The 57,248-nt window shown below is 71.8% G+C and carries 48 protein-coding genes, 4 tRNA genes and 1 pseudogene (1 of these 53 running past the window's edge); 28 read left to right on the plus strand and 25 right to left on the minus strand.

Annotation, left to right across the window (positions count from 1 at the left end):
* Positions 1-50: 50 nt before the first annotated feature.
* A complete protein-coding gene (locus ACFC0D_RS03980) occupies positions 51-1,670 on the minus strand; it encodes a beta-N-acetylhexosaminidase (protein WP_376430885.1) in 1,620 nt (539 codons plus the stop codon).
* A 187-nt stretch (positions 1,671-1,857) separates the two neighbouring features.
* Between ACFC0D_RS03980 and ACFC0D_RS03985 the strand changes: the two genes are divergently transcribed.
* Positions 1,858-2,133: a hypothetical protein gene (locus ACFC0D_RS03985; RefSeq protein WP_041662420.1), complete on the plus strand. Its 276-nt coding sequence runs from the start codon at positions 1,858-1,860 to the stop codon at positions 2,131-2,133.
* Positions 2,134-2,166: 33 nt separating this feature from the next.
* Positions 2,167-3,984 (plus strand): glutamine--fructose-6-phosphate transaminase (isomerizing), encoded by a 1,818-nt coding sequence (gene glmS, locus ACFC0D_RS03990; RefSeq protein ID WP_376430886.1) that lies wholly within the window; start codon positions 2,167-2,169, stop codon positions 3,982-3,984.
* A gap of 274 nt (positions 3,985-4,258) precedes the next feature.
* On the opposite strand, the gene ACFC0D_RS03995 is transcribed toward glmS, so the two are convergent.
* Both ACFC0D_RS03995 and ACFC0D_RS04000 read right to left on the minus strand, forming a co-directional pair.
* Positions 4,259-4,825, minus strand: coding sequence for a GPR1/FUN34/YaaH family transporter (locus ACFC0D_RS03995; protein WP_376430887.1), 567 nt, complete (start codon positions 4,823-4,825; stop codon positions 4,259-4,261).
* A 199-nt stretch (positions 4,826-5,024) separates the two neighbouring features.
* Positions 5,025-5,546 (minus strand): universal stress protein, encoded by a 522-nt coding sequence (locus tag ACFC0D_RS04000; protein ID WP_329120266.1) that lies wholly within the window; start codon positions 5,544-5,546, stop codon positions 5,025-5,027.
* A gap of 331 nt (positions 5,547-5,877) precedes the next feature.
* On the opposite strand from ACFC0D_RS04000, the gene ACFC0D_RS04005 reads away from it, so the two are divergent.
* From ACFC0D_RS04005 to ACFC0D_RS04030, 6 genes and pseudogenes are all read left to right on the plus strand, one after another.
* Positions 5,878-6,324 (plus strand): hypothetical protein, encoded by a 447-nt coding sequence (locus ACFC0D_RS04005; RefSeq protein WP_376430888.1) that lies wholly within the window; start codon positions 5,878-5,880, stop codon positions 6,322-6,324.
* A gap of 396 nt (positions 6,325-6,720) precedes the next feature.
* Positions 6,721-7,890 carry a helix-turn-helix domain-containing protein gene (locus ACFC0D_RS04010; protein ID WP_376430889.1) on the plus strand — a complete coding sequence of 390 codons (1,170 nt, stop codon included), beginning with the start codon at positions 6,721-6,723 and terminating at the stop codon, positions 7,888-7,890.
* A 128-nt stretch (positions 7,891-8,018) separates the two neighbouring features.
* Positions 8,019-8,621 (plus strand): oligoribonuclease, encoded by a 603-nt coding sequence (gene orn / locus ACFC0D_RS04015; protein ID WP_376430890.1) that lies wholly within the window; start codon positions 8,019-8,021, stop codon positions 8,619-8,621.
* Positions 8,622-8,776: 155 nt separating this feature from the next.
* Positions 8,777-8,849 (plus strand) — tRNA-His (locus ACFC0D_RS04020).
* 117 nt (positions 8,850-8,966) lie between these two features.
* Positions 8,967-10,822, plus strand: a pseudogene (locus tag ACFC0D_RS04025) (rhamnogalacturonan lyase).
* A gap of 106 nt (positions 10,823-10,928) precedes the next feature.
* Entirely contained in the window at positions 10,929-11,684 is a 756-nt protein-coding gene (locus ACFC0D_RS04030) for an alpha/beta fold hydrolase (protein ID WP_376430891.1), read from the plus strand.
* 85 nt (positions 11,685-11,769) lie between these two features.
* Here ACFC0D_RS04030 and ACFC0D_RS04035 read toward each other — a convergent pair whose 3' ends face one another.
* The 3 genes from ACFC0D_RS04035 to ACFC0D_RS04045 all read right to left on the minus strand — a co-directional run bounded on the left by ACFC0D_RS04035 (position 11,770) and on the right by ACFC0D_RS04045 (position 15,520).
* The gene (locus ACFC0D_RS04035) at positions 11,770-13,266 is read right to left on the minus strand and encodes a cellulose binding domain-containing protein (RefSeq protein ID WP_376430892.1); all 1,497 of its coding nucleotides are present in this window, start codon (positions 13,264-13,266) and stop codon (positions 11,770-11,772) included.
* Between the two features lie 143 nt (positions 13,267-13,409).
* A complete protein-coding gene (locus ACFC0D_RS04040; RefSeq protein ID WP_376430893.1) occupies positions 13,410-14,822 on the minus strand; it encodes a sensor histidine kinase in 1,413 nt (470 codons plus the stop codon).
* Complete coding sequence (locus tag ACFC0D_RS04045) at positions 14,819-15,520, minus strand: response regulator transcription factor (protein ID WP_329120252.1); 702 nt, start codon at positions 15,518-15,520, stop codon at positions 14,819-14,821. Before ACFC0D_RS04045 ends, ACFC0D_RS04040 begins: the two co-directional genes overlap by 4 nt.
* 78 nt (positions 15,521-15,598) lie before the next feature.
* On the opposite strand from ACFC0D_RS04045, the gene ACFC0D_RS04050 reads away from it, so the two are divergent.
* On the plus strand, positions 15,599-16,147 hold the full coding sequence (locus tag ACFC0D_RS04050; RefSeq protein ID WP_376430894.1) for a hypothetical protein: 549 nt from the start codon (positions 15,599-15,601) through the stop codon (positions 16,145-16,147).
* An 18-nt stretch (positions 16,148-16,165) separates the two neighbouring features.
* On the opposite strand, the gene ACFC0D_RS04055 is transcribed toward ACFC0D_RS04050, so the two are convergent.
* Positions 16,166-17,032: a spermidine synthase gene (locus ACFC0D_RS04055; RefSeq protein WP_376430895.1), complete on the minus strand. Its 867-nt coding sequence runs from the start codon at positions 17,030-17,032 to the stop codon at positions 16,166-16,168.
* 39 nt (positions 17,033-17,071) lie between these two features.
* Positions 17,072-17,509 carry a hypothetical protein gene (locus ACFC0D_RS04060; RefSeq protein ID WP_376430896.1) on the minus strand — a complete coding sequence of 146 codons (438 nt, stop codon included), beginning with the start codon at positions 17,507-17,509 and terminating at the stop codon, positions 17,072-17,074.
* Between the two features lie 224 nt (positions 17,510-17,733).
* Between ACFC0D_RS04060 and ACFC0D_RS04065 the strand changes: the two genes are divergently transcribed.
* Positions 17,734-19,023: a tetratricopeptide repeat protein gene (locus ACFC0D_RS04065; protein ID WP_376430897.1), complete on the plus strand. Its 1,290-nt coding sequence runs from the start codon at positions 17,734-17,736 to the stop codon at positions 19,021-19,023.
* A 35-nt stretch (positions 19,024-19,058) separates the two neighbouring features.
* Here ACFC0D_RS04065 and ACFC0D_RS04070 read toward each other — a convergent pair whose 3' ends face one another.
* Entirely contained in the window at positions 19,059-19,652 is a 594-nt protein-coding gene (locus tag ACFC0D_RS04070; RefSeq protein WP_376430898.1) for a histidine phosphatase family protein, read from the minus strand.
* A gap of 142 nt (positions 19,653-19,794) precedes the next feature.
* Between ACFC0D_RS04070 and ACFC0D_RS04075 the strand changes: the two genes are divergently transcribed.
* From ACFC0D_RS04075 to ACFC0D_RS04090, 4 genes are read left to right on the plus strand one after another with little or no spacing between them, the layout of a single operon-like run.
* A complete protein-coding gene (locus ACFC0D_RS04075) occupies positions 19,795-20,652 on the plus strand; it encodes a phosphatase PAP2 family protein (protein ID WP_376430899.1) in 858 nt (285 codons plus the stop codon).
* Positions 20,585-21,736 carry a hypothetical protein gene (locus ACFC0D_RS04080; protein ID WP_376430900.1) on the plus strand — a complete coding sequence of 384 codons (1,152 nt, stop codon included), beginning with the start codon at positions 20,585-20,587 and terminating at the stop codon, positions 21,734-21,736. Before ACFC0D_RS04075 ends, ACFC0D_RS04080 begins: the two co-directional genes overlap by 68 nt.
* Positions 21,737-21,773: 37 nt before the next feature.
* Complete coding sequence (locus tag ACFC0D_RS04085) at positions 21,774-23,363, plus strand: hypothetical protein (RefSeq protein WP_376430901.1); 1,590 nt, start codon at positions 21,774-21,776, stop codon at positions 23,361-23,363.
* Positions 23,360-24,697 (plus strand): AAA domain-containing protein, encoded by a 1,338-nt coding sequence (locus tag ACFC0D_RS04090; RefSeq protein WP_376430902.1) that lies wholly within the window; start codon positions 23,360-23,362, stop codon positions 24,695-24,697. Before ACFC0D_RS04085 ends, ACFC0D_RS04090 begins: the two co-directional genes overlap by 4 nt.
* Positions 24,698-24,788: 91 nt before the next feature.
* Here the strand turns inward: ACFC0D_RS04090 and ACFC0D_RS04095 are convergent, their stop codons facing one another.
* Positions 24,789-25,388 carry a peroxiredoxin-like family protein gene (locus ACFC0D_RS04095; protein WP_376430903.1) on the minus strand — a complete coding sequence of 200 codons (600 nt, stop codon included), beginning with the start codon at positions 25,386-25,388 and terminating at the stop codon, positions 24,789-24,791.
* 69 nt (positions 25,389-25,457) lie between these two features.
* Here ACFC0D_RS04095 and ACFC0D_RS04100 point away from each other — a divergent pair, with 69 nt between their 5' ends.
* The 4 genes from ACFC0D_RS04100 (at position 25,458) to ACFC0D_RS04115 (ending at position 27,440) form a co-directional block, all read left to right on the plus strand.
* Positions 25,458-26,072, plus strand: coding sequence for a TetR/AcrR family transcriptional regulator (locus ACFC0D_RS04100; protein ID WP_376430904.1), 615 nt, complete (start codon positions 25,458-25,460; stop codon positions 26,070-26,072).
* 99 nt (positions 26,073-26,171) lie between these two features.
* A complete protein-coding gene (locus tag ACFC0D_RS04105) occupies positions 26,172-26,528 on the plus strand; it encodes a hypothetical protein (protein ID WP_376430905.1) in 357 nt (118 codons plus the stop codon).
* Positions 26,529-26,704: 176 nt separating this feature from the next.
* Positions 26,705-27,376, plus strand: a complete 672-nt coding sequence (locus tag ACFC0D_RS04110; RefSeq protein WP_376430906.1) for a bifunctional DNA primase/polymerase — start codon at positions 26,705-26,707, stop codon at positions 27,374-27,376.
* Positions 27,367-27,440, plus strand: a tRNA-Lys gene (locus ACFC0D_RS04115). Before ACFC0D_RS04110 ends, ACFC0D_RS04115 begins: the two co-directional genes overlap by 10 nt.
* Before the next feature lie 59 nt (positions 27,441-27,499).
* Here the strand turns inward: ACFC0D_RS04115 and ACFC0D_RS04120 are convergent.
* Positions 27,500-28,750, minus strand: a complete 1,251-nt coding sequence (locus ACFC0D_RS04120; protein ID WP_376430907.1) for a M6 family metalloprotease domain-containing protein — start codon at positions 28,748-28,750, stop codon at positions 27,500-27,502.
* A gap of 356 nt (positions 28,751-29,106) precedes the next feature.
* On the opposite strand from ACFC0D_RS04120, the gene ACFC0D_RS04125 reads away from it, so the two are divergent.
* Complete coding sequence (locus tag ACFC0D_RS04125) at positions 29,107-30,981, plus strand: putative bifunctional diguanylate cyclase/phosphodiesterase (protein ID WP_376430908.1); 1,875 nt, start codon at positions 29,107-29,109, stop codon at positions 30,979-30,981.
* A gap of 134 nt (positions 30,982-31,115) precedes the next feature.
* Here the strand turns inward: ACFC0D_RS04125 and ACFC0D_RS04130 are convergent, their stop codons facing one another.
* Positions 31,116-32,813: a glycosyl hydrolase family 18 protein gene (locus ACFC0D_RS04130; RefSeq protein WP_376430909.1), complete on the minus strand. Its 1,698-nt coding sequence runs from the start codon at positions 32,811-32,813 to the stop codon at positions 31,116-31,118.
* Positions 32,814-33,050: 237 nt separating this feature from the next.
* Positions 33,051-34,118, minus strand: coding sequence for an LLM class flavin-dependent oxidoreductase (locus ACFC0D_RS04135; RefSeq protein ID WP_376430910.1), 1,068 nt, complete (start codon positions 34,116-34,118; stop codon positions 33,051-33,053).
* A gap of 112 nt (positions 34,119-34,230) precedes the next feature.
* On the opposite strand from ACFC0D_RS04135, the gene ehuB reads away from it, so the two are divergent.
* The 6 genes from ehuB to ACFC0D_RS04165 all read left to right on the plus strand — a co-directional run bounded on the left by ehuB (position 34,231) and on the right by ACFC0D_RS04165 (position 38,216).
* Complete coding sequence (gene ehuB, locus ACFC0D_RS04140) at positions 34,231-35,097, plus strand: ectoine/hydroxyectoine ABC transporter substrate-binding protein EhuB (RefSeq protein ID WP_376430911.1); 867 nt, start codon at positions 34,231-34,233, stop codon at positions 35,095-35,097.
* Entirely contained in the window at positions 35,094-35,753 is a 660-nt protein-coding gene (gene ehuC, locus ACFC0D_RS04145; protein WP_376430912.1) for an ectoine/hydroxyectoine ABC transporter permease subunit EhuC, read from the plus strand. The genes ehuB and ehuC overlap by 4 nt, the downstream gene beginning before the upstream one ends.
* Positions 35,750-36,400 (plus strand): ectoine/hydroxyectoine ABC transporter permease subunit EhuD, encoded by a 651-nt coding sequence (ehuD, locus tag ACFC0D_RS04150; RefSeq protein ID WP_376430913.1) that lies wholly within the window; start codon positions 35,750-35,752, stop codon positions 36,398-36,400. The genes ehuC and ehuD overlap by 4 nt, the downstream gene beginning before the upstream one ends.
* Positions 36,390-37,142, plus strand: a complete 753-nt coding sequence (ehuA, locus tag ACFC0D_RS04155; protein WP_376430914.1) for an ectoine/hydroxyectoine ABC transporter ATP-binding protein EhuA — start codon at positions 36,390-36,392, stop codon at positions 37,140-37,142. Before ehuD ends, ehuA begins: the two co-directional genes overlap by 11 nt.
* Positions 37,143-37,309: 167 nt before the next feature.
* Positions 37,310-38,068, plus strand: a complete 759-nt coding sequence (locus ACFC0D_RS04160; RefSeq protein ID WP_260229692.1) for an IclR family transcriptional regulator — start codon at positions 37,310-37,312, stop codon at positions 38,066-38,068.
* A 74-nt stretch (positions 38,069-38,142) separates the two neighbouring features.
* Positions 38,143-38,216, plus strand: a tRNA-Lys gene (locus ACFC0D_RS04165).
* A 53-nt stretch (positions 38,217-38,269) separates the two neighbouring features.
* On the opposite strand, the gene ACFC0D_RS04170 is transcribed toward ACFC0D_RS04165, so the two are convergent.
* From ACFC0D_RS04170 to ACFC0D_RS04195, 6 genes are all read right to left on the minus strand, one after another.
* Positions 38,270-38,932 carry a response regulator gene (locus tag ACFC0D_RS04170; RefSeq protein WP_376430915.1) on the minus strand — a complete coding sequence of 221 codons (663 nt, stop codon included), beginning with the start codon at positions 38,930-38,932 and terminating at the stop codon, positions 38,270-38,272.
* Entirely contained in the window at positions 38,863-40,164 is a 1,302-nt protein-coding gene (locus ACFC0D_RS04175) for a sensor histidine kinase (RefSeq protein WP_376430916.1), read from the minus strand. Before ACFC0D_RS04175 ends, ACFC0D_RS04170 begins: the two co-directional genes overlap by 70 nt.
* Positions 40,165-40,235: 71 nt before the next feature.
* Positions 40,236-41,897, minus strand: a complete 1,662-nt coding sequence (locus ACFC0D_RS04180) for an AMP-binding protein (protein ID WP_376430917.1) — start codon at positions 41,895-41,897, stop codon at positions 40,236-40,238.
* 25 nt (positions 41,898-41,922) lie between these two features.
* Positions 41,923-42,513 (minus strand): lytic polysaccharide monooxygenase, encoded by a 591-nt coding sequence (locus ACFC0D_RS04185; RefSeq protein ID WP_376430918.1) that lies wholly within the window; start codon positions 42,511-42,513, stop codon positions 41,923-41,925.
* 181 nt (positions 42,514-42,694) lie between these two features.
* Complete coding sequence (locus ACFC0D_RS04190) at positions 42,695-44,056, minus strand: SPFH domain-containing protein (RefSeq protein ID WP_376430919.1); 1,362 nt, start codon at positions 44,054-44,056, stop codon at positions 42,695-42,697.
* Between the two features lie 1,953 nt (positions 44,057-46,009).
* Positions 46,010-47,464 (minus strand): peptidoglycan-binding protein, encoded by a 1,455-nt coding sequence (locus tag ACFC0D_RS04195; protein WP_376430920.1) that lies wholly within the window; start codon positions 47,462-47,464, stop codon positions 46,010-46,012.
* 184 nt (positions 47,465-47,648) lie between these two features.
* On the opposite strand from ACFC0D_RS04195, the gene ACFC0D_RS04200 reads away from it, so the two are divergent.
* From ACFC0D_RS04200 to ACFC0D_RS04210, 3 genes are all read left to right on the plus strand, one after another.
* Positions 47,649-47,722: transfer RNA gene (locus ACFC0D_RS04200), tRNA-Lys, on the plus strand.
* A gap of 247 nt (positions 47,723-47,969) precedes the next feature.
* On the plus strand, positions 47,970-49,814 hold the full coding sequence (locus ACFC0D_RS04205; protein ID WP_376430921.1) for a glycosyltransferase family 2 protein: 1,845 nt from the start codon (positions 47,970-47,972) through the stop codon (positions 49,812-49,814).
* The gene (locus tag ACFC0D_RS04210) at positions 49,811-51,751 is read left to right on the plus strand and encodes a galactose oxidase-like domain-containing protein (protein WP_376430922.1); all 1,941 of its coding nucleotides are present in this window, start codon (positions 49,811-49,813) and stop codon (positions 51,749-51,751) included. Before ACFC0D_RS04205 ends, ACFC0D_RS04210 begins: the two co-directional genes overlap by 4 nt.
* A 25-nt stretch (positions 51,752-51,776) precedes the next feature.
* On the opposite strand, the gene ACFC0D_RS04215 is transcribed toward ACFC0D_RS04210, so the two are convergent.
* The 6 genes from ACFC0D_RS04215 to ACFC0D_RS04240 form a co-directional block, all read right to left on the minus strand.
* Positions 51,777-52,808 (minus strand): glycoside hydrolase family 6 protein, encoded by a 1,032-nt coding sequence (locus ACFC0D_RS04215; protein WP_376430923.1) that lies wholly within the window; start codon positions 52,806-52,808, stop codon positions 51,777-51,779.
* A gap of 285 nt (positions 52,809-53,093) precedes the next feature.
* The gene (locus ACFC0D_RS04220; RefSeq protein WP_376431011.1) at positions 53,094-53,726 is read right to left on the minus strand and encodes a class F sortase; all 633 of its coding nucleotides are present in this window, start codon (positions 53,724-53,726) and stop codon (positions 53,094-53,096) included.
* Between the two features lie 38 nt (positions 53,727-53,764).
* The gene (locus ACFC0D_RS04225) at positions 53,765-54,391 is read right to left on the minus strand and encodes a hypothetical protein (protein ID WP_376430924.1); all 627 of its coding nucleotides are present in this window, start codon (positions 54,389-54,391) and stop codon (positions 53,765-53,767) included.
* Positions 54,392-54,483: 92 nt separating this feature from the next.
* Positions 54,484-55,263 (minus strand): HAD-IIA family hydrolase, encoded by a 780-nt coding sequence (locus ACFC0D_RS04230; RefSeq protein ID WP_376430925.1) that lies wholly within the window; start codon positions 55,261-55,263, stop codon positions 54,484-54,486.
* Positions 55,264-55,344: 81 nt separating this feature from the next.
* The gene (locus ACFC0D_RS04235) at positions 55,345-56,904 is read right to left on the minus strand and encodes an alkaline phosphatase family protein (protein ID WP_376430926.1); all 1,560 of its coding nucleotides are present in this window, start codon (positions 56,902-56,904) and stop codon (positions 55,345-55,347) included.
* Between the two features lie 147 nt (positions 56,905-57,051).
* Positions 57,052-57,248 carry the 3' portion of a 2-aminoethylphosphonate ABC transporter substrate-binding protein gene (locus tag ACFC0D_RS04240; protein WP_376430927.1) on the minus strand. It continues 871 nt past the right edge of the window, so only the last 197 of its 1,068 coding nucleotides appear in the window; the start codon falls outside the window, past its right edge — the gene reads right to left on this strand; its stop codon occupies positions 57,052-57,054.

The following is a 57,248-nucleotide window of genomic DNA, read 5'->3' on the forward strand; positions in this document are numbered from 1 at the left end:
GTATAAGAGACAGGGGGGAGTACGGTCCTCCGCCGGGCCCGCGCTTCGTCCTACTCGGCCGCGGGCCAGGGAACCTGCGGCGAGCGGTAGTAGTCGATCCCGAGCGCCTCGAACCGCGGACCCTGCTCCGCGAGCCGCGCCTTGTACTGCTCCCAGTCGTGCGTCGCCGCCGGGGACCAGCCCAGCTCCGCCACGCCCGGCAGGCGCGGGAACGCCATCTGGTCGATGTGGGCGTCGGTGGAGATGGTCTCCGTCCACAGCGGCGCCTCGACGCCCTTCACGGCCGCCTCCGGCGCGCCCGGCAGATAGGCCGCCGGGTTCCAGTCGTAGGACCGCTGCACCTCGACGTAGCCGGCCCAGGCCAGGCCCAGCTTGGTGTCCTTCGTGTACTTCATGTCGAGGTAGACCCGGTCGGCGGGCGAGAGGATCAGCCCGGTGCCGTTCCGCGCCGCCGCCGCGACCTGCTCCTTCTCGGCGGCACTGGTGCGGTCGAGTCCCCAGTACTGCGCGAGCGCGCCCTCGGCCGGTGTGGCGCCGGTCAGCTGGTGCCAGCCGATGACGGTCTTGCCGTACGTGGCGACGACCGGCTGGACCCTGTCCATGAAGGCGACGTAGTCCGCGTGGGGCGTGGAGTGCGCCTCGTCGCCCCCGATGTGGAGGTACTTCCCCGGGGTCAGCGCGGCGAGCTCGCGGATCACGTCGTCCACGAAGTCGTAGGTGACCTCCTTCGGCACGCACAGGGAGCTGAAGCCCACGTTGGTGCCGGTGTAGAGCGGCGGGGCGACGCCGTTGCAGTTCAGCTCGGCGTACGAGGCGAGTGCGGCGTTGGTGTGTCCGGGCAGGTCGATCTCGGGGACGACCTCCTGGTGGCGGGAGGCCGCGTAGCGGACGATCTCCTTGTAGTCGTCCTTGGTGTAGTAGCCGCCGGGGCCGCCCCCGACCTGGGTGGAGCCGCCGTAGGTGGCGAGCCGGGGCCAGGATTCGATGGCGATGCGCCAGCCCTGGTCGTCGGAGAGATGCAGATGCAGCTTGTTGATCTTGTAGAGGGCGAGCTGGTCGATGTAGCGCTTGACCTGTTCGACCGTGAAGAAGTGACGGGAGACGTCGAGCATCGCGCCCCGGTAGGCGTAGCGCGGGGTGTCGGTGATGGTGCCGCCCGCGACCCGCCAGGGCCCGGGCTGCACCGTGCGCTTCTCCACGGCCGCCGGGAGCTGCTGGCGCAGGGTCTGGACGCCCCGGAAGAGGCCGGTGGGGCGGTGGGCCGTGAGAGTGATGCCGCTGCGGCCCGACTGCAGCCGGTAGCCCTCGTCGCCGAGCGCGGCGTCCTTGGTGAGGCGGAGCCGGATGCCGCCCGCCGCCGCGTTCTCGTCGACGACGGGCAGCGCGTGACCGGTCGAGGGGCGGAGGAGCCCGGCGAGGTAGTCGGCGACGGCGCGGGACTCGCGGGAGCCCTTGTCGACGCGGATACGGGTGGCGGCGTTGATCGTGTACGGCTGTCCGCCGGGCGCCACGGAGGCGGGGGCCGGGACGACCCTGCCGAGCGGCCGCAGCACGGAATCGGCGGCGGAGTGGGCGGTGGGGGCGGCTCCGACGCAGGAGATGCCGGCCGCCGCAAGGAGCAGCAGGGCGCCGAGCACGCGGGGAAGCGTTCTGCGCTGTCTCACAGACATGGTCCCTTTCGATGGACTTCGAGGCTGTGGATATGCGTATCCGAACAGTCACCATGCGTACCGTGGACCACTTGCGCGGTCAAGGTGTAGACCAATTTGGCCACTCAAGGCTGCGATCATGGAGGGGTCTGCCCGATTTCGGGCAGGATTCTTGCTAAGTCGCCCGGGTACCCCTCAGTATTCACGGGTGCTCGAACGCCGCCCGTCGCATGACGACCTCATCGACCACCTGGTGCGCAGCACCGCGCTGCAGCGCGGTGAGGCCGCCCGGGTGGTTCTCGACGTGCTGGCGTACTTCGACGAGTCGACCGAGGACTTCGTCCGCCGCCGCCACCGCGAACTGCAGTCCGGTGGCGCCGTGAACGCCGAGATCTTCGAGCGCATCGCGGCCGAGCTGCCGCACCGCGCCGTGGCGCCGCCGGAGCTCTCGCTCCGGCAACTGCGCCGCATCGTCTACGGCTGAGCACGCCCACTACCTTGGAGGGGTTACACCTTTATGTGCGGAATTGTCGGTTACATCGGAAAGCGTGACGTGGCCCCGCTGCTGCTGGAAGGCCTGCAGCGGCTGGAGTACCGGGGGTACGACTCCGCCGGCATCGTGATCACCAGCCCGAAGGCCTCCGGCCTGAAGATGGTGAAGGCCAAGGGTCGGGTCCGTGACCTCGAGGCCCGCGTCCCCAAGCGCTTCACCGGCACCACCGGCATCGCCCACACCCGCTGGGCCACCCACGGCGCGCCGAGCGACATCAACTCGCACCCGCACCTGGACCCCGAGAACAAGGTCGCGGTCGTCCACAACGGCATCGTCGACAACGCGCAGGAGCTGCGCGCCAAGCTCGAGGCGGACGGCGTCGTCTTCGCCTCCGAGACCGACACCGAGGTCATCACCCACCTGATCGCCCGCTCCCAGGCCACCACCCTGGAGGAGAAGGTCCGCGAGGCGCTCAAGGTCATCGAGGGCACCTACGGCATCGCCGTCATGCACGCCGACTTCAACGACCGCATCGTGGTGGCCCGCAACGGCTCCCCGGTCGTCCTCGGCATCGGCGAGAAGGAGATGTTCGTCGCCTCCGACGTCGCCGCCCTGATCGCCCACACCCGCCAGGTCGTCACCCTCGACGACGGCGAGATGGCCACCCTCAAGGCCGACGACTTCCGCACGTACACGACCTCGGGCGCCTCCACGACGGCCACCCCGGAGACCGTGGAGTGGGAGGCCGCCTCCTACGACATGGGCGGCCACGACACGTACATGCACAAGGAGATCTCCGAGCAGCCCGACGCGGTCGACCGCGTGCTGCGCGGCCGGATCGACGACCGCTTCTCCACGGTCCACCTGGGCGGCCTGAACCTCGACGCCCGCGAGGCCCGCTCCATCCGCCGTATCAAGATCCTCGGCTGCGGCACCTCGTACCACGCCGGCCTCATCGGCGCCGGGCTCATCGAGTCCATGGCCCGCATCCCCGCCGACGCCGAGCCGGCCTCGGAGTTCCGCTACCGCAACCCGGTCGTGGACCCCGACACCCTCTACATCGCCGTCTCCCAGTCCGGTGAGACGTACGACGTGCTGGCCGCCGTCCAGGAGCTGAAGCGCAAGGGCGCCCGCGTCCTCGGCGTCGTCAACGTCGTCGGCTCGGCGATCGCCCGCGAGGCCGACGGCGGCGTGTACGTGCACGCCGGCCCCGAGGTCTGCGTCGTCTCCACCAAGTGCTTCACCAACACGGTCACGGCCTTCGCGCTGCTCGCCCTGCACCTCGGCCGCATCCGCGACCTTTCGGTGACCGACGGCAAGCGGATCATCGAGGGCCTGCGCAAGCTGCCCGCGCAGATCAGCGAGATCCTCGAGACCGAGGACGAGATCAAGAAGATCGCCGCGGAGTACGCGGGCGCCCAGTCGATGATGTTCATCGGCCGCGTGCGGGGCTACCCGGTCGCCCTGGAGGCCTCCCTGAAGCTCAAGGAGATCTCCTACATCCACGCCGAGGCGTACCCGGCCTCCGAGCTGAAGCACGGCCCGCTCGCCCTGATCGAGCCGGCCCTGCCGACGGTCGCGATCGTCCCCGACGACGACCTGCTGGAGAAGAACCGCGCCGCCCTGGAGGAGATCAAGGCCCGCAGCGGCCGCATCCTCGCGGTCGCGCACCAGCCGCAGGCGAAGGCCGACCACACCATCGTCGTCCCGAAGAACGAGGACGAGCTGGACCCGATCCTGATGGGCATCCCGCTCCAGCTCCTCGCGTACCACACGGCGCTCGCCATGGGCCGCGACATCGACAAGCCGCGCAACCTGGCCAAGTCCGTCACGGTCGAGTAGCAGGTTCCGGGCCTGTCACCCGGAGCTCTCGACCACGGCCGGGAAAGCCCGTCCGCCCGCATTCCGGACCTGTCCCCGGAGGGCCGGACGCCCGGCCGGACACGCAGCGGTCCCTGCGCACGCCACCTGTGCACAGGGACCGCTGCTTTCATCGAGGGCTCGATCCGCCTTGAGGGCGCTTGCGCGTCTGTCGACAGCCGCGCCGCCCCTTCGGCTCTCTCGCCCCCTGGCCCGCGCCCCACCCCGAGCGGGGCGCGGACCCCTCGTGGCCACGTCAGCCGGCGGCCGCCACACCCCGGCCCGCGGCACTCTTCAGTGAGGTCGGCCAGTTGGCCACCGCCGCCGTCGCGCCGTACCAGGCCGCGAGTCCGGCGACCGCGGCGACCCAGCCGCCCGCCTTGCCCAGCCCGCCGTTGTCGGCGAGGGCGCCGATGCCGAGCAGCAGCAGCGCGACGAACAGCAGCCCGTACACGCCCTGTCCGAACAGCCCGCTGCCCGAGGACGCCATGGTCAGCGTGAGCGCGAGCAGCGCCCACAGCAGGAGGAAGAGCCCGGTCGCCTCGGCCGAGGCGTCGCCGCCCACTCCGGTCCCCCAGGTGAACCAGAAGGCGCCGAGCGCCGAATAGGCCGTGCCCGTACCGCCGTTGCCTGCGCGCAGGGCGAGCAGACCGACGAGGAAGAGCGCCACGCCGCCGACCCAGGTGGCGAGGGCTGCGGCGTCGGACGCCGCGACGTTGTCTATGACGCCCGTGCTGCCGATGCCGAAGGCCAGCAAGGTCAGTCCGAGCGCGAGGTGGCCGAGAGTGGAGGTGGTGTTTCCCGCGGCGACTTCGTTGTCCACGGCGGGCTCCCTTCAAGTGGGCAGTTGTGCTGCGTGAGCTGCTTGTTCCGGTGACCTTTAAGTACCCTTCACAAGCGCACAAATCACCTGTCGGAGGTGAAATTTATCGCTACACCAAAGGAGTTGACGAAGTGTCGAGGAGATGAAGCCGTCGAGATCGAGCCGTCGCGGCCGGTCGTACGACTCAGGGGATCTCGGCTCAGGGAATGACGATCACGGGACGCTGCGCGCGCTTCGCGAGGCGTCCGGCCACCGAGCCGAAGATCCGGCCGACGATGCCGTGCGTGGAGCCGACCACGATCGCGTCGGCCGAGTACTCCCGGCCGACCTCCTCCAGTTCGTGGCAGATGTCGCCACCGCGCTCGACGAGGATCCACGGGACCTCGGCGAGGTAGTCGGCGCAGGCGAGCTCGAGACCGAGCACCTCGGTGCGGTGGTCCGGCACGTCGACGAAGACCGGCGGCTCGCAGCCGGCCCAGACGGTCGTGGGCAGCCGGTTGGCGACATGGACGATGATCAGGCCGGAGCCGGAGCGCTTGGCCATGCCGATGGCGTACGCGAGGGCCCGCTCACTGGAGGTCGAGCCGTCGAAGCCGACGACCACTCCGTGCCTGAAGGCGGGATCACAGGAGTGACGTGGCTGTTCGACCGCGAGGGGGTCGACCGTGGAGTCGGCGACGCGCTTGCGGTCCGCGGGTTCGGGGAATTCGTGACCGGCCATCGGTGTCTCGGCGAAGAAGTCCTGTTGGGAGGGGACGATGGAGAACGTCGTACGAACAACGGTTGGCGGCGGAGCTGTGTCCGGGAATCATCTTCCCAAGCCCATACCCCCAAGGGTACGGCGACACTCCTCTCCTGCCCAGAGCCGTCGTGACCACACACAGCGATCGCACGGCGTCCCAGGGAGCATGCACGAGCCCGTCCCGATATGGCAATGCCGGTTGTGTCCTACAGGTGTCCGTACGGGGCACGAACGGCGGCCACGCGCAGTGACCGGAACGTTCCGCTCCTCGTTGCCACAGGTCCAGTCACCGTCGCAGGGAGCCCCGCCCGTGCCCGCACCATCGGCCGCCGCCACCTCCACCGCCACGTCCCCCTTCACCGTCGCCCACTCCCCCACGCCCACCCCCGGGCCGGCACTCCCCCCACCCCCCTCACCGACACCCGGCCGACGGCGCCTCCCGGACCCCTCGCCGAGGAGTGGAAGCGCGGGGAGCGCGGGGAGCACAGGGAGCGCGGAGGGCGGCGCGGGGAGCGCGGCGACCGAGTCGGCGGGCGACGTCGTCCGCTGGGGGGTCTTCTGCTGCGTCCTGGTCCCGGTCGTCCTCGTCGCCTACGGCACCTCGCTCGGCGGTGCGGCCGGGACGGCGCTGGGGCTCGTCGCGGTGACGGCGGTCTGCCAGGTCCTGCTGCGCCGGGCGGAACGCGGTCTGCGCGCCGAGGCCGCGCGGCCGCGATCCCGACGCTCCCAGGGCGGCCGAAACCCCCGACGGATCTGACGAACCCCCGTGGAGCTGACAGGTTCGTACACCCACACCCGTATGTTTTCAGCCAACTTCCAGTTGTCGGCGAGTCCTTGCCGGAATGCCCCCTCAACCCCCTGGCCACCAGGCATGAAAGCCCCGCGGTCGGCGCGCACACCCTACGGGGACGGGCCATGCGCGCACGACGCACTTCCCTGCGCGGCCTGCGAGTGGAACGCTTCGTGATCGAATGCTTCGCGCCAAGTTGCCTTGTCGACAATGTGCCGGATGGAGAACTTGTCACGCCGGCGCCACGGAACACAGTAGATTCGATCATGGGTATCGAAGACTGGGGTCTCGTGCAAAACCGAGGGGAAACGTGCAGGAGCGACAGGACCAGGGAGACGCGAACACCGAGGGGGGCTTAGCGTCATGAGCCAGGACTCCGCCGTACCGGAGGCCGCACGGAAGCTTTCCGGGCGCCGCCGTCGCGAAGTCGTCGCGGTGCTGCTGTTCAGCGGCGGCCCCATCTTCGAGAGCTCCATCCCGCTCTCCGTGTTCGGAATCGACCGGCAGGACGCCGGAGTGCCGCGCTACCGGCTGCTCGTGTGCGCCGGCGAGGAAGGCCCGCTGCGGACCACAGGGGGCCTCGAACTGACCGCGCCGTACGGCCTGGACGCGATCAGCCGGGCCGGCACCGTCGTCGTACCGGCCTGGCGGTCGATCACCTCGCCGCCACCGCCGGAGGCGCTCGAAGCGCTGCGCCGGGCACACGAAGAGGGCGCGCGGATCGTCGGGCTGTGCACCGGCGCGTTCGTGCTCGCCGCGGCCGGACTGCTCGACGGCCGGCCGGCGACCACGCACTGGATGTATGCGCCGACGCTCGCCAAGCGCTATCCGTCGGTCCATGTGGATCCGCGGGAGCTCTTCGTCGACGACGGGGACGTACTGACATCGGCCGGCACCGCGGCCGGGATCGACCTGTGTCTGCACATCGTGCGGACCGACCACGGCACGGAGGCCGCGGGCGCCCTGGCGCGCCGCCTGGTCGTCCCGCCGCGGCGCAGCGGCGGCCAGGAGCGCTACCTCGACAGGTCTTTACCAGAGGAGATCGGCGCCGACCCGCTCGCGGAGGTCGTCGCCTGGGCCCTGGAGCACCTCCACGAGCAGTTCGACGTGGAGACGCTCGCGGCCCGTGCGTACATGTCACGGCGGACGTTCGACCGCAGGTTCCGCTCGCTCACCGGCAGCGCTCCCCTGCAGTGGCTGATCACCCAGCGGGTGCTGCAGGCGCAGCGGCTGCTCGAGACCTCCGACTACTCGGTCGACGAGGTCGCGGGTCGCTGCGGCTTCCGCTCCCCGGTGGCGCTGCGCGGTCACTTCCGCCGCCAGCTCGGCTCCTCGCCGGCCGCGTACCGCGCGGCCTACCGGGCCCGGCGCCCGCAGGCCGAGACGGCGACGACGGTGCTGGACCCGATGGTGCCGTCGCAGGTGTCGCCGGTCACCCGGCGTCCCGGCGGACCGCTGGAGCCGGGCAAGCCGCCGTCCGACCTGTACGCGTCGGGCCGCCCGGCACTGCCGGGCCAGCGCAGCGCCCCATAAGGGCGAACCGCACAGCGCGAACCGACGGGCGCCCGGGGACACCTCCCCGCGGCGCCCGTCGTCGCGAGCAGGGAGTACGACTCCGCAAGCAGGGCCCGATCCCCTGGGCACCCCCTAAGGTAGGACGCATGAACGATCGCATGGTGTGGATCGACTGCGAGATGACCGGGCTCTCGCTGACGGACGACGCACTCATCGAGGTGGCCGCACTGGTCACCGACTCGGAACTGAACGTGCTCGGCGACGGGGTGGACATCGTGATCCGCCCGCCGGACGCGGCGCTGGAGACCATGCCCGAGATCGTGCGCCAGATGCACACGTCCTCCGGCCTCCTCGACGCCCTGCCCGGCGGAACCACCCTCGCCGACGCCGAGGCGCAGGTCCTCGCCTACGTACGCGAGCACGTCAAGGAGCCGGGCAAGGCACCCCTGTGCGGGAACTCGGTCTCCACCGACCGCGGGTTCCTGTCGCGGGACATGCCGGCGCTGGAGAACCACCTGCACTACCGGATCGTCGATGTCTCCTCGGTCAAGGAACTGGCCCGCCGCTGGTACCCGAGGGCGTACTTCAACAGTCCGGAGAAGAGCGGCAACCACCGCGCGCTGGCCGACATCCGCGAGTCCATCGCGGAGCTGCGCTACTACCGCGAGGCGATCTTCGTCCCGCAGCCCGGACCGGACTCGGACACGGCGAAGCAGATCGCCGCACGCCACGTCCTGCCCGGCGAGTGAGTCCCGGCACCGTGTGAGCCCCTGCTCGCGCCCCCGACGCCCCCTGACGTCACCCTGACGCCACCCCGGCGGAATGCGGGCGCGAGCACCCGCTCGGACCCTGTAGACTTCTTCTCGGCCGGTCGGGGAAACCTTCGGGAAAACCGCCGGTCGTGGTGGGTATAGCTCAGCTGGTAGAGCACCTGGTTGTGGTCCAGGATGTCGCGGGTTCGAGTCCCGTTACTCACCCTGAAGGTCGAGGCCCCGGTTCATACGAACCGGGGCCTCGGTCGTTCCCGGGCAACCGATCCCCGCGCGGCGACGACTGTGAGGTACGCAACGGCTCTCTTCCCGCCAGGAGGATTCGTGCAGTACCCGCAGGCACCTCGCTCCCTGCTCGCCGCCCTGTGCGCCGGTGTCGTCGCCGTCGCCTCACTCACCCTCACCACCGGGACCGCGTCCGGCGCGACCGCGCGGCAGGCCGAGCGGCTCGACCGGGGTGTGGTCAGCGTCCACACCGGGACCGGCAATCTGGTGAGCTGGCGCTGGCTCGGCACCGACCCGGACAGCGTCGCCTTCAATGTGTACCGGGCCGGTACGAAGGTGAACGCCACCCCCGTCACCGCCTCCACCAACTACTTCCACGCCGGAGCTCCCGCTCACGCCGACTACACCGTCCGCGCTTTCGTCGGCGGCGTGGAGCAGGGCGACTCGGTGCACGCCGTCCAGTTCCGCACCGGCTTCAAGGACGTGCCGCTCACTCCCCCCGCGGGCGGCACCACCCCGGACGGGGTGGCGTACACCTACGAGGCCAACGACGCGTCCGTCGGCGACCTCGACGGGGACGGCGCGCTGGACTTCGTACTGAAGTGGCAGCCGACCAACGCCAAGGACAACTCGCAGTCCGGCTACACCGGGAACACGATCGTCGACGGCATCCGGCTCGACGGGACGCGCCTGTGGCGGATCGACCTCGGCCGGAACATCCGTTCCGGGGCGCACTACACGCAGTTCCAGGTGTACGACTACGACGGCGACGGCCGGGCCGAGGTCGCCATGAAGACCGCCGACGGGACCGTCGACGGGCGCGGCACGGTCATCGGCAGCACGTCCGCCGACCACCGCAACAGCAGCGGCTACGTCCTGGCCGGACCCGAGTACCTGACCATGTTCGACGGGCTCACCGGCGCCGCGATGGGCACCACCGGCTACGTGCCGGCCCGCGGCACCGTCTCCTCGTGGGGCGACAGCTACGGCAACCGGGTCGACCGCTTCCTCGCCGGAACCGCGTACCTGGACGGCGCCCGGCCCTCGCTCATCATGGCGCGGGGGTACTACACCCGGTCCGTGATCGTGGCCTGGGACTGGCGCGGTGGGCAGTTCACCCGGCGCTGGACCTTCGACAGCGGTTCGTCCACCAACACCGGCAAGGGGTACGACGGGCAGGGGTCGCACAGCCTCTCCGTCGGCGACGTGGACGGCGACGGCAAGGACGAGATCGTCTACGGGTCGATGGCCGTCGACGACAACGGCAACGGCCTCTGGACGACCAGGACCGGGCACGGCGACGCCCAGCACCTCGGCGACCTCGACCCGGGAACGGCGGGCTGGAGTACTTCAAGGTCTCCGAGTCGTCGTCCCAGCCGTCCGAGCTGTACATCGACCCGGCGAACGGCAGCATCCGCTGGCAGCTCGGCGCCTGCTGCGACAACGGGCGCGGGGTCGCCGGCGACATCCACACCGGGAACGCGGGCGCCGAGGTGTGGTCGGCCTCCGGCACCTCGATACGGGACGAGGGCGGGGCCGCCAAGGGCCGCGAGCCCTCGTCCGCGAACTTCCTGAGCTGGTGGGACGGTGACACCACCCGCGAGCTCCTGGACGGCACCCGCATCGACAAGTACGGGACGTCCGGCGAGACCCGGCTGCTCACCGGTGCCTCGGTCGCCTCCAACAACGGCACGAAGGCGACCCCGGCGCTCTCCGGTGACATCCTCGGCGACTGGCGCGAGGAGGTGGTGTGGCGCACGGCGGACAACCGCGCGCTGCGGATCTACTCGTCCCCGTACGAGACGGGCACGAAGATCACCACGCTGTTGCACGACACGATGTACCGCACGGGTCTCGCCTGGCAGAACACCGCCTACAACCAGCCCCCGCACCCGAGCTTCCACCTGGGCGGCGGCATGGGGACCGCACCGCGGCCCCTCGTCACGACGCCGTAGCGCATCGAAGACGCTCGAAAGAGTGAACCCTTTTCTGTATCGGTCGCTATGAAATCTGATGTACGGTCATTTCATAACGACCGATACAGATTTGGGGGACCCTTCCATGACGACCTCTCGCGCGCTTCTGCTCACCCACGGCTCCGGCGGGGGCATCGAGTCCAACTACGGCCCGATCCGGGGGGCGCTGGCCTCCGGCGGGCGGCACGTCGTCGGGTTCGACCTGCCGGGTACGGGCGGAGCACCCCGCGCCACGGATCCGCTCGAACTGGACGCGCTGGCCGACGGGTTGGTGGCCGAGGCCGACGCCGCGGGGGTGGAGCGCTTCGCCGTCTCCGGGTACTCCCTGGGGACGACGGTCGCGATCCGGGCCGCGACCCGTCACCCGGAGCGGGTGACGGGCCTGGTGCTGACCGCCCCGTTCGCCTACGCGGACCATGCGCTGCGGCAGGCGTCCCTGCTGTGGCGGGACCTCGCGGACAGCGGGCAGCACGCGTTGGTGGCGCGCCTTCTGGTGCCGCTGGTCTTCAGCCCCGCGATGCTCGACCCGATGACACCGGAGGTCGTCGAGGGTGTCGTCCGGCTCACCGGCGAGTCGATCCCGGAGGGTACGCCGGAGCACGCGGACCTGGTGGCGCGGGCGGACGTCCGGGAGGACCTGGCCGGGGTGGGCGTGCCGACCCTGGTCATATCGACGACCGAGGACCGGCTGGTGGCGCCGGCGCTGCACCGGTCGGTCGCGGCCGGCATCCCCGGTGCGCGGCTCACCGAACTGGCCACGGGACACGCTCCGTTCGCCGAGAACCCGGCGGTATGGGGGAAGCTGATCACCGAGTTCCTGAGCGAGGTGGAGCAGGCCTGATCCGGGCGGGAGCGCAAGAAGGCGCGCTCCGGCCGGCGGTGGGGGTGGCTCCGGCCGGAGCGCGCGGTGTGGGGGGCTCAGTGGCTCACTTGTAGGCGGCGAACGCCTTGGTGAAGGCCAGCGGCTGCTGGAGGATCGAGGAGCACGTGGCGTCCGCGTGGTTGACCGCGCCCGCCGCGCACTGCTTGTCGCGGGTCGAGGACCACATCGACAGCCAGCCGATGCCCTTGGACTTCGCGAAGTCGACCAGCTGGGTCGCGTCGTCGACCTTGAAGATCTCGGTGGTGACGTCGTTGACACCGATCATCGGGGTGACGGCGACGGCCTTCCAGGCGGCCGCGTCGCTCAGCCCGAGGACACCCTTGATCTGGGCCTGGGTCGCGGTCGCGGCCTGGATCGCGTACTGGCCCATGTCTCCGCTGTAGGCCGGGCCGTAGTCCATCGCCATGATGTTGACGGCGTCGACGCGGACACCGTTCCTCTTGGCGTCGGCGAGGAGGTCCACACCGGGCTGGGTCAGCCCCTCGGGCATGACCGGCAGGGTGAAGGAGACGTTCAGGCCCGGGTGGGACTTCTGGAGCTGGGCGATGGCCTGGGAGCGCCGGGTGTTCGCGGCGGTGTCCGGCAGGGCCGCGCCCTCGATGTCGAAGTCGACCTTGGTGAGCTTGTACTGGTCGACGACCTTGCCGTAGGCGGCCGCGAGGTCGGCGGAGGAGGAGCAGTTGAGGGCCAGTTCGTGGCCGGCGGCGCCGCCGAAGGAGACCCGGACGTCACCGCCCTTGGCCCGCAGGGCCCCTATCTGGGAGGCCACCTTGTCGTTCGCGAGGTCGGTGACACCGCCCCACAGCGGGGCGCAGGAGCCGCCGGAGGTGATGAAGGCGAGGTTGAACTCCTTCACACCAGTGGCATCGGCGGTCGCGAGCATGTCGTACGACGGGTAGAGGGAGGTGTCGATGTAGGGCGCGTACTTCGCGACGGCACCCGGGGCGCCGGTGGCGGTCGCCGTCGGCGTGGGCGTCGGAGCCGTCGTGGCGGTCTGGCTCGGTGTGGCCGTCGCAGTGGCGGTGGGGGTCGCCGAGGCGGTCGGGGCCACGGTGGCGGTGGGCTGCTCGGTCGGCCGGCCGCTGGGCGTCGGGGTCGCGCCGCCGACGGAGCAGGTGGCCTTGTTGATCAGGCAGTTGGCGGGGTCGCCGGCCTCGCCTGCGGCCGAGGTCACGAAGCCGACGGTGACGGACTGGCCGGGGGCGAGCTCCTTGTTCCAGCTCGCGGGCTTCACGGTGACGTGCTGCCCCGAGACGGTGTGCTCACCGTTCCACAGGGAGCCGATCGTGGTGCCGGCCGGCAGGTCGAACTCCAGCGTCCAGCCCCCCGACTGGACGCTGGAGGTCTGGTTGGTCACGACGTACTGGCCGGTGTAGCCGCCTGTCCAGGTGCTGGTCCTGGTGTACGCGGCGCCGACGGCCGCGGCCTGGGCGGTGCCCGTGAGCGCGAACGCGGCGCCCCCGATCACCGCCGCGGCGACGACCGCGCCGATGACCTTGGTCTTGCCGCTCGCCCTGCGCCGGTGCGAACTGGTGCCCATCGCGTGCCTGCCTCTGTGTGCCGGGGGTGGGGTGGGGTGCGGGCAGCACGCTAGCGAGTGGGAAACGGACAAATACGTACGAGGGGGCTCGGGTTGAGGATTCTTAGGCTCCGCTTAAGGAAGCCATCGGAACGACGAAAGGTTCAGACGTCCGCGGCACGCCGGGAGCCCTGGCCGCTCCGCTTGCGGCGGCCCACCCGGTTGGCGCGGCGGCCGGCCTCACCGCCGGAGCGGCGCCCGTCCAGGCCGATCCAGATGCGGACCTCGGTGCCGCCGAGCACCGAGTGCCCGATGCGGACGTCGCCGCCCGTGGACTCGGCCATCTGGCGCACGATGTCGAGGCCGAGACCGGTGGAGCCGGCGCGGTGGCCGCTGTTGCCCCGGGTCAGGGCGGCGGCCGGGTCGGCGATGCCGGGACCGGCGTCGGAGACCAGGACGATGACGGCGTCGTCGCCGTTGTGGACGTCGACGGAGAAGGCCGTCCCCTCGGGGGTGTGGCGGAAGACGTTGCCGAGCAGCGCGTCGAGCGCGGCGACGAGTTCGGGCCGGGCGACCGGGATGCGTACGGGGCGGTCGACGCCCGCCACGCGTACCTTGCGGCCCTCGTCCTCGGCGAGCGCGGACCAGAAGTCCATCCTCTCCCGGACGACCTCGGAGGCGTCGCAGCCGGCGCCCGGGCCGGTGGCCTGGGTCTGCGGCTTGGCCTCCCGGGCCGTACGGATGATGGTGTCGACCTCGCGCTCCAGCTGCTCGACCGCGACCCGGGTCTGCTCGGCCGCCGGACCGGAGCCGAGCGAGGCCGTGTTGAGCCGCAGCACGGTCAGCGGGGTGCGGAGCCGGTGGGAGAGGTCGGCGGCCAGCTCGCGCTCGTTGGCGAGGAGCTGGACGACCTGGTCGGCCATCGAGTTGAAGGCGATCGCCGCCGACTTGAGCTCCGGCGGGCCCTCTTCGGGGACGCGCGCACCGAGCTTGCCCTCGCCCAGGTCGTGGGCGGCGCCGGCGAGTCGCTGGGCGGGCCGGACCATCCGGACGCCGAGCCGGTCGGCGACGGCGACGGAGCCGATGATCAGGGCGATGCCGACGCCGGCCAGGACCAGCCAGGCGGTGGCGACGCCGTTGGTGACCTCGCCCTCGGGGACGAAGAGTTCGACGACGGCGACCTGTCCGGAGCTGAGCGCCGTGGGCTGGAGGAGGACGGAGCCGCCCTCCACCTCGGCGATGGTGGCCCGCCCCAACTGCCGGGTGGTCCGCAGATCGTTCTCGTCGGCCCGGCGGGTCCCGATCTCCAGGGCCTTGCCGCCCGCTTCGTCGGCGGCGGGGACATGGACGGCCATCCGCCCGGCGGCCCCGTCCTCGGTGGTGGCGACCGCCCGGTCGAGTTCCTCGCGGTCGGTGGTGATCGCGAGCACGGGCGCGAGTCCGGCGGCGCGGCGCTCGGCGTTGGAGAAGGCCCGGTCACTCGCCATCTCCTTGACGACGAGGCCGAGCGGTACGGCGAAGGCGACGACGACCATGGCGGTGACGGCCAGCGACACCTTGACGAGTGCCCATCTCACGGCTGCGGCTCCCGCGGCGGCTCCAGCTTCACGCCCACCCCGCGCAGGGTGTGCAGATAGCGGGGACGGGCGGCCGTTTCACCCAACTTCCGCCGTAGCCATGACAAATGTACGTCGATGGTCTGATCGTCCCCGTAGGACTGCTGCCACACCTCGGCGAGCAGCTCCTTGCGCGGCACGACCACCCCCGGCCGCCCGGCGAGGAAGGCCAGCAGGTCGAACTCCCGGCGGGTCAGGTCGAGCCCGGTCCCGTCGAGCTCCGCCTGCCGCCGCAGGGGGTCGATCGACAGACCGCCGACCTGGATCACCCGCGACGGAGGCGCCTCGCCCGCCGCGGCCCGCGAGCGGCGCAGTACGGCGGCCATCCGCGCCGAAAGGTGCTCCACGGAGAAGGGCTTGGTGAGGTAGTCGTCGGCGCCGTCGTTGAGGAGCCGGACGATCTCCGTCTCGTCGTCCCGCGCGGTCGCGATGATCACCGGTACGTCGGTGATGCCGCGCAGCATCTTCAGCGCCTCGGACCCGTCCAGATCGGGCAGTCCGAGGTCCAGGATGACCACGTCGAAACGGAAATGGGCGACCTCGCGCAGCGCCTCCAGGGCCGTGCCGACGCTCCGTACGGTGTGGGAGGCCTCGGTCAGATGCCGGATGAGGGCCGAGCGCACGAACTGGTCGTCCTCGACCACGAGCACACTTGCCATGGCCCGCACCGTACGCCATACGGGGGACGACGAGGGAAGGTCCACCCTGCAGGACGCCCAGGGGTGGCGTGGTGCAGGATGGCCCGGATGCGTAGAGGACTTGTTCACGCCATGGCGTGGTCGCTCGCCACGGGCGCGGCGGTCACGCTCTCGTGGTGGGGTGTGCACACGGTGCTGGCCGGCACGGTCTACGACCCGCCGCGCGCCCTGCCCATCCCGGCCGGCACCACCGACGGGCCGGCCGGCGAGATCGGCGATCCGCTGTCGTCCTCCACGCAGCGGCCGAAGGCCCCCTCGTCCACGCCGACCACCGGGCCCGGCGCGAGCGGCGCCCCGACGGCCTCGCCCTCGACGAGCCCCTCGCGCAAGCCCTCGGCGACGTCCACGGGGCAGCCGCAGAGCGGGGGCGACGTCAAGAGCTATGCCGTGGACGGCGGCCGGGTCGTGTTCGACCTCGGCGAGACGTCGGCGGAGCTGGTCTCGGCGACGCCGTCCTCGGGCTGGCAGATGCAGGTCTGGAAGCAGCCGACCTGGATCCGGGTCACCTTCACCAAGGACGGCCGGGAGCTGTCGGTCTTCTGCGTCTGGCACGACACCGCGCCCCGGGTCGAGATCGACGAGCGATAGGGGTCCGCGCTCCCGCCGTCAGCGGAACACGGACGCCGGCGGTACGGGCGAGGGCTTGGCGCTGGCGTCGGTGACCGGGGCCGCTCCCCCGGTGAAGTCGGCGAGCTCCCGGCCGTGCTCCACCCGCCCGGCGTGCGGGTCGGTCGCCACCCGGCGGGTCAGCTCGGCCACGGGAAGCTCCCGGTCTGAGGCGAGCAGCACGGCGTTGCCGAAGCGGCGGCCGCGCAGCACGGTCGGGTCGGCCGTCAGCGCCAGCTCCGGGAAGACGGTGGCGGCGGTCGCGATCTGGCCGCGCAGATGGGTCAGCGGGGGTCCGTCGGCCAGGTTGGCGGCGTAGAACCCGCCGGGCTTCAGTACGCGGCGGACCTCGGCGAGGAACTCGGTGCTGGTGAGGTGCGCGGGCGTACGGGCCCCGCTGAACACATCGGCGATGATCAGGTCCGCCCAGCCGTCCTGGACCTTGGAGAGTCCGGCGCGGGCGTCGGTGGACCGGACGCGGATGCGGGCGGCCGTGTCGAGGGGCAGCTCGCGGCGGACGAGCTGGACCAGGGACCCGTCGAGTTCCACGATCTGCTGGGTGGAGCGGGGTCGGGTGGCGGCGATGTAGCGGGCCAGCGTGAAGGCTCCGCCGCCGAGATGGACGACCTGGAGGGGCCGGTTCGGCGGGGCGACGAGGTCGGCGATGTGGCCGAGGCGTCGCTGGTACTCGAAGGAGAGATGGCCCGGGTCGTCGAGGTCCACGTGCGACTGCGGGGCGCCGTCTATCAGCAGCGTCCAGCCGCGGGGCCGCTCCCGGTCGGGTATGAGCTCCGCGAGTCCGCCGTCGACGGTCTCGACGACGGCGACGGCTGCTGCCGCCCTCTCACGCGTTCTGTTCCTGGCCACGAGCCCCATTATCGGCGCTCGCGGTGGTGCCCCGCCCGCTCAGCGGCAGCCGTCGGCCGCCTCGATCAGACGGGCCGCCTGGCCCAGGGCCTCGCGCAGCACCGCCGGGTCGGTGACCTGCCCGTTGTCGCCGGGCGGCAGGAGCCAGCCGGCGGGGCGGGGCGCGTCACCCGCCGGCTCGGGGAGCTCCGGCAGTTCGGGGATGCGCAGGCCGCGCCCCAGGGTCTGCGTACAGGCGCTGCCCGGCATGTCCCAGCCTTCGGCCGTGCCGGGCGGGACCAGGAAGCCGAGGGTGTCGCAGGCCCCGTCATGCAGCACGGGACCGACCGCGGGGGCCCCGCCGCGGCGCAGGATGTCCACGGCCTCCAGGCCCTGGCGGACCGGCACGGTCACCAGGTCGCAGGGGGTCTCGTGCGGGGCGCTGGCGTCCGGGGTGGGTACGTGGCGTGCGGTCGACTGCGATCCGATCTCCAACAAGGGACCCCTCCTCGCTCTTGAGAAGACACGTTCCGTCTCTCCGCATGGTTCAACGCCCGTGCGCGTCAACGGCTACGGCGGCACGCCGCCGCAAAGGATGGCAGTTCATGGCAGATCGCGCGCGAGATATCCGATTTGTAGCCAAACTCTGCGTACGTGGCCGGTCACAGCAGGTACGTTCTTGCTCCGCCGGAACACCGGCAGCACCAGGAGAGGGCTCGGCCATGGCGATGTCACGGGCAGTTCCCAATCTCGCCTTCCGCCGGCTCCGCGGACAGCACTCGCCGGCGGAGTTCGCCGCGGCGGTCCGCCGGGCGGCGCGGGAGATCGGCGAGCAGGTCGCCTGCGACGCCCGCTACATCGGACGCGTGGAGGCGGGCGAGATCCGCTGTCCCAACTACGCGTACGAGCGGGTGTTCCTGCACATGTTCCCCGGTCTCGGCCTGGCGGACCTGGGCTTCTCGGCGCGGGAGGCGGTGCGCGGCCGACGGCCGGCCGCCTCGGCCGGGGCACCGCCCCCACCCGCGGTCACGACCCGGAACGATGAGGAGAGCGACGTGCTGCGTCGCGCATTCATGACGAGCGGTACCGCCACTGTGGCAGCCGCCTCGCTGGGACTCGGCGGCACCGCCGCAGCGATCCCGTCCCCTCGGGGAGCCCACAGGATCGGCGAGGACGAGGTCCGGGCCGTCGAGGAAGCCGTACGACAGATCCGGCTGCTCGACGACCGGCACGGCGCCGACGGCCTGTACAAGGTGGCCGCCCAGCCGCTGCGGGCGGCGTACGCGCTGCTCGACGCGGGCACCGCGGCCCGGCGCTCCACCGAGGACCGGCTGCACGCCGGCGCGGGCGAACTCGCCATCTCCGTCGGCTGGCTGGCCCATGACTCCGGCCGCTTCGACGACGCCCGCTCGCACTACGCGGAGGCCCTCGCCACCGCGCGCGTGTCCGGGGATGCGGCCCTGGAGGCGCACGCCTTCTGCAACACGTCGTTCCTGGCCAGGGACGCGGGGCGGTACCGGGAGGCGGTCCGGGCGGCCCAGGCGGGCCTGCGGGCGGCGCAGCCGCTCTCCTCCGCCCGGCTGCTCTCCCTCCTCTCGCTACGGGAGGCGGGGGCCTGGGCCGGGCTCGGCGACCGGGCCGCCTGCGAGCAGTCCCTGGGGCGCGCGCACACCCACTTCGCCCGGGGCCAGGCCGACGGCGATCCGGAGTGGATGTCCTTCTTCGGGGAGCCGGAGTTGGAGGCCCTGGAGGCGCACTGCTGGTCGGCGCTGGGCGACTGGAGCCGCGCGGCCCGCCACGCACACCGTGCGACGGTCCTCCAGAACCCGCATTTCGCCCGCAACCTCGCCCTCTACCGCGCCCAGCTGGCGAGCAACCTGGCCCATGCGGGGCGCCAGGACGAGGCGGCGGCCGAGGCCCGCCGGGTGGTGGACTCGCTGGACGGCGTCCAGTCCTCCCGTATCCGGACCATCCTGACGGAGACCGGCAGGGTCCTCGCGGCAGCCCGCTGACCCCGCCCGAGGCGGTGAGGGCGGGACCGGGGCGCCTACTCGAGGTGCCCGGTGTCGTTCCAGCGTGCGATGGCCGGCTCGCCGTACATCCAGCCCAGCACCGACAGGCTCGTCGGGTCGAGGCCGATGCGGGCGCCGAAGGAGACCTCCTCGCCCAGCCAACGCGCCGCGATCGTCCGCAGGATGTGGCCGTGCGCGAAGACCAGCACGTCCCGGTCCGCCGAGCGCGCCCACTCCACGACCTCGTCGGCCCGCGCCGCGACCTGCGCCAGGCTCTCTCCCTCCGGCACGGCGTCGCGCCACAGCAGCCAGCCGGGCTGAAGGGCCTGGATCTGGGGCGGGGTCAGCCCCTCGTACGCCCCGTAGTCCCACTCCATCAGCGCGTCCCACTCCTGCGCCCGCTCGCCGAAGCCGGCGAGCTCGCAGGTCTCACGCGCGCGTACCAGCGGGCTGGTGCGGATCTCCAGGTCCGGCAGCCCGTTCCAGGGCGCCCGGTGCAGCCGCTCGCCGAGCAGCTTGGCGCCGCGCCGGCCCTCGTCCAGCAGTGGGATGTCCGTCCTGCCGGTGTGGCGGCCGAGCAGCGACCATTCGGTCTGACCGTGCCGGGCGAGCAGGATGCGCGGTGGCATGAAGGCTCCCTGTTTCTTCAACGGGGCGACGTTTCGCAGTGCACATCCATCATCGCTCACGTGAATTCGCGGAGACGCCCGGGCAACCCGCGCGCCCCTGCCGACGTCCCTCTCCTCGGCCGAAACGAGAGGGATCCGGGGAATGCGCAGACCACGCTGGTGGGCGGAACTGATACTCATCGGCGTCGTGTACGCCGCGTACTCCTGCGGACGGCTGCTCGCCCGCGGCGATGTGCAGAGCGCCGTCGACCACGGCCTGGCCATCCTCGACCTGGAGAAGGCCCTCCACCTGAACGCCGAGCACCCGCTGAACCGGCTCTTCACCGAGACCCCGGCCCTGGGGATCCCCGCCGACTTCGCGTACGCCTCCCTGCACTACGTCGTCACCCCGGCCGTTCTGATCTGGCTCTTCCGCCGCCGTCCCGGCCGGTACCGGGCCGCCCGCACCTGGCTGATGGTCTCCACCCTCCTCGGTCTGATCGGCTTCACCCTGCTGCCCACCTGCCCGCCCCGGCTCCTGGACGCCCACCACGGCTTCGTCGACACGATGGCGCAGTTCAGCTCGTACGGCTGGTGGGGCGCCGAGGCCAGCGCACCGCGCGGGATGGGCGCGATGACCAACCAGTACGCGGCGATGCCGAGCCTGCACGTCGGCTGGGCGCTGTGGTGCGGAGTGATGCTGTGGCGGTACGGGCGTACGCCGCTGCTGAAGGCCCTCGGCGTCGCCTATCCGCTGCTCACCACCGTGGTCGTCATGGGCACGGCGAACCACTACTTCCTCGACGCGGTCGCCGGGGCGGCCGTGATGGGGCTCGGGCTCCTGCTCACCGCGCCCGCGCTGCGCCTCGCGGACCGGGTCCGCGGCACCCTCGGGAGCACCGTCGGGCGGGAGGACCGGCCGATTGTCAGTGGCGGATGGGAGACTTCCGCGGGTGAGCGAATCCCTGGGCAGCGGAGCTCCTCGACCTCCGCAGACGACACTCCGGCTCCAGCTCGCTGAGCTGCGCGGACCGGCCGTGGCGCCGCATCCGCTGGACGCGCGGGCGCTGGCGGCGCTGGCCGCCAATCCCGGCTGCCGGCGACGCGCGCTGCTCGACGGCGCCGGGGTGGACAAGGCCGCGCTCGCCTCGAAGCTGGGCTCGCCGGCGGCGTTCGGACAGTCCCAGTTCGCCTTCATGCGGGGCAACGCCTTCGAGGCGAAGGTCAAGGCCGACGGCGGCCGCGAGCTGCTGCGCCTGCTCGGCATCGAGGAGCCCGGGGCGGTACGGCTCCCGGATCTGGCCGCGGTCGGGCCCGAGGGCCGTGCGGCCCGCACGGCCCTCGCACTGCGCGAGGCGACGGCCGCCGGGGAGTGGGCGCTGCTCGACCATCCGATGCTGGCCCTGGACGTGGCGGGCTCCCCCGCCTATCTCGAGCCCGACGTGGTGGTCGTGCACCCCGACGGCCGGTGGACGGTCGTGGAGATCAAGTCGTTCCCGATGATCGACGGTTCGGCGGACGCCTCCAAGGTCGGCGCGGCGGCCCGACAGGCGGCGGTGTACGTCCTGGCCCTGGAGCGGCTCGCGGCGCTGACGGAGGGTGCGGCGGTGGCGCACTCGGTGCTCCTCGTCTGCCCGAAGGACTTCTCCAACCTGCCGACGGCCTCGGTCGTCGACGTGCGCAAGCAGCTGTCCGTGACCCGCCGGCAGCTGGCCCGGCTGACCCGGATCGAGGACATCGCGGACGCGCTGCCCGACGGCGTCACCTTCGACGTGGAGACCTGCTCCCCGGAAGAGCTGGCGTCGGCGGTGGAGTCGGTTCCGTACGCGTACGCGCCGGAGTGCCTCGCCGCCTGCGAGCTGGCCTTCCACTGCCGGGAGCGCGCGAGACTCGCCGGTGCGGTGGAGGCGCTCGGCCGTTCGGTACGGGGCGAGCTCGGCGGGCTGACCACGATCGGCGCCGTCCTGGCGGCGGCGCGCGGCGAGGAGGGCGACGCGGAGGACCCGACGGTCGACGCGCTGCGCAGGGCGCGGGCGCTCCGGGTCGAGGCGCTGGCGGTCCCGCACGCCCGGACCGCGCAGGAGGCCGCCGCATGTCCCCGCTGAGCACACGCACGACCGGCACGACCGGAAAGGCCCCCTCATGTCGCTGATCTCCACCCTCGCCCGGCTGGAGGCCGTCGAGTCCGGGCGGGCACAGCCGCTGGCCACGGTGCGGCACCGGCATCTGTCGGACCGGCCGCTCGTCCTCGTACCGCTGACCACGGCCGGCGAGGCGGGCGCGCCGCTCGGCGCGCTGGTCGGTACCGATGCCGAGGAGCCGCGGCTCCTGGTCGTCGCGCAGCCGCGCGACCGGGACCTGCGGTTCGCGTTCCTCGCCGACCTGGCCGAGGTGGTCCTGCCGTACATCGACTCGTTCGCCGACGTGGTCGAGGCTGCGGAGAGGAACGAGACCGACCCGGAGACCGGCAAGAAGGTCAAGGTCGAGGTCGAACTATGCGCGGACGCACCGCAGTTGATCGTGCCGAGCCGGGCGGGCATCGAGTACGTACGGCTCCTCGGGCGCTCGATGCGGTTCCGGCGGACGGCGGAGCAGGACCCGGAGGCGCCGTTCCCTGCGCCGCCGCGCGTGCCGCTGCTCGGCCGGTGGCTGACGCACTTCGGCGAGCGGGCCCGCGTGCCGGGTTCCTCGTTGCTGCTGTCGGCGACCGACCTGCTGAACCGGCACTGGGCGACGGGCCAGTCCTCCCTGGAGGACCAGCACCTGGGCGCGTTGCTGGCCTGGGTCGATCCCCCGGAGGGGGATTCCGGTGCGGAGGCGGCGCTGCGGGCCGAGCTCGGCCGGGACCGCGACGGGCAGCTGCTGTGCCCGCCCGCCGGTCCCGCGACGGACCCGGCCTTCGACAACCGGCTGCTCGCGCCCGCGATCGAGCGCTTCGACCGGGCCCGGCAGGCCCTGGCCGCGGCCGAGGACGGCGAGAGCGCCGACGAGCGGCTCGGCGAACTGCACCGCGCCGAGGGGGAGATCCGCCGGCTGATCGCCTCCCAGCTCAAGCCGACCTGGGACGCGGTGTGGCACTCCCTCGACCTGCTGCGGGAGCTGCCCGAGGGGGCCAGGGTGGCGGACCGCTGGACCCGCGACCGCTGGTCGTTCACCGGCCACCGCGACCGGGTCGTGGCCGGCGAACCGCCGCAGCCGCGCCGCGACGACGCCGTGACGGCCGCCCAGAAGCTGGCTGCGCGGGAGTCCGCGCAGGGCCAGCTCGACGCTCAGGAGGCCCTCGACGATCCGCTGGTGCTCGCGGGGCGGCGGCTCGCCGGAGAGGCGTTCGAGACGGAGGTGGTGGACGTGACGATGGCCTGGTCGGAGTCGAAGCGGCCCTCGCCGCGCCCGCTGCTCACGGTCCGCACCGACGACCGGCCGCATCTGTCCGAGCGGGTGAAGGTGTACCGCTCGCTCGAAGGCAAGCCGCAGACGGCCGAGTTCGTGCGGTACGAGGACGACGGCTCGCTCGTGCTGCGGGTCACCGACCGGATGGGCCGCTCCAAGGAGCCCGCCGAGGGCTCGGTGCCGGAGAAGGGCGAGTGGATCGCCTGGACGCTGTTCGAGCACGACCAGCGCGTGGGTGCCAAGCTGCCGGACCCGGAGGAGACACCCTGGACGCACGGCGGCCCCCCGCGCTCCGACGTCGCCGAACTGCCCGATGCCGTCACCACGGAGGACCTGCTGTGACCGCCGACGACTTCGACCCCTCGGCGGCGGCCGCACGGGCGACGGACGACATCCTGCGGGACACCCTGCGCGGGAGCTCCCGGGGCGTCGTCGTCGACTCCCCGCCGGGCGCGGGCAAGTCGACGCTCGTCGTCCGGGCCGCGCTCGAACTGGCCTCGGCGGGTCGGCCCCTGATGGTCGTCGCGCAGACGAACGCGCAGGTCGACGACCTGGTGCTGCGACTCGCCGAGAAGGAGCCGGACCTTCCGGTGGGCCGGCTGCACTCCAACGACAGCGATCCGTACGACAAGGCGCTCGACGATCTGGAGAACGTACGGAAGTCCTCGAAGGCGGGGGACCTGGCGGGGCTTCCGGTGACAATCTCGACGGCCGCGAAGTGGGCGCACGTGAAGAACGTGGAGCCGTGGGCGCACGCGATCGTGGACGAGGCGTACCAGATGCGCTCGGACTCGCTGCTCGCGGTGGCCGGGCTCTTCGAGCGGGCGCTTTTCGTGGGCGACCCAGGGCAGTTGGACCCGTTCTCGGTGGTCGGTGCCGAGCAGTGGGCGGGACTCTCGTACGACCCGTCGGCGAGCGCGGTCTCGACGCTGCTCGCCCACAATCCGGATCTGCCGCAGCACCGGCTGCCCGTCTCCTGGCGGCTGCCGGCCTCGGCCGCGCCGCTGGTGTCCGACGCGTTCTATCCGTACACCCGCTTCCGCAGCGGCACCGACCACGGTGACCGGCGGCTGGCCTTCGGGGTGCCGTCGGACGGTTCGGGCCCGGATCGTGTCCTGGACGAGGCCGCGGAGTCGGGCTGGGGCCTGCTGGAACTCCCCGCCCGGCACACCCCGCGTACGGATCCCGAGGCGGTCCGGGCGGTGGCTCTGGTGGTGCGCCGGCTCCTGGACCGGGGCGGTGCGGCCGTATCGGAGCGTTCACCCGACCCGGTCCCGCTGACCCCCGACCGGATCGCGGTCGGCACGGCCCACCGCGACCAGGCGGCGGCGGTCCGCGCGGCGCTCGCGGAACTGGGCGTCTCGGGCGTGACGGTGGACACCGCGAACCGGCTGCAGGGCCGGGAGTACGACGTGACGGTGGTCCTCCACCCCCTTTCGGGCCGCCCGGACGCCACGGCCTTCCACCTGGAGACGGGCCGCCTCTGCGTCCTGACCTCCCGCCACCGCCACGCCTGCATCGTGGTCTGCCGCGCGGGTGTGTCGGACCTCCTGGACGACCACCCGTCGACGGAACCGGTCCAGCTGGGGGTGACGGTCAAGTTCCCGGACGGCTGGGAGGCGATGATGAGCACGTGGGACTTCTGGTCCGCCCATCGCGTCCCGTGGCGGCCGTAGCGCCTTCTGCGGTGCCCGCACCTGCGGGCACCGGGGAAGCGGCCGGGGCAGATCCGCGACGAGCCCTGCGAACCGTCCCCGAGCGGTCGCGTCAGCCCGTCGTCGGGGTGAGGCCGTCCCGTCGGGACGCCGCCGCGTGGGCGAGGAGTTCGTCGACCGGCCATTGGTCGTCGAGGTGTTCGCCGTACTTCGCGGCGACGATGCGGCCGTTCGTGCCGATCAGGAAGTCGCCCGGCAGACCGAGCCGGCCGCCCTGCGGGCTGCGTACCGGCGGGCGGGCGCGGCCGCGCAGCATCTCCCAGGTGCCGACGGTCACGGCCCGGGCCATCGGCCCCCACGCCCGGGGGCTGAGCAGCGCCCGGGGCGAGGACTCGACGCCGAACGCGGTGTAGAGCCCCTTGCCCGGGTCGGCGACGACCGGGAACGGCAGGCCTTCCAGGTGCGGGGTCAACTCCTCGGCCGGTGAGTGGAAGACGACGACCTCACGGATGCCGGCCGCCTCGATCTCCTCGTGCCGTCGCACCACGGACCGCAGGTGCAGATGGCAGACGGGGCAGCCGGCGAAGCGCCGGAACTGCAGATGGACGAGTCGTCCGGGGTCCGGGACCGCGACCGGGGGGCCGAGGAGCGGTTCAAGGGTGCGGACGGGGACCGTCGAGCCGGGTCGCAGCCGCATTGCGGGCAGGGCCATGGAACACCTCCACGTAGGCGTACGGTGTACTCCTATTCAGCGTAGGCGTATGCCGTACGCTGTCAACCCATGCCGCGCCCCCGCTCCCTCACCCAGGACCAACTGGCAGCCGCCGCCCTCGCCGTCATCGACCGCGACGGACTCGACGGCCTGTCGATGCGCGCCGTCGCCAAGGAACTCGGCATGAGCACGATGGGGCTCTACCGGTACGTGGCCGACCGCGACGAGCTGGAGGGGCTGGTCGTCGAACGCGTCCTGAGCACCGTCGACCCCACCCCGCCCACCGCCGACACGCCCTGGCGGGACCGGATCGAGGCCATGGTCCGCCGGCTCCGCGACAGCGTGGGCGAACACCCCGCCGCCGTCCCGCTCACCGTCACCCACCGGCACCGGCTGCCCGGACTGCTGCGCTGGTCGGAGTCGGTGCTCGGGATCCTGGCCGAGGCGGGCATCGAGGGCGAGCAGCGGGTCGTCGCCCTGCGCGGCCTGATCGGCTACGTCGTCGGGGCGATCCAGCTCGAACACCTCGGGTCCCTCGCCGGCGCGGGCACGGCCACCATCGCCGAGCTGCCGGAGGACCACTTCCCGTACATGACGGAGGCCGCCCGGCACGCCCCCGGCATCGACGCCGAGCGGGAGTTCTTCGGCGGGCTCGCGGTCTATCTGCGCGGCCTCGGCGACTGAGGATCGCGGTCCGGCACCCCACCCCCTTGCGCGAGGCGGGACAATGGAAGACGGCGGCCCGGGTGTCCGGGCCGTGTGCGTGCGAGGAGGAGAAGAACGATGGCGGAATCCGCGGAGCGGAACGGGCAGCGGCGACTCCGACCCGCGCCGCTGATCTTCGAGCCTGCCGAAGCGACCGCCGACCCGGAGCACTTCTTCGACCTGGAGTCGATCGAGGATCCCCGCGAGCTGCTGGCCCGCGCGACCGAGCTGACGCTCGCCTTCCGGGCGGCGACCGACCGGGCGATCGAGTTCCAGGCGATCGCGGCGGCCCAGCTCGCCGATCCCCGCCGGTTCGACCGGCTGACGCCCGCGGACGTCGCCGAGCGGGCGGAGTGGACCGAGGACTACGCGCGCCGGATGATCGAGTTCGGCCGCGACCTGATCCGTACGGGCGGCACGTCCCAGGACGACTGAGTCCCGGCGGATCGCCGAGCGCCGGCCCGGAGCAGGGCCGCGCTCACCCCTTCGGCCCTCTCCGCCACCACCATCTGGCATATGCCGGGGCGAAAGATACTCCCCTCGTACCCGCCCTGTCCGGGTTTCCGGCAACCCTCGGAAACAGACCGGTCACTCCCGGTAGATCTTGCTCCATGAGCGCATGGCTGCGAGACGAGACTCCCCTGAGCCCGGCCCAGAGCGACACCGACGAGCGACGCACGGACCGGCCCGACATCTTCCGGTTCCTGCGGCAGGGGGACGAAGGGCGGCATCACACCGCGCACGTCACCTGCGCCGGTGCCGACTGGCTCGCCTCCGCCGCCGCGTTCCCGCGCTCCACGCTCGCGCTCTGGGAGGCCCGGCCGACCGCCCCCGCCGTACTCCCCTGCGGCACGGTCTTCGACGTCGTGAACGTGGACATGCTGTTCGGACGCCGGATGCTCGACCGGCTCTGGTCGGAGGGGCCGGGCACCGGACCCGTCGCCGTGTACCGGGGCCGGATGCTGCTGTTCGCCGCGCCCGGGACCGCCCAGCGGTTACCGGCCCTGCTCCACTGGGAGGAGTGGGGTGACGCCGTCCCGCCGCCGCTCTGCCACGGCACCGGCGACGCCGTGACCATCCCTCCGCTGACACCGCTGGAGCCCGCAGGCCCCCGCTGGGTCGTCGCGCCCGACACCCGGCACCCCTGGCTGCCGGGGCCCGAGGTCATGCTCTGGGCCTGTGTCCGGGCGGTCCGGGCCGCGTCCGCCGCCGACGTGCGGATATCGATTTTTCCTCCCGCCGATCAGGATGCTAAGGTCTACGACGTCAGCAGGCGCCGCTAGCTCAGTTGGTTAGAGCAGCTGACTCTTAATCAGCGGGTCCGGGGTTCGAGTCCCTGGCGGCGCACAGACGGAAGAAGCCCCTCGCGGAAGCGAGGGGCTTCTTCGTGTTCCAGGTCCGGCGCCTCAGGTGTTCTCCGGCAGCGTCACCTTCACCGTCCACGCACCCGCCGGCGTCCGGTCCACCACCTCCACCCGGGCCTCCTCCCCCGGCACCGTGAACGATTCCCCGACCGCCAGCGGCGCGTCCGCCAGCGGCGGATACACCGAGCGGTCCCAGCAGGCCTCGGTCTTCGGATGGGTGTCCACGACCTCGACCGGGCCGTCCCCGGAAGCCGCCTCGTTCCGTACGCGGTAGATCAGCACACCCTCCGTGCAGGTGTCCTGGTCGTTGCCGGTCGAGCCGCGCGCCTCGATCGCGAGCGCCGTGCCCGACCCCGTCCGTACGACCGCGAGCCGCTTGCCGACCGTGCCGCCGCCCACCGGAGCCGCCGCCAGCGACTCCAGGGTGAGCAGCCGGGTGCCCGGCTGCTGCACGCAGATCACATTGCTCCGGTCCAGCCAGCCCAGCTTCCACTTGTGCCAGCCGAAGAGGTCCGGGGCGAGGCCGAACTGGCTGCCCATGACGTCCCAGTCACCCACATGGGTGTCCCAGTCGCCCTTGCCGTCCATGGGCCGGTGATAGAGGTCGGGCAGGTCGAAGACATGGCCCGTCTCGTGGGCCAGCACATTGCGGTCCGGCGGGTGCCGCTCGAAGACGGTGACGACCCGCTTGATCTCCGTGCCGTCCACGGTGAGCGGGGACTCCAGGTTGACGACCTTCGTGGCGTCGGAGTCCACGCCGGGCGCGTCCGGGTCGGCGACCAGATAGACGATGTCGTACCGCGAGAAGTCGACCTGGTCGTCAGCCGCCGCGACGGCGTCCCGCAGATAGGCCGTGCGCTTCCCCGCCTCCCAGTCGCGCTGTATGGCGTACGCCGTGGACGCCTGCGGCATCGGGGTCCAGTCGCGCCGGGTGTCGGGGTGAAGGGCGAAGCGGCCGTACGAGGCGCGCCGGAAGAAGTCGCCCGTGCTGGGGAAGTGGTCGGCTGCCAGCTCGTCGGTGCTGGTCAGCGGGGTGGAGTCGGGGAAGGACAGGAAGATCATGACCGCGTCCAGGGAGCGGACGGGCTGTGGGTAGGAGCCGTTCCAGGTGTCGAGGCCCAGGGAATGGTGGGCGGCGGTACGGGGCAGGGCGCAGGGACCGGCCGCGGGCGCGCCCACGGCGGGGCCCGCCACCAGCCCGGTTGCGGCGAGCGCCACGAGAGAGGTGAAGGCCGCCGCGGAGGCGCGCAGCCGCGGCCGTTCCACTCCCTCGGGTGTCTGCTGACCCCTCACGTGGACCTCCGGCTCCTGAATGGGGGATACCCCACCCACCTTGTGACGGTTTGAGCCGTTTCGCACTTTTCCGCTGCCCCAGTCGGGTGAGCGCACGACACGGCGTCGACGCGACACGCGCCCTCAACGGCTCACGGAACGTCACAATCGGTCAGGCCCCCGCCGTCCCGCGTCAGACCCGCGCAGAAACGATCGGCCAGGGGTGCACGGCGACGAGACTCACCCCCCGGTCGGGCGGGACGGGGTCCACGGAGCTGGAATAGCCCCCGGGGCTGCCCCTATGATCGGCACACTTTCCTTGGCCGACCCCATCCCGACCACGCCTGTACGGCCCAACTGCACTACGGGAGCGAGCGGTGAGCGGAACCCCCGAAGGACCGGTGCACACCCAGCTCTCGCCCGCACGGGAGCCCGCGCCCTCGATCACGGAGCGTCATCACGCGCTCCCGGTCGACGCCGAACTCCACGACTACCGCGCCGCCTTCCGGGCGGCCCAGCTCGCCATGGCCGTGGTCGACCAGAACGGCCTCGTCGTCGCCGCCAACGACGCGCTCGGCACCCTCCTCGGCACCGAGGCCGACACGCTCACCGAGCAGGCCGCCGCCGACCTCGTCGACCTCGCCGCGGACGGCCGCACCTGGCACGCGTACCGTGAGGTGCTGCGCGGCCGCCGCTCCCGCTTCCGCTGCACGCGCCGGCTGAAGCACCCCGACGGACGCTCGCTCTGGGCCGAGGTCACCGTCTCCCCCGTGGCCGACACCCGCCGCGTCCTGCTCTCCATCGCGGACATCAGCGACCGGCGCGAACTTCAGGCGCGGCTGCGTCACCTCCAGATGCACGACCCGGTGACCCGGCTCCCCAACCGCACCCTGTTCTTCGAGCGGCTCTCGGCGGCCCTGGAGGCGGCCTCCCAGGAGGACGAGCTCCCGGACATCCGATCGTCACACCTGTCGGACGAGTCGTACTCGTCGTACGGGCATGGCGGAACAGGGCGGATCGGTCTCATCTACCTCGATCTCGACGGCTTCAAAGCGGTCAACGACACCATGGGGCACCGGATCGGGGACCGGCTGCTCGCCGCCGTTGCCGCCCGCCTGACGGAGTGCGCGGACAACGACGGATACACCAGGAGCGGTGGCCACCTGGTGGCGCGGCTCGGTGGCGACGAGTTCGCGATCCTCGTCGAGGACTCCACGGGGACCGAACAGCTCGCGGATCTGGCGCAGTCCGTGCTCTGCGCACTTCAGCAGCCCTTCGACCTGGCCGGACAGCGGCTCTCGGTCTCGGCCTCGATCGGGGTGGTGGAGCGGGGCGCCCGCGGGACGACCGCGACGGGGCTGATGCAGGCCGCGGACACCACGCTGTACTGGGCGAAGGCCGACGGCAAGGCCCGCTGGACCCTCTTCGACCCCGAGCGCAACGCGCACCGGATGACTCGGCAGGCGCTCTCCTCCACTCTCCGGCCGGCCGTGGAGCGCGGGGAGTTCGGGCTGGAGTACCAGCCACTGGTCGGTCTCGCCGACGGCGCGGTGCACGGGGTGGAGGCGCTGGTGCGCTGGAATCACCCGCAGTTCGGCACGCTTCCGCCGAATCGGTTCGTCGGGATCGCCGAGGAGGACGGCTCGATCGTCGAGCTGGGGCGGTGGGTGCTGCGCACGGCATGCACGCAGGCCCGGCAGTGGCAGAAGGACCATCCGCGCGAACGGCCGTTGTTCGTGAGCGTCAACGTCGCCGTCCGCCAGGTCTGGGACTCGGACCTGGTGGCGGACGTGGCGGGCATCCTGGCGGAGACCGGGCTCGCGCCGCATCTGCTCCAGTTGGAGCTGACCGAATCCGCGGTGATGGGCTCGGCGGGGCGGCCGCTCCAGGCGCTGCAGGCGCTGAGCGACATGGGGGTGCGGATCGCGATCGACGACTTCGGCACCGGCTACTCGAACCTGGCGTATCTGAGCCGGCTGCCCGTCTCGGTGCTCAAGCTGGACGGCTCGTTCGTCCGCGGCTTCCAGGACGAGGCGCACGCCAACCCGGCGGACGAGCTGATCGTGGAGGCCCTGGTGCAACTCGCCCACCGGCTGGGTCTGACGGTCACCGCCGAGTGCGTGGAGACCTCGGGGCAGGCGACCCGGCTGCGGCGCATCGGCTGCGACACGGGGCAGGGCTGGCTCTATTCGCGCGCGGTGGCCCCGGACCGTATCGCGGAGCTGATCGGATCCACCACGCTGTCGGCCTGAGCGGCCCGCCGCCGGCGTGAACCGCCGGCTGCCGGTGTGCTCCGCCGGGGCCGCCCGGGCGCGGGCATGGAACTGCCCCCGGCCGGAGGGACATTCCGGGCGGGGGCAGTGGTCATGTGGTGCTCAGCGGGGAGCTAGCAGGCGCCCTGGTCCTTCCAGACGCCCCACTCGCCGGTCGTGCCCGGCGTCTCGTTCTGGGTCCACCACTGGGCCAGCCACTTGCGGCCGTTGTGGGAGACCACGCTGCCGCCGGTGTAGACGGTGCCGGCCACGTACGCCGGGACGGAGCCGCAGCCGGTCGGAGGCGTCGTCGGCGGGGTCGTGGGCGGGGTGGTCGGAGGCGTCGTGGGCGGGGTCGTGGGCGGAGTGGTCGGCGGGGCGGTCGTGCCGCCGAGCGCGTCGCTGATCTGGTTCAGCAGGGTGATGTTGTTGTCCAGACCGAGGAGCGAGTACATCATCGCCCCGGCCAGGCCGCGCTGCTTGCCGTAGTCCACCCGGGCCTGGACGGACCGCTGGTTGAGGCCGGTGAAGAACTCGCCGTCCTTGTAGAAGTACGAGGACTTAGCCTGGTCGTCCCAGAAGCTGGTCGCCGTGTTGTCGACGATGCCGCCGAGCTCCTTGTAGTGCGCGATGCCGGCCTGCTGGCTGAGCGGGCGGGCGTTCGAGCCGCCGGTCGCGCTCTGGGCGAGGCCGTTGGCCGAGCCCGCCGGGACGCCCTTCCAGCCGCGGTAGTAGAACTCGTAGCCGAGCGTCAGCTTGTTGGCCGGGAAGCCGCCGGCGATGCCGTAGGCCGGCTTGCCGTCGATCCAGGAGTCGATCGCGTTGTCGATCGAGTACTTCTCGGTGCCCGGCGCGATGGGGTCGGTCGGGTCGTTCGAGCCGGAGTACAGCGGGGACTGGTGGTACGTCGGCCCGTCGCCGTCCCAGGCGCCGTGCATGTCGTACGTCATGATGTTCGCGTAGTCGAGGTACGCGCCGATCTTGTCCGTCTCGATGTACTTGATCTTGTCCTGGCCGGCCGGGAGTGCCGCGGTCAGCATGTACTTCTTGCCGCCGTTGGCCGTGCCGTACGCGTCGAGCTGCTTACGGAACTCGGCGAGGAGAAGGGTGAAGTTCTGCTTGTCCTCGGGGCCGTAGTGGTTGCCGAGGTGGCCGCCGGAGGAGCCGGGGTACTCCCAGTCGATGTCGATGCCGTCGAAGATGCCGGCCGCGGTGCCGGGGCCGCCGAATCCGCCCTCGACCGGGAGGTTGCCCTTGAGGTACTGGTCGATGCAGGAGGAGACCAGCTTCTTGCGGCTGGCGTCGGTCTTGGCCGCGTCGTGGAAGAACTTGGAGTAGGTCCAGCCGCCGAGCGAGATGTTGATCTTCAGGTGGGGGTACTTCGCCTTCAGCTCCTTGAACTGGTTGAAGACGCCCACGATCGGCTGGTTCCAGGTGTCGGCCACGCCGTCGACGCTGTCGGCCGCGCTGAAGGACTTCTGGTAGTCGGCGTAGGAGTCGCCCGCACCGTCGCCCGCGTTGGGGTTGTTGTCGTCACCCGCGGCCTTGTTGGCCTCGAAACAAGTGAGTTCGGTGGGGTGGATGTTGCCGAACGAGTAGTTGATGATGTCCAGCTTGCTCGCGATGCCCCGGGTGTCGAGGTGCTTGGGGTAGAAGGCGTTCCCGTACACGCTCCACTGGTCGTAGTACGCGATGCGGACGTTGCCGTCGGCGGCCGCGGTGGTGGCGGTGCCGGCTGCCGAGGCGGAGCCGATTCCGACGGTCGCGGCGAGCGCGCCTGCGGCGAGGGCCGTGCTCACGAGCGCGGCGATCAAGGGCTTACGGGGGTGCACGTTCGGCCTCCGAGGGGGTGACGCGATACGGGAGTTGGTGAAGTGATAGCCCCTGGGTGAACAGCACGTCAATGGTCTGAACCAGATTGAGGACTAGACCAATTGGCGGGAGAAAGGCCTCGTCAGAGCGGTGCAGCACAGAAAAGAACCGCCCGCCACCACAGGTGACGAGCGGTTTAAGGTTCACTTAGGGGTATCGGAGCCAGCCCTTCCGGACCGAACCAACCTCCACGAATCTCAGCCGAGTTCCGGCATCCCGTACGCGTCCGCGATCAACTCGTAGCTCCGCAGCCGGACATCGCCGCCATGGGCGTTGGCCGTGATCATCAGCTCATCGGCGCCGGTCCGCTTGCGCAGATCGTCCAGACCCGTGCGCACCTCGTCCGGTGCACCGAAGACGATGTTCGCCAGCCAGCTGTCCACGAAATCCCGCTCCGTCGGACTGAAGGCGTACGCCTCCGCCTCCTCCGGGGTCGGGATCAGCCCCGGCCGGCCGGTGCGCAGACGCAGCATCGACAGCGCGCCGGTGAGGACCTGTCGACGGGCCTCCTTCGGGTCCTCGTGGGCGAGGGCGGCGACGCCGATGAGGGCGTAGGGGGCGTCGAGGACCGGCGAGGGACGGAAGGAGTCCCGGTAGAGGTCGAGCGCGGGAATCGTGTTCTGGGCCGAGAAGTGGTGGGCGAAGGCGAACGGCAGGCCGAGCATCCCGGCGAGGCGCGCACTGAAGCCGGAGGAGCCGAGCAGCCAGATCGGCGGCCTGCCCGAACTCCCCTGCACCGGACCGGGCACGGCGTGGATCCGTGCGTACGGGTGGCCGTCCGGGAAGTCGTCGTCCAGGAAGCGGGTCAGCTCCGCGAGCTGCTGCGGGAAGTCGTCCGCGCCCTCGTTCAGGGTCTGGGTCCGGCGCAGGGCGGCGGCCGTGGCGCCGTCCGTGCCGGGCGCGCGGCCGAGCCCGAGATCGACCCGTCCCGGGGCGAACGCCTCCAGCGTGCCGAACTGCTCGGCGATCACCAGCGGGGCGTGGTTGGGGAGCATGACACCGCCCGAGCCGAGCCGGATGCGGTGGGTGTGGGCGGCGAGATGGGCCAGGATCACGGCCGGCGAGGAGGAGGCGACGCCGGGCATGGAGTGGTGCTCGGCGATCCAGTGGCGGTGGTAGCCGCGCCGCTCGGCGAGCTTGCTGATCTCGACGCTGGTGGCCAGCGCCTGGCTCGCGGTCCGGCCGCTGCCGACGGTCACCAGGTCCAGTACGGACAGCGGTACGGGAGAGTCCCCGTGCGCCGTGCCCCGAATCGCGTCGCTCACCGTTGACGACCCTTCTGCCAGTAGTACGTACGGACAGAGAACAGGAGGCTGTCTCCGGTTATTCCGCGGGCCGGCAGGAATGACCTGTTCAGCTTCGGGTAGCCGCGCGCCCATGCCTCGAACAACGCAACAGATACGGCGGCGGACGATGCTGTGGGGAACGGCAGCCGCGGCGGCGGTCGGCGCGGCCGGCTGCGCCCGCGTCGCCTCCGGAGACACCCTCAGCCGGCTCAGATCCCAGGACACGGTCCGCCTCGGCATCGCGGGCGAGGTCCCGTACGGCTACGTCGACGAGCAGGGCGCCTTCACCGGCGAGGCGCCCGAGCTCGCCCGGGTGATCTTCGGCAGGCTCGGCATCACCCGTGTCCAGCCGGTGGCCACCGACTTCGCCTCGCTCATACCCGGGCTCAACTCCCAGCAGTTCGACGTCGTCTCGGCGGGGATGTACATCAACAAGGAGCGCTGCGCGCAGGTGCTCTTCGCCGACCCCGAGTACCAGATGCTCGATTCCTTCATCGTCCGCAAGGGCAACCCGAAGAACCTGCGCTCGTACGAGGACGTGGTGCGCGCCAGGGCGAGCTTCGCGACCGGCAGCGGCTACGCCCAGATCGCGCACGCCGTCGCCGCCGGGTACGCGGAGCAGGACATCGTGATCCTCCAGGACCAGGTCGCCGGCCTGAACGCGGTCGAGTCCGGCCGCGTCGACGCCTTCGCCGCCACCGCGCTGACCACCCGCGCGGTCGTCCGCAAGTCCTCGAAGGCCGAGGCCACCGAGCCCTTCGCCACCGTCGTCGACGGCAGGAAGAAGATCGACGGCGGCGGCTTCGCCTTCCGCCCCACCGACACCGCTCTGCGGGACGCCTTCAACACCGAGCTGCACCGGATGAAGAAGAGCGGCGAGCTCTTCAGGATCCTGCGGCGCTTCGGCTTCACCGAGGCCGAGATGACCACCATGACCGCCGAGGAGCTGTGCCGATGACCGCCGGACTCTGGCAGAACTGGGTCCTGCCCGGCATCTGGATCACCCTCCAGCTCCTGATCGCCTCCGCCGCGCTCGCCGCCGCGGTCGCGTTCACCGTCGGCAGCGCCCGTACCCACCGCTCCCGCGTCGTCCGCTTCCTGGCCGGGTTCTACACCGAGGTCTTCCGCGGCTCCTCCGCGCTGATCCTGATGTTCTGGTTCTTCTTCGTGCTGCCGCCGCTGGCCGGCTGGCAGCTCGTCCCGATGTGGGCGGCGATCCTCGCGCTCGGCCTCTGCTACGGCGCCTACGGCGCCGAGGTCGTGCGCGGTGCCCTGAACGCCGTACCGAAGGCACAGCGCGAGGCGGGGGTCGCGCTCAGCCTCACGCCCTGGCAGCGGCTGCGGTTCGTGCTGCTCCCGCAGGCCGTGCCCGAGATGATGCCGTCCTTCTGCAACCTGCTGGTCGAGCTGCTCAAGGGCACCGCCCTGGTCTCGCTGCTCGGCGTCGGTGACGTCTCCTTCGCGGCGTACCTCGCGCGGCTCGCGACCCAGGAGAGCGGCGGGATCTACACCGTGACCCTGGTCGTCTACTTCGTGATCGCGCTGGTGATCACCCGCTCGATGAAGGCGCTGGAGCGACGCGGCAAGGCGAACCTGGGGGTGATGGCCAAGTGAACTGGGACTGGTCCGCGGTGGCGGACTTCATGCCGCGCTTCTGGGACGGGCTGCTCGTCACCCTCCAGGTGCTGGTGCTCGGCTCGCTGATCTCGTTCTCGCTCGGCCTGGTGTGGGCGCTGGGCTTCCGGGCCCGCAGCCGGCTCGTGCGCTGGCCGGTGCACGCCGTCACCGAGTTCGTCCGCACCACCCCGCTGCTCGTGCAGCTCTTCTTCCTCTTCTTCGTGCTGCCGGAATGGGGCGTGCAGTTCTCCGCCCTGACCACCGGCACGCTCGCGATCGGGCTGCACTACTCGACGTACACCGCACAGGTCTACCGGGCCGGCATCGACGCCGTACCGGCCGGGCAGTGGGAGGCGGCGAAGGCGCTCAGCCTGCCGCGCCACCGGACCTGGCTGACGGTGATCCTGCCGCAGGCCCTGCGCCGGATCGCGCCCGCGCTCGGCAACTACGTCATCGCGATGCTGAAGGACACCCCGCTGCTGGCCGGTATCAGTGTGCTGGAGCTCCTCCAGCAGTCCCGGCTGGAATCGGCGGCCACCTTCCAGTACACCGAGCCGCTCACGGTGATCGGTGTGGCCTTCGTCCTGGTCGCGTACCCCGCTTCCCTTCTCATCCGCACTCTGGAGCGCCGCCTTGTCCACTGATTCCGAGAATGCCCTCATTCGTTTCGAGAACGTCACCAAGCGCTTCGGCGATCAGACGGTCCTCGACGATCTCAATTTCTCCGTCCGCCCCGGCAAGCACGTCACGCTGATCGGACCCTCCGGTTCCGGAAAGACGACGATCCTGCGCCTCCTGATGACCCTGGAGAAACCCGACAAGGGCACCATTCGGGTCAACGGAGGAACGCTGCATCCGGCCGACGAGAAGCACCGGCGCGAGGCGCGGAAGAAGATCGGAATGGTCTTCCAGCACTTCAACCTCTTCCCTCACATGGACGTTCTGCGCAACATCACCGAGGCACCCGTCCGGGCCCTCGGGAAGAGCCGGGAGGAGGCGGAGGCGCGTGGGCGCGAACTGCTCGACATGGTCGGCCTGACCGACAAGTGCGAGGCCAAGCCCGCGCAGCTGTCCGGCGGCCAGCAGCAGCGGGTCGCCATCGCACGGGCGTTGGCGATGGAGCCGAAGGTGCTGCTGCTCGACGAGGTGACCTCGGCGCTCGATCCGGAGCTGGTGGCGGGGGTGCTGGATCTGCTCCGGGAGATCGCCGAGTCGACCGACATCACCATGATCTGTGTGACGCACGAGATGAACTTCGCCCGGGACATCTCGGACGAGGTCCTGATGTTCGACGCGGGAAGGGTGATCGAGTCCGGTTCTCCGGAAAAAATCTTCTCGGAACCTGAGCATCCGCGTACTCGCGAGTTTCTCGGCGCGGTGCTCTGACCTCAGCCTCTGCGATTCAGCTTTGACTCTGGCATATGCCAGGGTGGTGCGCCCCAGCGTATGACGCTGGGGCGCCGCACTTATCTCGCCAACAGCCGCCCCGAAAAGGGGCCTTGGCGGCTATCGTGGTACGGAAGCTTGCGGTCACAACCTGGTAGGGGGAAACCGTGGCGCTGAAGCCCGAGCCCACCGCGCCGTTCCACTCGGTGCAATACGCCCTGCGCGTCCTTGAGACGGTCTCACGGCACGGTGGCGGGGTGACGGACGTCCAGATCGCTCGTGAGACCGGTCTGCCCGTCGCCCATCTGTCCTCCCTGCTGCTGATGCTCCGCCGTGAGGGGTACGTCGAGCAGGTCGCCGACGGCGCCTATGTGATCGGCGATTCGCTGGTCCTCCTCGGCTCCGGCCTCACCCGCCGTGAGGCACTGGAGGGCAAGCTCCAGGAGACGCTGACCGAGCTCCGCGACTCCGTCGGCGCCGCCGTCTACATCAGCAGGTACATCGACGGCGAGGTGAAGATCACCCAGTTCGCCGCCGGCCCGCGCACACCCGCGGTCAACGAGTGGGTGGACTTCCGCTCGGCCGCCCACGCGAGCGCCGTCGGCAAGTGCCTGCTGACCCAGCTGGACCAGAACGGCCGCCGCGACCACCTCTCCCGCCACAAGATCGCCCGGCTCACCTCCCGGACGATCACCAACGAGAAGGTGCTCTTCTCCAAGCTGGACAGCCAGCCGCCGACGGTCCCGGTGCTCGACCTCCAGGAGTACGCCGTCGGCACGGTCTGCGCGGCGGTTCCGCTGACGGCCGGTGCGGCCGTGGGCTGCCTGGCGCTCTCCCTTCCGATCGAGCACGCCCACCGCCTGCGCTCGGCGGCGGACACGCTGAACCGCAGGGCCGCGCCCGTGGTGCTCTCGCTGGCGATCTGAGACATGTGACCCGGTCCTCGGAGGGGTGGTCGGAACCACCCCCGAGGACCAGGTAGTATTTTCTCTGTCAGCAGGCGCCGCTAGCTCAGTTGGTTAGAGCAGCTGACTCTTAATCAGCGGGTCCGGGGTTCGAGTCCCTGGCGGCGCACAGACGGAAGAAGCCCCTCGCGCAGGCGGGGGGCTTCTTCGTGCATGCCGCGGCTACGCCCGCAGGTAGGTGAGGACCGCGAGCACCCGGCGGTGGGTGTCCTCGGCGGGCGGCAGGTCCAGCTTCCCCAGGATGTTGCCGATGTGCTTGCCGACGGCCGCCTCGGTGACGACGAGCCGGCGGGCGATCTCCCCGTTCGAATGCCCCTCGGCGACCAGCGCCAGGACCTCGCGCTCGCGCGGCGTCAGCGCCGCCAGCGGGTCGCGGTGGCGGCGCAGCAGCTGCCGTACGACCTCGGGGTCCACGACCGTGCCACCGTCCGCGACCCGGGAGAGGGCGTCCAGGAACTCCTCGACCTGCCCGACCCTGTCCTTCAGGAGGTAGCCGACGCCGGTGCCGTCGCCCGCGTCCAGGAGGTCGGCGGCGTAGGTCCGCTGCACGTACTGGCTCAGGACGAGGACGGGCAGACGGGGGCGGTCGGCCCGCAGGGCGACCGCGGCGCGCAGCCCCTCGTCCTGGAAACCGGGCGGCATCCGGACGTCGGTGACGACGATGTCCGGGTCGTGCTCGGTCACGGCCGCGTGCAGTCCCTCGGCGTCGCCGACCGCGGCAACGACCTCGTGGCCGAAGCGGGCGAGCAGCCCGATCAGCCCTTCGCGGAGGAGGACGCTGTCCTCGGCGAGGACGACTCGGAGCGATCGGGCAGTGCGGGACAAGGGATCTCCACTCGCAGGAGGGTCGGGCCGCCGGCCGGGCTGATGATCGTCAGTGTGCCATCGAGGACGGCGAGCCGGTCGGCGAGACCGGTGAGGCCGCTCCCCCGATCCGGGTCCGCCCCTCCCCGTCCGTCGTCCTCGATGTCGATACGGAGTTGCCGGGACGCGTGGCGTGCGGTGATCCGGGCCGAGGTGGCGCCGCTGTGCTTGCCGATGTTGGCGAGGGCCTCGCAGACGGCGAAGTAGCCGGCGCTCTCCACGGCGGTGGACAGCCGGGGCAGGTCGATGTCGGTGTCGACGGGGACGACGGAGCGGTCGGCCGCGTCGGTGAGGGCCGCGCCGAGGCCGTAGTCGGCGAGCACCTGCGGGTGGATGCCGTGGATGAGTTCGCGCAGTTCGGTGAGGACCCGGCCGGCCTCCGCGTGGGCCTGGGCGAGCTGGTCGGCGAGCGGTCCCGGCGGGGCGTCGAGGCGGGCGAGACCGAGGGTCATGGTGAGGGCGACCAGGCGTTGCTGCGCGCCGTCGTGGAGATCGCGCTCGATCCGGCGCCGCTCGGCCTCGAAGGCGTCGACGAGCCGGGCCCGGGAGGCGGTGACCTCGCCGATCCGGTCCCTCAGCTCGGCCTCCCGGGGGGCGAGCAGGGCGCGGCTCAGGGCGGCGCGGGCGCCGGCGAGGGCAGCGAGCGGATAGAGGAGGGCGACGAGGAGCACCGCTCCGAGGAGGGCGGCGGCGAACGCCTGCGGATAGGAGGTGACCAGGTACGCCTTGACGACCTTGGCCTCCTGGCCGTCGGCGGCGAGCTGGAGGGGGGCGCTGATCAGCGCGGCGGGCAGGCCGAGGGCGACGGCCAGGACGATCAGGTCGAGCGGCCACAGGACGGTGGCGTGCAGGACGGCGTACGCGAGCTCCCGCCAGGTGGCCTGTTCCCGGACCCGTACGCGAAGCCAGGCGGCGAGGCCGGGGGTGTCGGGGAGCCGGTGCGGATCGGCGGCCGGGTCGAGGTCGACGAGCCGGAGCCGGCGGCGCTCGATGCCGCCGAGGGCGACCCCGGCGAGGAGGAGGAGCGGGAGCCCGACGAGCACGAAGGAGAAGACGACGAGGAGGAGCAGGACCAGGAGGGCGGCCGCGCCGGTGATCACTCCGGTGGCGAGATAGCCGGCTGACCGCCAGGGCCAGTCGCCGCGCGGGAATCGGGGCCGGGTGAGGGCCTGCCAGGGGGTTCGGGGCTCCATGGCCCCCACGGTAGGGGCCGACCGGCGGGCGGAACCATCGGTCTGGTGGGTGTACGCGGGTATGCCTGGCCCTACCCCGGGGCGCCGGGGCCACGCGGTGAGCGGCCATGGGCGGCGTACGCGGTGTGGAGGGCGGTGACCGCCTCCGGCGTGAGTGGCTCGTACGGGCTCCCCGTCTCCGGACGCCACCAGACCGGGTCCTCGCAGAGGAAGGCCTCCCGGCGCAGGGCCACGCGGTGGATCTTGTTCGTGGCGGTCAGGGGCAGTGCGGGGACGAGGCGTACGAACCGTGGCGGCATCTTGGTGCCCAGGTCCGGCTGGGCGGCCAGGAACTCCTGGAACGCGGTCGGGTCGAAGGCGGCGTCGTCGCGCAGGGCGATCGCGGTCATCACCTGGTCCCCGGCCACCGGGTCGGGTATCGCGTAGACGGCGACGCCGGCGGCGCGGTCCCAGCGGGAGAGGATCTGCTCGATCACGGCCGCGGCGAGGTTCTCGCTGTCGACCCGCAGCCGGTCGTCCGTCCGCCCCGCGAAGTAAAGGAAGCCGTCGGTGTCCCGGTAGAAGAGGTCGCCGGTCCAGTACCAGCCCCCGCGCAGCCGGGCCGACTGCGCCTCGGGGTTGCGCCAGTAGCCCTCGAAGGGGTTCCGGCCGCGGTTGACCAGTTCGCCGATCGCCGCGGAGGCGTTGAGGAGCCGGCCCTCGGGCGAGAGGACGGCGGGCTCGCACTCCTCGCCGGTCGCCGCGTCCACCACCGCCAGGTCGTCCCCCGGCGCCGCCCGGCCGATGGCTCCGGTCGGGGTGTCGGGGGTCCGCTGGATCGCCGCGCCGCCCTCGGAGGAGCCGTACCCCTCGACGAGCCGGGCACCGAACCGCTCCTCGAAGCGGGCCGCGTCCATCGCCCCCGCCTCCGTCCCGAAGCCTAGGCGCAGCCGGTGCTCGCGGTCGTCGGGACGCGGCGGTGTGGCGAGCAGGTACTGCACGGCGCGCCCCACATAGGTGAAGTACGTGGCGCCGAACTCCTGGACGTCCGGCAGGAAGCGGGAGGCCGAGAACCGGGCCCGCAGCGCCACGCCCGCTCCGGCGGCGAGCGCCGGTGCCCAGTCCGCGATGACCGCGTTGCCGTGGAACATCGGCATGCAGATGTAGTGCACGTCCTCGGGCCGCAGCCGGAAGTGGGAGACGAGCGACCCGGCCGCGGCCGCGAGGCGGCCCTGGCTGCAGATCGCCGCCTTGGGGGCGCCGGTCGAGCCGGAGGTGAAGTAGAGGAGCAGCCGGCTGTCGGGGCGCACCGGGCGGGCGACGGCCTCGCCGGGTTCGGCGCCCTCGAAGGGGGTGAGGAGTGCGCGGTACGCGTCCGTGTCGGTCACCAGCACCCGTACGCCCGGCAGGGGAAGTCCGTCGAGCAGGGGAAGGTACGCGCGCTGGGTGACCAGGACACGGCAGTCGGTGTGGACGATGTCACGGGCCAGCTCGGCACCGCGGCGGGTGGGGTTGATGCCGGCGACGGCGGCCCCGGCGAGGGCCGCCGCGCTCAGCCAGAGCGGGAATTCCGGCGTGTTGTCGAGGAGCACCCCGAGGTGCGGCTCGGCACCTCGGGGCAGCAGATCGACGAGCAGTGCGGCCCGCGCGGCGGCGCCCGCGGCGACCTGGTGATGGGTGAGGACCGCCTCGTGGCTCCTCAGTCCGACCCTGTGATCGCCCCATTGACGCTGCACGAGCTCCGCCACGGTCATACGCCGGACGATAACTGACTACCCGTCAGAACTGAACATCCGAGCAGGCGTAGAAGGCGTTCGCGGTGTCCGCGATCGTCCACACCGCCAGGATCAGATGCCTGCCGGTCTTGCCCGCCGGGATGGTCCCGGAGTGCGAGAGGGTGGCCGGAGGCTGCTGGCTGTTGTACGGGACGGTGAGGAAGGGCTGCGGGTCGAGCGAGGCCCGCGTGAGCTTCTGGGTGCCGTTCCAGCCGTTCTTGGTGATGTAGTACTTGAAGTCGGTGGTGCGGTGACGGGCGGTGAACTGCCAGCGGAAGCTGTAGCTCTGACCCGCCGTGATCCTCGTGGTGGGCCAGGCGCCACCACGCGGGTCGTCGAGCTGGGCGAACTGTGTGAGGCCGGCGGAACAGATCTTCCCGTCGGCGGGACCGGCGGCGGGGAAGCCCTTGGGGCCCTCGACGGACTGCGGCTCCCACTGGATGGATCCGCAGTTCGTCACGGTGCCGTTGGCGCAGAGCTTCTGGCGGCTGATCGGGGAGTCGGTGTAGCCGTGGCCACTGGCGCTGCTCGTGGCGAAGAGGGAGGCGCCGGCGACGCCGAGCGCCACCGCCGCCACGCCTATCTTTTTGCGCATGTGTCACTCCAGGTGAACGTGGGGGAGTTCGGTGACCCGTGGTGCACGCGTGCGGTTGCTTCGATGGTGTTGTTCGGGTGGTGCTGTTTTCGGGTGGCGCTGTTCGGGTGGTGCGGTGGAAGCTATTCCGGTCTAGACCAAGTATCAAGGTATTGACGGAAGTTGAACATGTCCATACCAATCACGGGGCTTCCACCGGACCGGTACGGCCGGTGTAGAACGCCACCGTCAGGTCCTTGACCAGCGCATTGCGCTCGTAGTCGTCCAGTTCGACCAGACCACGCGTGGTCAGCCGGTGGACCACGTCGTCCACCGCCTCCACGACGGAGGTCAGCACGCTGTCCCGGTGCTTGGCGTCGATCGCCGCGATCCGACGGCGCTGCATCGCGGCCGCGATCTCGGGTGCGTACTCGATACGGGTCGGCTGCGCCGAGAACACGTCGATCCCCACCGGGGCGCACTCGGCGGAGAGCATCCGGGTCAGGGCCTCGCCGACGGCCTCCGCGTCCCGAAGAGTCGGGGCGTCCTCGTGGAAGGCGTCCGCCGGGAGCTGGGACAGGACCCTGGCCATCGCCGCCTCGACCTGCTTGCGCAGGTACTCCTCGTGACCGTCGACCCCGAGGGCGGCGCGGACGGTGTCACGGACGCGCCAGACGACGAGGACGACGACCCGCAGGGCCGTGCCCTTGGCGTCCACCGCGGAGAGCGGCTCGCTGCGCCAGTGGCGAAGGCGGACGTCGACGCGGCGGCGCAGGAGGAGGGGACTGACCCAGACGAGACCGGTACGGCGGACGCTGCCCCGATAGTCACCGAAGAGCGTGAGGACCCAGGCGTAGCCGACGCGGCCGCGGCCGAGACCGCCGAGGGTGAAGAGGACGGCCAGCACCCCGAGGGCGAGCAGGGCCCACTGCCCGAGGGGGATGCCGTGGTACGGAGGCGGGGTCACCCGGAGCATCCGGGCCAGCTCCCCGGGCACGGCCCCGGCCGACCACAGGACGGCCGCGCACCCGGCGAGTGCGAGGAGGCCGCCGACGACCCCGATCCACCCGGGGAGGACGGAGCCGGCGCGCTCGACGAGCTTGGGGTCGGCGGTCGGGGCGGGGCGGGAGGGCTCGGGGCGGGCGGGGGCGGGGATGACGGCCTTGGCCACGACGGGGGGTGCCATGGCGATGGTGGCGGGCCCGCCGTCGTCGTCCGGCTCGGGCTCGTCCCGGAAGAGCAGGTGCACGGGGATCGACCCGGTGGTCTCGGTCCCGATCACGGTCTTCCGCCGCGCCCCGGTCCGGGGCGCCTTGGCCGTCACCGCCGCCGGCGCCTCGGCGGCGACGGGCACAGCGATGACGCCGACTTCGGCCCCGATGATCCGCCGCATGTCGTCCCCGGACCCGGCTGCGCCACGGCGGCCGCCGGGCGTCACCCCCGGGCCGTCCGCCGCGGCGGGCGGGACGGTGGGCGAACCGGGCCGGTTGCCCTGGCCCGTACCGGAGGCGCCGCCGGGCGTCGTCGACAGGCCGGGCCGCCGCGGTCCGCCCGGCGAGGTCACCGAACCCGCCGAAGGCCAAGGCGAACCGGGCCAATCGGTAGGCACGTCGGGCCGGGCCTCCGGCCCACCACGCACATCCGAGCCGGCCGCCCTGGCCGACACCCCGAGCGCCGAACCTGCCGAGCCGACGGGAGAACCGGGCCGGTCGCCCGGACCGACCGCGGCCTCACCACCGGCAGACGCCGATGCGGCGGAGCGCGTACCCGAGCCACCCGCCGTCGCCGGTGCGCCCGACGGGTTAGCCGAAGCGGCGGGAGAGCCGGGCCGGTTGCCCGGGCCGCCAGCCGACCCGCCGGAGCTCGCGCCCAGGCCACCCGCCGTCGTCGACGCCCCAGGCGAGGTCGTCGAAGCGGCAGACGGACCTGGCCTCTTGTCCGCGCCGGAGGACGTGAGCGGGGCACCCGCCGGGGCGGCGGGAGCGCCGGGCAGGTTGCCCTGGCCGACCTCGGCCACACCGCCGGCATCTGCCGGCGCGCCGGAGCTCGCGCCCAAGCCAACCGCCTTCGTCGGCGCCGCGGACGAGGTCGTCGAAGCGGCAGGCGAGCCGAGCCCGCTGTCCGCGCCGGACGATGTGTGCGGGGCACCCGCCAGGGCTTGGGCAGCGCCTGGCCGATTGTCCGGGCCGATACCCGCCGCACCACCGGCGGCAGCCGACCTGCCGGAGCCCGCCTCCAGGCCACCCGCCGTCGTCGGCGCGCCGGACGAGGTCGGCGAAGCCGTAGACGGACCCGGCCTCTTGTCCGCGCCGGAAGGCGCGTGCGGGGCACCCGCCGGGGCCTGGGGAGAGCCTGGCCGGTTGCCCTGGCCGACCCCGGCCACACCACCACCGGCAGCCGGCGCGCCGGAGGGCGCGCCCAGGCCACCCGCCTTCGTCGGCGCCGGAGACGAACCGAGCCCACTGCCCGCGCCGGACGACGTCTGCGGGGCACCCGCCAGGGCGGCAGGAGCGCCCGGCCGGTCGCCCTGGCCGACACCAGCTACACCACCACCGGCAGCCGGCGCGCCGGAGCCTGCCTCCAAACCACCCGCCACCGTCGGCGCACCGGACGAGGTCGCCGAAGCCGCAGACGGACCCGGCCTCTTGTCCGCGCCGAAGGACGTGAGCGGGGCACGCGCCGGGGCGGCGCGAGCGCCGGGCCGGTCGCCCTGGCCGACCCCCGCCGCACCACCGTCGGCAGCCGACCCGCCGGAGCCCGCCTCCAAGCCAACCGCCTTCGTCGGCGCCGCAGACGAACCGAGCCCACTGCCCGCGCCGGACGGCGTCTGCGAGGCACCCGCCAGGGCGGCAGGAGCGCCCGGCCGGTCGTCCGGGCGGAACCCCGTCGCACCACCACCGGCAGCCGACCCGCCGGGACTCGTGCCCGGACCACCCGCCGTCGTCGGCGCCGCAGACGAACCGAGCCCGCTGCCCGCGCCGGACGACGTCTGCGGGGCACCCGCCAGGGCGGCAGGAGCGCCCGGCCGGTCGCCCTGGCCGACACCAGCCACACCACCACCGGCAGCCGACCCGCCGGGACTCGTGCCCGGACCACCCGCCGTCGTCGGCGCGCCCGGCGCTTCCGGATGGTTGTCCGGGGCCGTCGTCGACACCTTCGGGGCCCCGGCCCCCGCGGTCCCGTACTCCGGACCCTTGGGGTCACCGACCCCCGTCACGGATGCGGCCGTCGGCGTCGGCCCGGCGTTCGTCCGGGCCTCGCCGGCGACGCCGTCCAGGCGCCCCGCCGAGGTCGGGGCGACGGAGCCGCCCCCGCCCGGCGCCGTGGCAGAACCGTCACCGCCCCCGCCCGCCCCCGGCGTCGGGCCGTTGCGGGAGGCGTCCGACGGGCGCCGTCTCGGTGGGCGCGTCTCGTCCGTCAGGCGGATCGCCGACCGGGCCGCGTCGCGGCTCGCCGCCGCGCCCGAGTCGGGGTATGGGGTCGAACGGGTCATGGGATCCACCTCATGTTCTCGGGGTCATCGAAACAGGCGCCGCCAGGTCTCCGGGCCCGGGTGGCCGTCGGCCGCGCCGCCGCGCCATCCCTGTGCCCGCTGGAACGCCTCGACACTGCGACGGTCCGCCTCGCCCCAGCGCGGACCGGGACCCGACAGGTAGTGCTTGCCGTAGCCCCGCTTCACCAGCTGCTTGCCCAGCTTCTCCACATATGCGTTGGATTGGCCCGGACGGAAGTAGCCACGCCCGGGGAACCCCTGCGCATCTGTGCTCGGACCGCCCGAACCACTCGAACCGCCGATGCTCCGACCCTGGCCCGACACCAGCAGTCGCCACGTCCGCGGCCCCGGCAGCCCGTCCGCCTCCTCGCCCTTCCAGCCCTGCGCCCGCTGGAACGCCCGGGTCGCCCGACGGTCCGCCTCGCCCCAGCGCGGTCCGGGATCCTGGCCGTAGTACTGCTCGGCGCCCCGCGCGATCAGCAGCCGCCGGAGCTGGGTGACGTACGCGTTGTTCGCGCCGGCGCCGAACATCGCCTCGCCCGGATACGGGACCGCGGTCGCGGCGGCGGCGCCGGCCGTCCGGGGGGCCGCGGTCGTGGACGCGCCACGGCTGACGCCGCCATCGCCGACACCACCGTCGTCGACGCCGCCACCGACCACGGCCTTGTAGCGGTACGCCACATAGCGGTCCGCGTTGACCCAGTACGCGAGCGGCGTGGCCTGCCGGCGCGTGCGCGGCTCGGTCTGCTCGTACGCGATGTACGACGTGCGGGTGTGGTCCGTCCACCCGCCGAAGAGCGTGACGTGCGAGCCCCTGGCCGGGTCGGCCGGGTTGTGGAAGAGGAGGATGTCGCCGGGCTGGAGATCCGCACGGTCGATCCGCTCGGCGAAGCCGTCCAGGCTGCCGGTCCACTCGTTGGCGCGCAGGTTCCACGCCATCGAGATGTAGCCGGAGCAGTCCTGGCGGTAGCCGTCGGACCAGTACTTCTCCATCGAGTACGGGACCTGCGCGCTCACCCACCGCTTGGCGCGGTTGATGATCTCGGCGCGGGTGACCGTCCGCAGGGACTGGGCGGAGCCCTGATCCGTCGTCGGGGTGGCGCCGGACGGGGGCTGCGGACCGGGGCCGGGGCGGGACCCAGGGCCCGGCCCGTGCGCTCCGCCGTGCAGCGGGCCCGCATCACCCTGGGGCGTGTCGGGCCCCGGCACCGACGCCCTGTCCGCCGCGAGACCCACCTGCCCGCCCGTCGTTTCCACCACAGGCCCCACCGCCCCCGACGCCGTCGCCTGCGCGCCCCCTCCCCCGAGGACCACGCCCGCCGCCGTCATCAGGACCAGAGCGCGGCGCGCCCCGTGCGCCGCCGGGTGACCGCCTGCCCGTACGGGCAGGCCACGGGCACGATCGCGCCGCTGCCGGGCGCAGCCCGCGCAGCCGCAGCCGGCCGCGGGCTCGAACTCCTCGAAGACCGGAAGGCTCATGCGATTCCCCTCCACACTCGTCAAGATCTTTTGGCGCTGATGTTCGGCCGCCGGTTTCTCAACTGTCCGGACAAATCACATTTTGACGGATCGAAGGCCTGATACGACCATCCGACAGGCCGGGAGCGACCGGTAATGGTCGGAAGCACCCCCGGACGTCGGGTAGAGTTACGCAGGTCAGCAGGCGCCGCTAGCTCAGTTGGTTAGAGCAGCTGACTCTTAATCAGCGGGTCCGGGGTTCGAGTCCCTGGCGGCGCACGCAGAATCGAGGCCCCCTCACCATCGGTGAGGGGGCCTCGGTCGTCCCATGAGCCCGCAGCATCCCTTTCGTCACAGCAGAACCAGAGCGCCCGGCTTTGGGCGGTAAACAGCTCGTTTCGCCCTTGCGATCAAGAAGCGGGGTCGTGGACTCTGGCTTGGTCCCTGGGGGGTTGGGGGCGACGCATGGTCGCGTCGAGTGCGGGGTGGGGGCCCCGCCCGCGGCCGCGCACGGGGGGATGGACTCATGACGTCTGCATGGACGCCCGCCGGGGGTACTCGGCTCCGTTCCGTGACGACACTGCCACGCTACGACTACGAGCACTACAGCCGGCTCGCCGGGCCACTGACCGAGCCCGATCCGGGCGAGCCCTACCGGGTGCGCTACCGCTCCCTGCTCTCCCAGGAGCCGCACCGGCTGCGCGCCGCGCTCCTGCTCGGTGCCGCGCCGCTCGTCTCGCTGGGCCTGTTCGTCTGGCTGATGCAGCCTCAGCACTGGACCGAGCGGGATCCGAACCTCGACAACGACCTGCTCCGCGCCCTCGACATCGTGATGCTGGTGTCGATCGGCCTGATCGAGCTCTTCCGCACCATGAACGTCCTGTCGAACGCGCACGCGACCCTGGTCGCCCGCGACCCGGTCCCGGTGGTCCCGGAGGCCGGCACGCGGGTCGCCTTCCTCACCTCCTTCGTCCCGGGCAAGGAACCGCTCGCCATGGTGACGAAGACCCTCCGGGCGGCCGTGAAGATCCGCCACCGCGGGCCCATGCACGTCTGGCTGCTCGACGAGGGGGACGACCCCGAGGTCAAGGCGGTCTGCGCCCGGCTCGGCGTCCGCCACTTCTCCCGCAAGGGCGTCCCCGCCTGGAACCAGTCCGAGGGGCCGCACCGCGCGAAGACCAAACACGGCAACTACAACGCCTGGCTGCAGGCGCACGGCGACGACTACGACTTCTTCGCCTCCGTCGACACCGACCACGTCCCGCTCCCCAACTACCTGGAGCGGATGCTGGGCTGGTTCCGCGACCCGGACGTCGGCTTCGTCATCGGACCGCAGGTCTACGGCAACTACGACACCTTCGTCACCAAGGCCGCCGAGTCCCAGCAGTTCCTCTTCCACGCCCTGATCCAGCGCGCAGGCAACCGCTACGGCGCACCGATGTTCGTCGGCACCTCCAACGCCGTACGGATCCGGGCACTCAAGCAGATCGGCGGGCTGTACGACTCGATCACCGAGGACATGGCGACCGGCTTCGAGATGCACCGGCACCGCAACCCCGCCACGGGCCGCAAGTGGCGCTCGGTGTACACGCCCGACGTGCTCGCCGTCGGGGAGGGTCCGACCGCCTGGACCGACTTCTTCACCCAGCAGCTGCGCTGGTCCCGTGGCACGTACGAGACGATCCTCAAGCAGTACTGGAAGGGCTTCGGGACGCTGCCGCCCGGCAAGCTCTTCAACTACACGATGATGATCATCTTCTATCCGATGTCGGCGCTGAACTGGATCCTGGCCGCGCTGAGCTGCGCGCTCTTCCTGGGCATGGGCGCCTCGGGCGTCCAGATCGACCCGGCGATGTGGATGATGCTGTACGGCAACGCCTCCGCGCTCCAGATCGGGCTCTACATCTGGAACCGACGCCACAACGTCTCTCCGCACGAGCCCGAGGGGTCCGGCGGCCTGGCCGGAATGGCGATGTCCGCGCTCTCCGCACCGATCTACGCCCGCTCGCTGATGGACGCGGTCCTGCGGCGCAAGAGTTCGTTCGTCGTGACACCCAAGGGCGACTCCTCCAGCCCCGACACCCTCTTCGGCACCTTCCGGATCCATCTCTTCTTCATCGTCGTCTTCGGGGGTTCGCTCGCCTCCTCGTTCTTCTTCGGGCACGACCACCCCGCGATGATCACCTGGGCCTCGCTGGCGCTGCTGATCACGGCCGCGCCGATCCTCCTCTGGCGGTACGGCATCCGCGTCGAGCGGCGGCGTCGCGCCGAGGCGCCGGCCGCACCCGTCCACGTACCGGCACAGCGGCCCCGCTGGGCCGAGGCCCCGCAGCAACCCATGGAAAGCGCGCTGGGAGGGCGTAACGAATGATCGCCAACGCGCGTCGCAACCGGTTCCGGCGGGTCGCGATCGGGGCCGCGGTCGTCGTCGCGGTCGCAGGGATGAACGGACCGGCGCTGTGGCGCTTCGGCTCGGAGCGGTACCACGAGTACGCGATCAACCGGCCCGAGTACAAGGCTTCGAACGGGCACTGGGCCTTTCTCGACGTGCCCGCCGACTTCCGGGTCAACGCGATCCACGCGGCCCTGCTGCACACCGGGAAGGTGCTGCTGATCGCGGGCTCGGGGAACAACCAGAAGAACTTCGACGCGAAGAAGTTCGAGTCGGTGCTGTGGGATCCGAAGACCGGGAACTTCAAGAAGATCCCGACCCCGAAGGACATGTTCTGTGCCGGGCACACCCAACTCCCGGACGGGAAGCTGCTGGTGGCGGGCGGAACCAAGCGGTACGAGAAGCTGGAGGGCGATGTCACCAAGGCCGGCGGCCTGATGATCGTCCACAACGAGGACCCCGACAAGCCGATCACCCTGCCCGCCGGCACCCGCTTCACCGGGAAGGCGAACGGCAAGACCTTCGTCTCCAAGGACCCCGTCCTGGTCGAGCGGGCCACCAAGGTCTTCGACCGGAACACCGGGCGGTTCCTCCACAACACCCCCGGCCTCGGCCGGATCTATGTCGAGGCCGAGCGGTCCGGGAAGGCGTACGAGACCGGCACCGAGGACAACTACCGGGTGGCCGGCATGAAGGGCTCCGACGCCCGCAACGTGTACGGCATCGCGCAGAAACTCGCCCTGGACAAGAAGGACTTCCAGGGAATCAGGGAGGCCTACGAGTTCGATCCGGTCGCCGAGAAGTACGTGACCGTCGACCCGATGAACGAGGCCCGCTGGTACCCCACGCTGACCACGCTGAAGGACGGCCGGGTCCTCGCCCTCTCCGGACTCGACGAGATCGGGCAGATCGTGCCCGGCAAGGACGAGATCTACGACCCGAGAACGAAGAAATGGACGTACACCGGGATCGAGCGGCGCTTCCCGACCTACCCGGCGATCTTCCTGATGTCGAACGGGAAGCTCTTCTACTCGGGTTCGAACGCCGGCTACGGACCCGCCGACGTCGGGCGCGACCCCGGGATCTGGGACCTGAGCACCAACACCTTCACCAAGGTCCCCGGGCTGAGCGACCCCGACCGCATGGAGACCTCCGCGACCGTGATGCTGCCGCCCGCCCAGGACCAGCGCTTCATGGTCATCGGCGGCGGCGGGGTCGGTGAGTCCGACAAGGCCAGTGCGAAGACCCGGCTCGTCGACCTCAAGGCCGCCGACCCGCGCTTCCGTGACGGGGCCGCCCTGGAGAAGGGCACCCGCTACCCCAGTGCCTCGCTGCTCCCGGACGACACCGTGTTCGTCACGGGCGGCTCGGAGGACTACCGGGGGCGCGGCGGCTCCGACATCCTCCAGGCGCGGACGTACGACCCGAGGACCGGTACGTACAAGCGCGTCGCCGACCCGAGGGTGGGCCGCAACTACCACTCGGGCTCGCTGCTGCTCCCCGACGGACGGGTCATGATCTTCGGCTCGGACTCGCTCTTCTCCGACCCGGCGAACACCCGGCCCGGCGTCTTCGAGCAGCGCATCGAGCTCTGGACCCCGCCCTATCTCCACCGGGACGGCGGCAGGCCCGAACTCGGCGAAGGCCCCCGCAGGATCGCCCGCGGGACCACGGGGGTGTTCCGTACGCAGCAGTCCGCGGCGATCACCTCCGCGAAGCTGATCCGGCCGAGCGCCGTCACCCATGTCACCGACGTCGACCAGCGCACGATCGCCCTGACGCTCAAGAAGACGGCCGGCCGGGTCGAGCTCGGCGTGCCGAAGAACCGCTCGCTGGTCCCGTCCGGCTGGTACATGCTCTTCGTGACGGACGCGCGGGGCACCCCCTCCGAAGCCCGCTGGGTGGAGGTGCCCTGACTGGTCCCGACCTGCCCGACCGGTCCTACTCGGCGCCGCGGGCCAGGTCGAGCGCGTACTGCTCGAACCACTCCCCCGCCTTCGGACCGCCCTTGCAGTCACCGTCCGACTCTCCCGGCCGCTTGATCCACAGATACGCCTTGACCAGCGGATCGGCGGTGCGGACGGTCGGAGGCTCACCGAGCGCGCGGCCGGGCGGGTTGCACCAGTTCTCCCGCGGATCGCCCTCGGTGTAGGGGCCGTTGCCGTTGCGGCTCGTGTCGACGACGAAGGGCTTGCCGCCGATCCGGTCCGACAGCTGCTTGCCGTAGGCCGTACTTGCCTCGGTGGTCTGGAAGTTGGAGACGTTCACCGCGAAGCCGTCGGCGTCCGCCACGCCCGCGCGCCGCAGCGGCTCGAAGATCTCCTCCGGCTTGCCCCAGCCGGCGTTGCCCGCGTCCAGGTACACGGTGACGCCGGGTTGGCGCTTCAGCCGCTGGACAGCGCCCTTCAGGAGCTCGTACCGCTCCTCGTGGTACTGCTGCTCGGTGCAGCCGTCGACCATGTGCATCACCGCGTCCGGCTCCAGGACGACGGTGGCGCGCCGCTCCCCGATGCCCCGGGCGACCTTCTCGACCCAGTCGCGGTAGGCGCCGGCGTCGGCCGCGCCGCCCGCGGAGTGCTGGCCGCAGTCGCGGTGCGGGATGTTGTAGAGGACGAGCAGCGCCTCCCGGTCGGCCTTGTGGGCGGCCTCGGTCAGCGTCCTGGCCTCGGCCTCGGGCCGCTCCGTGCCGACCCACTCGCCGGCCGGCTGGGAGGCGATCCTCTCGACGAGTTCGGCGTCCGCGGCGCGGCCCGCCTTCGTGTACGCGGCGAGCTGCCTGGCCGCCTTGCCCTGCGGGTTGACCCAGAAGGGGTCCGTCTCCTTCGGCTGCTGGGTGCCGGACGACGGTGCGGCGCCCCTGTCCCCGCCGTCCCCCGAGCCTCCGCCGGACGACGTGCACGCCGACAGCAGCAGAGCCGCGGCCAGCGGCGCGGCGCACGCCAGGCGGGCACGTCCGGTGCGATGTGCGTACATCCACTCCCCCTTGGGTGTACGGAACCGTACGGAACCGGTCAGGACAATCGTGGCACAAAGGAGGTCTGGGCCGGGACCGTAAGCCCGTTCTACAGTTGCGGAACCCGAACCTCCCGCGGCGGCGCCGGGCTTCTCCCGCAGCCCGTGCGCCCGTGGTCGAGGACCGGCCCGGCCGTCGGGCGCGCGGGACGTGGTCCGCCGGCCGGGCCTGGCGGCGACCGCTCCGCTTCCGGCGGCCCGCCCGGGCCGCCGAGCTCCGCCCATGCGCCAGGTCCTGCCCGTGCGTCAGGCCTTGCCCGTGCCGGTGAGGTACGCGGAGACGACGACGTTCGCCGTGTACGCCCCGGCCTTGCGGTCGAAGGTGCCGCCGCAGGTGATCAGCCGCAGTTCGGCCCGGTCGGCCTGGCGCTGCCCGTACACCTTCCGGGCGTCGAAGCGCTCCCGGGGGAAGACCTGGATGTCGTCGATGGTGAACTCGGCGACCGTGCCGTCGGTCCGGGTCACGTTGACCGTCTCACCGGGGCGGGCGGAGCTCAGGCCGTAGAAGACGGCGGGCTTGGTCGCGGTGTCGACATGGCCGACGAGGAGCGCCGCGCCCTCGGCGCCCGGCCGGGTGCCGGTGCGGAACCAGCCGACCGAGTGGGGCATCTCGAACGGCGGCGGGTCCACCGCGCCCGTGGCGTCCAGGCCGCGTCCGACGACCGGCGCGGCGATGCCGAGGGAGGGGATCTCGACCCGGCGCGGCTCGGCGGGGCTCAGAGGGCGGTGTGCCGGGGGCAGCGGGGCGCCGAGCGGGCGGCCGACCGCGGCCATGTCACCGGTGGTCGGGGCCGAGGTGCCGCCCGGCCCTTCGGTGATCTCGCGGCCCCAGAGCCAGAGGCCCAGGAGCAGGAGCGCCCAGGCCACGCCGGTCAGCATCCGACCGGTGCCGGCCGGGCTGCTCGCATCGGACACGGTCAGTCCACCGGCGTCGTGCCCGTGCGGCGGCGGCGCGCACTGCGGAAGGCGACGGCGACGGCGGCGATCGCGGCCATACCGAGGCCGACGAGGGTGTAGGGGGTGCCGAGGCCGCTCTCGGTCGTGGTCTGCGCGACGCCGGGCGCGGCGGGCACCGGGACCGCCAGAGCCGCGCCTCCGCCGCCGGCCCGGACCGGGGCCACGGGGCTCGGGTGGTACGTCGGCCGGTGGATCGGCTCGAGCGTGGCCGCGTGGGTCGGCTCCGGCCGGTGCTTCTCGACGTCGACCACGCCGACGTCACGGTGTTCCCTGCCGTCGCAGGTGACGCTGACCTTGTACGCGCCCTTCTGGAGACCCGACTTGATCGTGGTGTCGCCGAAGAGGGTGTACGCGCCCCCGTCACGGCCGGTGAGCTCGGCGTCGGCGACGAACGCGTGGGACCTGGCGGTGCCGGTGGTGCCCTTGCAGCCCTGGACACGGACGTCGACGTCGGCGCCGGGCTTGGCGGTGGACGGGGTGACGGTGGCCTTGACACCGTCACCGGCGATGGCGGTACCGGCCGTGGGTGCCAGTACCAGGATGGCGGCCGCCCCTGCGGCACGGAGAGCAATAGGACCTGAACGCATCGTGACCTCCTGGTAGAGGAAGGGTCACCCGGTTCCGGTAGTTGCGCATCCGCAGGGGCCCGACCGGGGCACTCCCCGGGGCCGACCGGCGACTACACGCGTTCCACGAGGTCGGCGATCGAGTCGACGATCTTGGAGGGGCGGTAGGGGAAGCGGTCGATCTCCGCGTGCGTCGTCAGACCGGTCAGGACCAGGAAGGTCTGCATCCCCGCCTCCAGTCCGGCCAGGATGTCGGTGTCCATCCGGTCGCCGATCATGGCGCTGGACTCGGAGTGGGCACCGATCGCGTTGAGGCCGGTGCGCATCATGAGCGGGTTGGGCTTGCCCGCGAAGTACGGGTCCTTGCCGGTGGCCTTGGTGATCAGCGCGGCGACCGAGCCGGTGGCGGGCAGCGGGCCCTCGAGCGAGGGGCCGGTCTCGTCGGGGTTGGTGCAGATGAACCGGGCGCCCGCGTTGATGAGCCGGACGGCCTTGGTCATGGCCTCGAAGGAGTACGTCCGGGTCTCACCGAGGACCACGTAGTCGGGGTCGTGGTCGGTGAGGACGTAGCCGATGTCGTGCAGCGCGGTGGTCAGGCCGGCCTCGCCGATGACGTAGGCGGTGCCGCCGGGGCGCTGGTCGTCGAGGAACCGGGCGGTGGCGAGCGCCGAGGTCCAGATGTTCTCCACGGGCACGTCCAGGCCCATGCGGGCGAGACGGGCGTGCAGGTCGCGGGCGGTGTAGATCGAGTTGTTCGTGAGGACCAGGAAGGGCTTCCCGGTCTCCCGCAGCTTCTTGATGAACGCGTCCGCGCCGGGGATCGGAACGCCCTCGTGAATGAGGACGCCGTCCATGTCCGTGAGCCAGGATTCGATCGGCTTGCGCTCTGCCATGTGCGGGGACTCCTGCCGTACAGAAATCGTGCGGTGTGCTGGGGGCGCCGCGACAGCGCTGTGGCGACGCCCCCAGACTAATCAGGAAGTGGCGATCTTGACCCCGTCGATCACCCAGTACCAGTTGTTGGAACCGGTGTAGCGGAAGCGGAAGCTCACGCTGGACGACCCGGTGGGGACGTTCACGGTGAGCGACTGCGGCTGGGAGATCACGTCGGAGGTGTAGCTCTTGACGACGGTCGGCGTGCCGCCGTTGAAGGAGGCCAGGACCTGCGCGGTCTGGCTGCCCTCCTGGCGGTAGAAGGTGGTGAAGTCCAGCGTGACGCGGGTCGCTCCGGAGACGCTGTACGCGGGGGTGACGAGCGTCGAGTCGTACGTACCGGAGAAGGTCTTGTCCGCCCACTCGTCGGAGTCGGCGACGGCGAAGACGCCCCGGGAGCGGACGTTGAGCTCGCGGGACTGGTCGCGCTGGGTGCGGGACCAGAACTCGTCGGTGGCGAAGGCCCAGCCGCGCCACTCGGTCATGCCGCCGGTGCCCATGGCGTTGTTGATGACGGACCAGCCGCTGGGCGCGGCGTGGGTGAAGCCGAGGACGCCGGCGGGGATGCCTGTCTCGTCGACGCGGCCGGTGAGGGAGGAGTGCAGCGCGTCGAAGGGGTCGGTGGAGCGCTGCTGGATCGGCTTGCCGTCCAGGCCCCAGGAGGCGTCGGGCGCGATGCCGAGCTGGTGGAAGACGGTGGCGGCGACGTCGACGAGGCGGGTGTCGACGGGGCGGGCGCCGGCGGCGATGCCGGGCCCCTGCGCGAGGACGAAGGTGCGGCGCTCCTCGATGGAGGAGCCGCCGTGCCCGCCGGCGTCGGTGTGGCCGTGGTCGGTGGTGACGACGACCGTCCAGCGCTCGGTGGCGAACGACGGGCGAGCCTTGATCGCGGCGAGGAGCCGGCCGAGGTACCCGTCCTGGACGTCGATGGCGTCGAGGTACTTGGCGCTCTTCGCACCGTAGGTGTGGGCGATCTCGTCGGTCTCGCCGAAGTAGACGAAGAGAACGTCCGGGTTCTGGTTCCGGAGGATGTCCTCGGTGGTGTCGGTGATCACCTTGTCGTTGACGACGTAGTTGTTGTTGTACACGAGCTTGGCGTCGGCGCCGGGGGTGACCGTGCCGTGGGTGTCGAGCTCGGGCCAGTCGACGGCCGCGAAGAGCGAGAGGTCGGGGCGGACCTGGTTCAACCGGGCGAGGAAGCCCGGGTACTTGGCGTAGTTCTTCCCGACGAAGGTGTTGTCCTTCACGCCGTGCTTGTCGGGCCAGACACCGGTGGAGATGGTCGACCAGCCCGGGCCGGAGGAGGTGGCGGCCATCGGGTTGGCGTAGAGCAGCGACAGGCCGTACGTCCCGTTCGCCATCAGCGACTTGAGGGTCGGGGCCTTGGCCGCGTCGATCCTGTCGTACCGCAGGCCGTCCATGCCGACGACGAGCACCTTGTCCTTGCTGGTGCCGTTCGGGAGCGTGGGGGCGGCGGCGTGGGCGGCGGGCGCGGTGGCCACGCCCGCCGCGGCGACGGCCGCTGTGGCGCCGGCGGCGGCGAGCACGGTACGGCGGGAGACTCCGGTGGACAGGGCCGTGGACATGCCGGTGATCGGCATCTGGATCCTCCGTAGGAAGGGGTGAGGAGGGGGCGAGGACACGCCAACGCCCCCGATTCCTCGGGGGCGTTGGTCCGTACCCGTTATCTTTCCGCTACATGCGGAGGGATTCCAGGGGCTGTGCGGTGAACTCTTGGAAGCCCGCGGTTAGCTTCCGGTGGCCGTCTTCCAGGCGTCGACGTAGGCGGTCAGGTTCTTGTCGATGTCGGCCCAGTCGGGCTCGAAGATCTCGACGCCCTCCATCAGCTTGGCGAGCTCGATGGCGTTGGCGTCGGTGGCCTTGACGTCCTTGCGGGCCGGGAAACCGCCGCCGATCGCGCTGACCTCGCGCTGGGCCTGCTCGC

Origin of the sequence: Streptomyces sp. NPDC056222 (assembly GCF_042264065.1) — a bacterium.
Classification (GTDB): Bacteria; Actinomycetota; Actinomycetes; order Streptomycetales; family Streptomycetaceae; genus Streptomyces.

Coding starts and splice junctions, on each gene's coding strand:
- ACFC0D_RS03980 (WP_376430885.1), bottom strand. CDS start 1,670: ATGTCTGTGAGACAGCGCAGAACGCTTCCCCGCGTGCTCGGCGCCCTG.
- glmS (WP_376430886.1), top strand. CDS start 2,167: ATGTGCGGAATTGTCGGTTACATCGGAAAGCGTGACGTGGCCCCGCTG.
- ACFC0D_RS04000 (WP_329120266.1), bottom strand. CDS start 5,546: ATGGCCGGTCACGAATTCCCCGAACCCGCGGACCGCAAGCGCGTCGCC.
- ACFC0D_RS04010 (WP_376430889.1), top strand. CDS start 6,721: ATGAGCCAGGACTCCGCCGTACCGGAGGCCGCACGGAAGCTTTCCGGG.
- orn (WP_376430890.1), top strand. CDS start 8,019: ATGAACGATCGCATGGTGTGGATCGACTGCGAGATGACCGGGCTCTCG.
- ACFC0D_RS04030 (WP_376430891.1), top strand. CDS start 10,929: ATGACGACCTCTCGCGCGCTTCTGCTCACCCACGGCTCCGGCGGGGGC.
- ACFC0D_RS04035 (WP_376430892.1), bottom strand. CDS start 13,266: ATGGGCACCAGTTCGCACCGGCGCAGGGCGAGCGGCAAGACCAAGGTC.
- ACFC0D_RS04045 (WP_329120252.1), bottom strand. CDS start 15,520: ATGGCAAGTGTGCTCGTGGTCGAGGACGACCAGTTCGTGCGCTCGGCC.
- ACFC0D_RS04050 (WP_376430894.1), top strand. CDS start 15,599: ATGGCCCGGATGCGTAGAGGACTTGTTCACGCCATGGCGTGGTCGCTC.
- ACFC0D_RS04065 (WP_376430897.1), top strand. CDS start 17,734: ATGGCGATGTCACGGGCAGTTCCCAATCTCGCCTTCCGCCGGCTCCGC.
- ACFC0D_RS04070 (WP_376430898.1), bottom strand. CDS start 19,652: ATGCCACCGCGCATCCTGCTCGCCCGGCACGGTCAGACCGAATGGTCG.
- ACFC0D_RS04075 (WP_376430899.1), top strand. CDS start 19,795: ATGCGCAGACCACGCTGGTGGGCGGAACTGATACTCATCGGCGTCGTG.
- ACFC0D_RS04085 (WP_376430901.1), top strand. CDS start 21,774: ATGTCGCTGATCTCCACCCTCGCCCGGCTGGAGGCCGTCGAGTCCGGG.
- ACFC0D_RS04095 (WP_376430903.1), bottom strand. CDS start 25,388: ATGGCCCTGCCCGCAATGCGGCTGCGACCCGGCTCGACGGTCCCCGTC.
- ACFC0D_RS04100 (WP_376430904.1), top strand. CDS start 25,458: ATGCCGCGCCCCCGCTCCCTCACCCAGGACCAACTGGCAGCCGCCGCC.
- ACFC0D_RS04105 (WP_376430905.1), top strand. CDS start 26,172: ATGGCGGAATCCGCGGAGCGGAACGGGCAGCGGCGACTCCGACCCGCG.
- ACFC0D_RS04110 (WP_376430906.1), top strand. CDS start 26,705: ATGAGCGCATGGCTGCGAGACGAGACTCCCCTGAGCCCGGCCCAGAGC.
- ehuB (WP_376430911.1), top strand. CDS start 34,231: ATGCCTCGAACAACGCAACAGATACGGCGGCGGACGATGCTGTGGGGA.
- ehuC (WP_376430912.1), top strand. CDS start 35,094: ATGACCGCCGGACTCTGGCAGAACTGGGTCCTGCCCGGCATCTGGATC.
- ACFC0D_RS04175 (WP_376430916.1), bottom strand. CDS start 40,164: ATGGAGCCCCGAACCCCCTGGCAGGCCCTCACCCGGCCCCGATTCCCG.
- ACFC0D_RS04180 (WP_376430917.1), bottom strand. CDS start 41,897: ATGACCGTGGCGGAGCTCGTGCAGCGTCAATGGGGCGATCACAGGGTC.
- ACFC0D_RS04185 (WP_376430918.1), bottom strand. CDS start 42,513: ATGCGCAAAAAGATAGGCGTGGCGGCGGTGGCGCTCGGCGTCGCCGGC.
- ACFC0D_RS04195 (WP_376430920.1), bottom strand. CDS start 47,464: ATGAGCCTTCCGGTCTTCGAGGAGTTCGAGCCCGCGGCCGGCTGCGGC.
- ACFC0D_RS04205 (WP_376430921.1), top strand. CDS start 47,970: ATGACGTCTGCATGGACGCCCGCCGGGGGTACTCGGCTCCGTTCCGTG.
- ACFC0D_RS04210 (WP_376430922.1), top strand. CDS start 49,811: ATGATCGCCAACGCGCGTCGCAACCGGTTCCGGCGGGTCGCGATCGGG.
- ACFC0D_RS04215 (WP_376430923.1), bottom strand. CDS start 52,808: ATGTACGCACATCGCACCGGACGTGCCCGCCTGGCGTGCGCCGCGCCG.
- ACFC0D_RS04220 (WP_376431011.1), bottom strand. CDS start 53,726: ATGCTGACCGGCGTGGCCTGGGCGCTCCTGCTCCTGGGCCTCTGGCTC.
- ACFC0D_RS04225 (WP_376430924.1), bottom strand. CDS start 54,391: ATGCGTTCAGGTCCTATTGCTCTCCGTGCCGCAGGGGCGGCCGCCATC.
- ACFC0D_RS04230 (WP_376430925.1), bottom strand. CDS start 55,263: ATGGCAGAGCGCAAGCCGATCGAATCCTGGCTCACGGACATGGACGGC.
- ACFC0D_RS04235 (WP_376430926.1), bottom strand. CDS start 56,904: ATGCCGATCACCGGCATGTCCACGGCCCTGTCCACCGGAGTCTCCCGC.